Genomic DNA, 57,671 nt, shown 5'->3' with positions numbered 1-57,671 from the left:
AGCTGCTCCATGACAAGCTGCTCCTGACGTGGCAGCCGCAGCACATGAATATGCTGCTCAAACGGCGACAAGATCAGCTCGCGAAGCTCGGGAGCAAACGATTCAGGAAAATGGTGATCGAAGTGGATAATGACCCGTTCATGCGAGGCTTCGCCAGCGTACAGCGTTTTATGAACGACTTGGCGGGAGATGAAGATCAGATCGCCCTGCTCCACCGGATAAGAACGGTCATGGACGAAATAAATCCGCTTTCCGCTGAGCAAATAATAAATTTCATAATAGTCATGAAAATGATCATTTGGCATCGTGAACGGCTCGGAGCGCTTCACATATTCAATATATAAATTCGCTAAGCTTCCATAATGAAAGGAAGCTGGTGTTTTTTCAATCATAGCCTTCAAAGCTCCTTTCGTATAAATCACAAAATATGCGGCATATTTTGTGATTTAAGCACTATATGAGGAGAATTATAACACTTATATGCGATAAAATGAAAGCGTATTAAACGAACAAGGTGAAACGGCTGTCGCCGTCCTCTGGCGGCGCAGCGCGTTTCACTACGAGAAATATAAGTCCATTTATAAGCGCAAAACTTATAAATTCTTATATTTCAAAAAAATCAGACAAAGGGTGAGCCGCAATGACACAAAAGAAAAAGTACGTATTGGTAGGAACGGGAGGAAGAGCTGAGTTTTTCTACGCTGCAATTGCAACCGATTTCAGAGATACGTCGGAGCTGCTTGCATTTTGTGATACGAACCAAACGAGACTTGACCACGCCAATAAGCGTTTAACCGATAAATATGATTATCATGCTGTAAACACATATAAGGCGGAGCAGTTCGACGAAATGATTGCGAAGGAAAAGCCGGATTCCGTCATCGTAACGAGCGTTGACCGTACGCATCATACGTACATCATTCGCGCTATGGAGCTGGGCTGCGACGTCATTACTGAGAAGCCGATGACCGTGGACGAGAAGAAGTGCCAGGAAATTCTTGATGCCGTAGAACGTACAGGGAAAAATGTTCGTGTAACATTCAACTATCGCTATGCGCCGCATCATACGAAGGCGAGAGAGCTGATTGAGACAGGCACGATCGGCAAAGTCAATTCGGTGCATTTTGAATGGCTGCTCAATACGCAGCATGGCGCGGATTACTTCCGTCGTTGGCACCGCAATAAAAATAACAGCGGCGGCCTGCTCGTCCATAAATCGACGCATCACTTCGATTTGGTCAACTTCTGGATCGGCTCGCAGCCGGATACCGTCTTTGCCTTCGGCGACCTGCTGTTCTATGGTAAGGAAAATGCCGAAGAGCGCGGCGAAACGAAGTTTTACGATCGTGCGACGGGCCATCCGAATGCGACGGAAGATCCATTTGCGCTGCATATGGACAGCAATGAGAACCTTAAGGCGATGTATTTGGATGCCGAGCATGAAGACGGCTATCGCCGTGACCAAAGCGTATTCAGCGACGGCATTAATATCGAAGATACGATGGGCGTAATGGTTCGCTACAAAAACAATGCGATTCTGACTTATTCGCTTAATGCTTATCTGCCATGGGAAGGCTACCGCATTGCGTTCAACGGCACGAAGGGCCGGATCGAGATGGAAATTGTCGAGCAATCCTATGTTAATTCCGGCGGTGAAAAATCGCAAGAGGGCGCGCTGAAAGGCAAGCGCATCATCGTGTACCCAATGTTTGGCGCTCCTTACAATGTGGAAGTAGAAGAAGGAATTGGCGGCCACGGTGGCGGCGATCCGGTACTGCTTAACGATATTTTTGGCACACCTGTAGAGGATAAGTTCAACCGCGCGGCGAATCATGTAGACGGTGCCCGTTCGATTTTGACAGGAATCGCTGCCAATAAATCGATTCAGACGGGAATGGCTGTAAAGGTGGATGAATTAGTTAAATTCAGGAGGGACTAACTTGGCTAAGTTTCTGGACGACAATTTTTTGCTGGCAAATGAAACGGCACGGGATTTGTACCATAATTATGCAAAGGACATGCCGATTATCGATTATCATTGCCATTTGAGCCCGCAGCAAATTTACGACAACATCAGCTTCTCGAATTTGACGGAGGCCTGGCTGTATGGGGATCATTACAAATGGCGGGCGATGCGTGCGAACGGCATTGAAGAAAAATATGTAACGGGTGGCGAAGGCGTCAGTGATTATGACCGCTTCCTGGCTTTTGCAAGGACGGTTCCGCAGGCGATTGGCAATCCGCTTTACCATTGGTCGCATTTGGAACTGCAGCGCTTCTTCGGCGTTGATGAGATTATTAATGAACGCAACGCTCCGGTTATTTGGGAAAAAGTAAATGCGAAGCTGGCGGGCGAGGGCTTCAAAGCGCGCGATCTTATCGTGAATTCCAAGGTTGAGGTCGTCTGCACGACGGATGATCCTGCGGATTCGCTGGAGTATCATTTGAAAATTAAAGAGCTGCAAGACTTTCCGGTTGCGGTGCTGCCTTCATTCCGTCCAGATAAAGCGCTGGAAATTAATCGGGCTGGATTCCTTGAATGGATCGCGAAGCTTGCGCAGGCCGCAGGCCAAAAGCTGGATAGCTATGAGGCGCTGTTAGCTGCGCTGGAAGCAAGAGTTTCCTTTTTCCACGAGGTGGGCTGCCGCGTTTCGGATCATGCCCTTGATTATGTGCCTTACGGAGAGACGACGAAGGATGAGGCAGCGGAGATTTTCGCTAGCGCACTTGCTGGAAACCGCGTAAGCCTTGAGGATGAGAAAAAATACAAAACGTATACGCTCGTCTTCCTCGGAAAGCTGTATGCGAAGCATGACTGGGCGATGCAATTGCATATTAATGCAGCGCGCAGCAACAATACGGCGATGTTTAATCGCCTTGGACCGGACACGGGCTATGATTCCATCGGTGACAGCCCGCTTGCGTATCCGCTCGTTAAGCTGCTTGATGAGCTGGCGAAGGATGAGGCGCTGCCGCGCACGATTTTATATTCGCTTAATGCAATGGACAATGAAGTGCTTGGCTCGATTATAGGCAGCTTCCAAGGCGACGGCATCCCGGGCAAAATCCAGCTGGGCTCCGCTTGGTGGTTCAATGATACGCGGGACGGCATGGTCGTGCAAATGAAGGCGCTTGCGAACTTTGGTCTGCTGAGCCGTTTTGTAGGCATGCTGACGGATTCGCGCAGCTTCCTGTCATATACGCGGCATGAGTATTTCCGCCGGATTTTGTGCAATTTGCTCGGCGAGTGGGTGGAGAACGGCGAGGTGCCGGATGACCGCGAGCTGCTGGGCGATATTGTCCGCAACATCAGCTACTACAATGCGAAAAGCTATTTTAAATTTTAATCATTATATTTAGCCGCAACGGCGTGGTGGAATCTTCGAAAGATTCCACCACGCCGATTTTTTATTGCAGCTAGGCGTTAGCCGTTTCTTTCTGCGCCATTTTTAATCCAAGCTTGCTCATTCCGCGCTCCAGCAGCTTGAACATGTCGTCCGTTTCTGCTTCGGTTACCGTGAGTGCTGGTGTAATCCGAACCGTGGAAGCATTAAGCGCATTGATGATCAATCCATCCTCCATGCAGCATGCTGCAAGCTGTGGCGCTATGCCTTCTGCGACGGTGAAGGCGAGCAGCAGGCCTTTGCCGCGAATATCGGTGATTGCATACTCATGAGATAGCTCGACCAGCTTCTCCGACATCAAATCACCCATCAGCTTTGCATTGGTGGACAAATCCAGACGAATAATCTCCTCTACGACCGCCTGGCCTGCTGCCATCGCAAGAGGTCCACCCGTATACGTTCCTCCTTGATCACCAGGCTCGAAAATATCGTATTGCTTCATCGTTAGCGTCGCGGATAACGGAAATCCGCCGCCAATTCCTTTCGCCAGCGTCATGACGTCTGGTTTAATGCCATAGTGCTCGTGGGCAAAAAGTTTTCCTGTCCGGCCAATACCGGTCTGAACCTCATCGAAAATAAGCAAAATGCCATAAACATCGCATGCCTTGCGCAGCGCCTGCAAGTAAGGGGCATCTACCGAATGGACGCCGCCTTCCCCTTGGACGAGCTCCAGCATAATGGCACAGGTACGGTCGCTAATCGCAGCGAAGCACGCATCAAAATCATTGATGGGTACATGCTTGAAGCCTGGAACCTTAGGGGCATAAAGGCTTTCCCAATGCGCTTTGCCCGTTGCGGACATCATGGCGAGCGTTCTCCCGTGAAAGCTGTTCGTCAGTGTAATGATTTCATAAGCACCATTCAAATTTAGGGCGCCATGCTTGCGGGCGAGTTTAATCGCGGTTTCGTTCGCTTCGGCGCCGCTGCTGGTGAAATAGGCTTTATCAAAGCCGGACACGCTTGTCAGCAGCTCCGCGAACTCAACCATTGGTTTATTAAAGAAAGCAGGGCTTGCATGCACGAGCTGTCCCGCTTGCTTGGCAATCGCCTCCTGCAGAACTTTGGGCGAATGCCCCAAGCTGGTGACCGCCCAGCCGCTGCTGAAATCGAGGTATTTTTTACCCTCCGTATCCCATAAGTACATGCCATCCCCGCGCTCCATAACGACCTCGGGTCTGTTCGCCGTGAACAGTACTGATTTTTTGGCCGCTGCCAGCAAGGCAGCTGTATCCTTGTTTTTCGAATTAAGCATCGTCTAACCTCCGTATAAGTCTCGTTATGTATAAATATACACTTAAATAAATAAAAATACAATACGCGACTGCGTATTTGCTGAGCCCTCCGCCGTGGCAGAACCTGAGCCAGCATGTCAGCCAAGGGCTTTATACCGAGCTGGATAAATATTTTAATAACGACGACTACCCTGGTCTGAAAGCTGCTTTCTCAGAGGAGTTTCTCGCCAGCAACAAAATAGACGGCCATATTTATGCCATTTCATATTTATCAGACCTATGACAAGTATGTTGCATTCAATACCTATGTCCAGAAGGATTCACTTAGCGAGAAGGATGCAATCGCGCTGTTCAAGGCGGGAAAAGCAGCGTCGTTTGAAGGCACAATTAATGATATTCCAAGTGTCAGACAGGAGCTGCAGAAGGCGGTTCCTAGTTCAGACGTTGAGCCTTTCGTTTACTTATCCTGCGCAGCAGACAAAAAGGCGGGCTGCATTCCTACGGATTATAAAGCATGGAACGATCTGGTCATTCCCATTACGGCACAGGACCCAGACCGCACGATGAAATTTATCGACTGGATTTTTGCCAGCCAAGAAAATCATGATCTGTTCGAGCTTGGCATCGAGGGAACCCACTGGAAAGCGGACGGCGAGAAGCAATACAGCCTGACAGATGGATCAACGAATTACATCTTCCCTAAATATGAATTGACTTGGAATCCGATTTTGTCCCGCGTTGGCTCAGATAATGATGCGCTTACGCTCGACTACTTGAACTATCAAGGCAGCAATGACAGCTATTTCCGTATCCCGCTCTCGGGCTTTACCTTCAATTCCGATTCGGTCAAAACAGAAATTGCCAAGGTGCAGCCGAAGTTTGACCAAGCGGTGCAAATTTTCAGGCATGGGCTCGACCCTAACTGGAAGCAATCCGCCGAGAAATTGAACAAGGAGCTTTGCGCACTCGGACTGGACACTATCCGTGAAGAGCTCAAGAAGCATATGCAGGCATATCTCGACAATGGCGGCATCTAAGCTAGAGCGGGAAAAAACGGGCGAAGGCTGACAGTCCCGCATAAAAAAATGAAAGGGCTGCATCGCCGCGCTTAAGCGCAGATGCAGCCCATTTTTAATGCCAGCCATAGCTACTATTTAGCTGTTGTTTTATTATAGACAGCAATTTTTCCGGTAATTTGCGCGGCAGCATGATCGAGTGCGGCTATCATTTGCTATAATAGCAAGGTGAAACGGCTGTCGCCGTCCTTTGGTGGCGCAGCGCGTTTCAGTCCGAGAAATATAGAGAAAGGATGGAGAAATCATACTTTCCTATATTTCAAGGTGAAACGGCTGTCGCCGTCCTTTGGCGGGTGAAAGATAAGCCGATGATAAATGCGAAGCTTATAAATGCTTATATATGCACAAATACGTGGTAGAGAGGATAGTGGTAGGATGAATAAGCAGCAAGCAGGAGAAGCTGGAGAGAACAAAAAACAGGCGAAGCGCCCGCTTATTATCGGGCATCGGGGAGCAGCGGGCGAAGCTCCGGAAAATACGCTCGCTTCCTTCCAATTAGCTGCCGATCAAGGCTGTGATATGGTCGAGCTGGACATTCATCTTTCAGCCGATGATAAGCTGGTCGTTTGCCATGATGCGACGCTGGACCGGACGACGACGCAGACCGGCCTGATTCGGAGCATGAATTATGAGGCGATTAGCAAGGCGGATGCGGGCAGCAAATTTGCCGAAGCGTTTCGCGGACAACGAGCGCCGCTGCTGGAGGAGGTTTATGCGCTGCTTCCCAAGCCTATTGAAATTAATGTGGAAGCGAAGGACTCCTATAATGGCGCGTTGGATGAAGCGCTGGACGTTTTTTTGCAGCAGCCCGGACGTATGGAGCGCACGGTTGTTTCCTCCTTCGATCATAAGCTGCTGGCACGGCTGAAGGCACGGATGCCGGAGCTGCGGATCGGTCTGCTTTATGGGGCGGCATTAATTGCGCCAGCGGCTTATGCCGGGCTGATGGGCTGCGAAGTATTTTCGCTGCATCCGCATTACAGCGGCATTGACGCCGAGGATACGGCAGAAGCGGCTAAGGCGAAAATCGCGGTTTATCCTTATACCGTCAATGAAGAGCAAGATTTTCTATCCTTGATAGATAGGCAGGTTGACGGCATTATTACGGATTTTCCCGGTCGATTAAAGCAGCTGCTTGATAAGCAAGGTGGAAATTAGAGATTCCTATTGTGGTAGAATAAGGATACCTATGAGGGGAAGAGGTGGCGCATGATGGAGGAGAACAAGGAGAGAGAGCTGGATGAAATTAAGCTGCGGCTGGAGAAGCTGGAGCAAGAGCACGGAAAGCGGCAAGGCTTGCCTGGCGGACTGAAATTCGCCATCGGTTTTGTTGTTGTCTTGTTATTAATGCTGATGTCCATTGGCATCGTTCAATTTGTTTCGGCAGCATAATAATAGCAGGTTGAATACACAGCGGGAGGGCCGTGCAATTATGATTTTGGAGGTTGCTATTTTACAGGTTAAGGCGGGACTCGCAGATTCGTTCGAGGCCAGCTTCAAGGAAGCTTCACACATTATTTCCAGCATGAAAGGCTACGTGCATCATGAGCTGCAGCGCTGCCTGGAAGGGCAAAATAAATACCTGTTACTCGTGAAATGGGAGACGCTGGAGGATCATACCGAGGGCTTCCGCGGTTCCGCGGAATATGAGGAGTGGAAGCGGCTGCTGCATCATTATTATGATCCGTTTCCGGTCGTGGAGCATTACACGAGCATCGAGCTGTAGGATGAGCAAGCTATTATTTATTTGCAGCCGGAACAAATGGCGCAGCTTGACGGCTGAAACGGTGCTGAACGGTGTTGATGGACATGAGGTGCTTTCTGCCGGAACGGAGCCGCAGGCTAGAGTGCGAGTGACCGAAGGCCACATCGGCTGGGCTGATGTTATTTTTGTCATGGAGAAAAAGCATTTGCGCCGTATGCAGGAGAAGTTTCCACATGCGTTAAGCGAGAAGCGGGTCATTTGCCTCCACATTCCCGATGAATACGAATATATGAATGCAGACCTTATACAACTGCTGCAAGCTGCCGTTATAGAATATATGCCTATTTAATAATGGCATAAAAGGAAAAATAATTAATAAATAGCGGTAGTATTCCAGTATGTTGTTCAAACGCTTGCGTATGCTGCTGATGGTTGCGCTACTTGCGGCAATCGCAGTGAAGCCGCTGGAGACAGCATTAGGCTGACGCTAAAGCCAAGCGAGCTTGTGAAGCTGGAGGCGACGGCAATCGAGCAGGACAAAATTCCTGATGTCGGTACGGCTACCAAGTCTTTCAAGGCTTCAACGGTGGCGGCGAGCAAGAAGCATACGCTAGATGTGGAGGTCGTGGAAAACAGAGGCCGATACTCCGGCAACGTCGCTAAATGGAAGTTCGTTTTTAAGGTGGAGAAGTCGTAAGCAAGGAATGGTTGAGGAAGAGGAAGAGGAAGAGGTAGACGTAGAAGGCGGGGCTTTGGGGCTCCGCCGTTTTTCTTGGCTGTAAGAGTATACTAGAGTCGGCATGCTGCACCTTGCTTAACTCTTATTCGAGGCTAATGGCAACGAACAATTCAAGGCTCAGGAAGCCGCCGTATGCGATTGCTGCTGGGACGATACAGCTAGCTGCACCACTAGTGTTAACCCCTCCTTTTTTGGTGGACTGAGGCTCCGCTATTGCGGCTATTGGGCCGATTTAAGGCCGTACGCGGACAGGAAATCCGTTATGGTCCTCCTCATCCCGTCAAAATGGTGATCGGCAGCACATTAGCTGCACCTGAGTCCGCAGACTGCGTCAAAACCCGTGATTTTGTTGGAATAGCGTCTGCTGTGTCCATCAAGCCTGTAATCGTATATAGATAGAAAAAATATCGGAGATCATTATAAATATGAATCTATAGAGGTGGCACTAAATGATGGACAATAGACATCCTAAATAGGTTACACGAAGCGCTGTGGAGGGGCTTGTAGAGAAAATCAAGCTGCCGTCCCCAGGTGAATTCACACAAGACTGGGAATATGAGGTTGCTGATTCCACTAGAGTCGGTGAATTCCTGCATGCATATGAAAACATGAACTTAAACCTCGAAGAAAAATTTGCTTTAATGCTTGTTATTGTTGAATCATATAACGATGCCATTTCGGGAAACAAGGCTGAGGAAAATATGGCCGAGCTCATAAAATATCATCTAATAAGGGATATAAATATTCATATAAATACCATTTATTATTGGGCGAAACTTGATGAGGATGATATTGAAAATGTTTTTGCGATAACGCCATTTATAAGGGGAATTGTTGCTATAATTAAAGAAACGTAGCTAAAGCAGCTGCTTCGAAAAATGGACGTTGCATTCCGCTCTCATTTCGTAAGCGATTGCCGTGCTGGACCAATAATTTCTTGCGAATTTCGACATATTCGTTTAATATTTTCACCATACATAGTGCTTGAAGCATGTTAGATTTGGGTAGCGGACTAGTAAAAAAGGCTGGGTTTGATGCGGGAGGAAGAGGATCGAATGATCGGATTTTTCAGGAAACGTTTAGTGGCGCGCATTGTTGCGGTAGTTACGCTAGTCATTGTTATTATTTCTGCCGGCAGCGTATTGCTGCAGTTGGCAAACATGAAGTCAGCTGCACAGAAGGCCATTTCCAGCTATAACATCCAGATTGCCCAAAGCTACGTCAACCAGCTGGATACAGCTACTTATGCTGAGTTTGCCAAAGAGCCGAAGGAAAATGATTTGTTTTTGACCATACGTGATGAGCTCGATGATTTTCGGGTGCGCATTGGCGCCATGTATGTGTATTTCGTGAAAATTGATGACAAGGGCACGCCGCTTATTATGGTAGACGGCATGAAGGATATCGATAAGGCATCTCCGATTAATGAAGTGACGGATATGCCTAGTGAAGCAGTCCAGGCGCTGCTGCAAGGGAAAACGGCGAGCTCACAAATTATTGATAATGAGGAATACGGAAAATACATTTCCTCGTATGCTCCAATTGCCGACAGCAATGGTGCTTTAATTGGTGTCATCGGCATTGATACGGCTGTATCAGTTATAGGCGATATTGAATCGGATATTATTAAGTCGAGCATTCCCTTCTATGCGCTGCTGCTGTTTATTACGATTGCGGGCATAGCGATCGTATCGCGCTTCGTCGTGAAGGGACTCAGACCGCTCAAAGCATTGAAGGCCAGTGTCGATAAAATGGCGCATGGCGAGCTGGCGCAGGCCAATCAGATTTTGACGGCGTATCATCTCAGAAGCGAGGATGAAATCGGCAGCACGTTTAAAGCGATGATTCATATGTCTGGCAATTTGAATAAAATCATTAGCGATATGGTTGCAGGTGTGGCGGCAACGACGGATATATTAGTAGATTCGACGGAGCAATTCAGCCGCAATGCGGAGGAAATGCTCGTCATGAGCAAGACGGTTGATCATTCCGTACAGCATATTCGGCAGGGTGCGCATACGCAGAAGCAAGGCGCAGGCGACAGCGCGAATGCGATGGTGGAAATTGCTAAAGGAATTACCAGCGTATCCGAGTCTTCTACTGCAGTTTCAGATGCGGCAACAAGCGCTTTGGCTACAGCTCAATCCGGTAAGCAAAGCATGACAGAGATGAAAAACCAGATGAAGAACATTTCCGTAGTAGCCGGAGATGTCGCTGCGATGGTGGAAGTGCTGAGCGGCTACTCACAGGAAATTGGCGGGGCGCTGCAAGCGGTTCGGGATTTTGCCACCCAGACGAAGCTGCTGGCGCTGAATGCCTCGATTGAAGCGGCCCATGCAGGCGAGCATGGCAAAGGCTTCGCTGTTGTGGCCGATGAAGTGCGCAAGCTGGCGGAAGCTTCAAGCCTATCGGTGCAGATGATATCGGATCTGCTGCTCGGCATCCAGCAGGAGTCCCAGCAAATCGGTACGAAGATGGGCGTTACCGCGCAAGAAATTGGCCAAGGCGTAGTCATTACGGCGGAAGCGGAGCAGGCTTTTACCCATGTGGTGGATGCCTTCCGCATCGTGACGCAGCGCATTCAAGAAGTATCGGCATCGGCTGAGGAGATGACAGCAGGTTCTGAGGAAGCTGCGGCGTCCGTCCATGCGATTGCGCATATTGCATCAGGCGTTTCGGAACGCTCCGATGAGATTTACCGTTTGACCAGCGAGCAGTCGGTCATGTTCCAGAAGGTGGCTCAAACGTCGAATCTGCTTCGGCAGCAGACACATGAGATGAGCGAAGCCGTAAAGAAGGTTAACGTATAAGGCATTAGAACAAGAGTGGGGCGCATCCGGGCGTCCCGCTTATTTTTATTCGGAAATAGAAACAGGTATAATAGACAAGAGGAAAGAGCAGGAAATCATAGAGGAACAGCAAGAAGAGGAGGAGCTTATGCGCAAGCCGTTAAAAAGAGTAGGGATATTCCTAGCTGCAGCAGCTGCTATCGTCATTTTTCTTTATTTTCAAAATAATGCTTTGACGGTGTCGTCATTTCAGCTTTCATCGTCCAAGCTGCCGCAGGGGCTGAAAGATTTTACGATTGTGCAGCTGTCCGATGTGCATGGCAAAAGATTTGGCGATAATCAGACGCGGCTCGTTCGCAAGGTGGAAAAACAGCAGCCAAACCTTATCGTCGTTACAGGCGATTTAATTGATAGCAGGCGTGGAGGCGAGGCGGAAAGCCTTGAGCTAATGGCAGAAATCGTGAAGCTGGCCCCTGTTTATTATGTGACGGGCAATCATGAATATGCTTACGCGCGTTACCCGGAGCTGGAGAAAAAGCTGCTGGAGCTGGGCGTTCATGTCCTGCGGAATGAAGCGGCAAGCATACCCGTGCTAAATAGGAATGGAACTGGTGATGGGACAGTGGCTGGAGCTGGGGAAATCCGATTGCTAGGAATCGACGATCCCAAATTTTCAGCGTATGGCGGACATGATGCGGAGGCGGCGGAGCAAAATATTCAAACAGCTATTGAAGACTTTGACAACATAGCCGGGAAAGAGAATACGGGTGCCTCTACAAAAGCGGAGGCGGGAAAGCAATCCGATGATGGGCTTTACACGATACTGCTCTCCCATCGTCCCGAACTGTTTGACGTCTATGTTCGTGCTGGAATGGATCTGACCTTCTCGGGACATGCCCATGGCGGGCAAGTCAGACTGCCGTTTATTGGCGGGCTCATCGCTCCGGGACAGGGGGTTCTGCCCGTGTACGATGCAGGCCAATATGTAAACGGGGTCGCGTTTATGCTGGTCAGCAGAGGACTTGGCAACAGCGTCGTTCCCCAGCGCTTATTCAATCGCCCGAATATTGTAGTTGTGAAGCTGTCAGAACATATTCCATAAAGGCATCCGCTAATAAAGCTTCAAGCAAGCATTAATTGGCGTGTTCGAATGATACGCGGATCATATATAAATAGGTTAAGCAGCCTATCCTCAACCAAGGATAGGCTGCTTTTTTATGGAAAAGCAAGCGGAACACTGTCGGCTTTACAGCGTATGTCAACCGCTTGACATACGGAAATGCCAACCATATACTAGGGGTACATATGTATGCAATAAAATGTGAGAAATGATCAGTTCGATGTATATTTGCTAGAAAGCTTGGAAGTAAACGCTATAGATTCGGCTGGATTGCTGGATAACGTTTGGAGGAAGCCCAATGTCGACGATTAAAGATATCGCGGAGAAAGTAGGGGTGAGCGTCACTTCTGTTTCTAGAGTACTGAACAATAGAGGATATATCAGCGGAAAGCTTAAGAAAAGAGTGCAGGAAGCAATGGATGAGTTGAACTATCAACCCAATCAAGTTGCCCGATCCTTGATTCTGAAGAAATCCAATATTATCGGTCTTATTATTCCAGACGTCTCACACCCGTTCTTCGGGGAAGTGACCAATCATATCGAATATTATGCTGACAAGAACGGATACAAAATATTGCTCTGTAATTCGCAATTAAACATGGTCAAAGAAAAAGAGTACATTAATATGCTGAAGGCCAGCCAGGTAGATGGAATTATTATGGGCAGCCATACGATGGACATAAAAGAATACACTTCCATCAAGCTGCCAATGGTGACCTTGGATCGTCAAATCGCGGATACGATTCCCTATATTTCATCCGATAATTATAAGGGTGGAGAGCTGGCTACAAATTTGCTGATAAAAAAGGGCTGCAAAAAAATTGCACACATCAGCGGAAATCTTCATCTTAATTTACTGGCAAAATTGAGACATGATGCGTTTAAGAAAGTGATTACAAACAAGGGCATTGAGCATATCGTTTTACAAACCGATTTGAATGGCTTTGATTATGATGAATATGATCAGCTGGTCACCAAAATGTTTTTAGAAAATCCAGATATAGACGGGGTATTCGCTAGCAGTGACATCATCGCTGCTCAGGTATTGAAAGAATGCCATCGACTAGGCAAGTCCGTTCCTCAGGATGTGAAAATTATAGGGTACGATGGTATTCAATTAGGAAAACTTATAACTCCCGCTATTACAACGATTAAACAGCCAACCAAGGAAATTGGCAAAATGGCTGTGAGACTCATCATGGGTCAGATTCAAGGCGAAGCTGTATCACAGGAAAATATATTGCCAATTGAATTGATTGAGAGAGAAACAACCTAAAGGCTCATTTAATCAGGAGGATGAATATGAATTTCAAAAGCAGAGTATTACCAGAGCTACGAGCAACGTTAGAGCAGCTTCCACCATTAGACTTGCCAAATGATTTGCAGCTTTTTCGAAGCTTCCCATTACAAGAGGCAGAGAAGTCTCCTCATGTGGCAACGAGAAACCAAATGATTGCTGGCCCTTCCTCAAATTTGCTGCTAAAGATTTATGAACCTGTCAACAGACTCGAAACAGCCTTGCCTGCATTATTATGGATTCATGGCGGGGGGTATGTTCTTGGGCATCCTGACTCAGATGATGCTTTGTGCGAAAGATTTGTTGTGGACACCCATTGTGTCGTCGTTTCCGTTGATTATCGTCTTGCTCCTGAGCACCCTTATCCTGCGGCGATAGACGACTGCTATGCCGCACTAAAGTGGATGGCTGCTACAAGTGAATTAAACATAGATTTAACAAGAATAGCCGTCGCTGGGGCTAGTGCGGGCGGTGGTTTAACGGCGGCCCTTTCTTTAATGGCTCGTGATCAAGGTGGACCTGCTATCTCTTTTCAAATGCCCTTGTATCCGATGATTGATGATCGTAATGCAACGGCCTCCAGTCATGAAATTACCACAAACCGTTCGGTTTGGAATCGTGATAATAATAGGGCAGCTTGGGGCTTGTATTTAGGAGAACATGCTTCCGGCACCATTCCCCCCTATGCAGCTCCTTCCCGCGCAGAAAGCTATGAAGGACTGCCGCCTACGTATACATGTGTTGGACAATTAGATCCTTTCCGGGATGAAACTATTGAATATGTGGCACGGTTGGCTCAAGCTGGTGTAGAAGTAGAGTTTCAAATGTATCCCGGCTGCTTCCACGCTTTCGAATTAGCTGCACCGCAAGCGGAAGTCAGTAGGCGTGCGAGTAAAGGCTACGTAGAAGCTTTAAATAGAGCATTAAATCCGCAGAAAATGCGAGGTTGATTGCTGGTTAATTATGTTAAACTTCAAAAAAACGGTTGCTTTCGCAGCCGTTTTTTATATTTTCGAATGAGTATAATGCTGGAAAAAATGATTTCTTATAGGTATTCAAAAATGGATGCAGGAGGAGTATTCCTGTTATACTGAATAAACCATAAGGGAGGGAACCGGATGCCTAAAATAGATGATGTGGCTAAAAAAGCGGGTGTTTCAGTCACTACTGTGTCTCGCATTCTTAATAATCGAGGTTACATAAGCAGTACTACACGCGAAAGAGTCTACCAGGTTATGGAGGAGCTGAACTATCAACCGAATGAACTTGCGCGGTCATTGTTCAGGAAAAAGTCGAATTTGATTGGGCTTATTATTCCAGAGATTGCTCACCCATTTTTCAGTGAATTAACGCAATATATTGAATATTATGCATTTCAAAATGGTTACAAATTATTATTGTGCAACTCGCAAAATGATCGGACAAAAGAAAAACAATATATTGATATGTTGAAAAAAAATCAAGTGGATGGCATCATCATGGGGAGTATGCTGTTAGAGACGGATGATTATTTGCAATTGAAATTGCCTTTAGTATCATTTGACAGAAGTATTTCTGAGCATGTTCCTTTGGTGACCTCTGACAATAAGACTGGCGGGGGACTGGTGGCAAAATTATTGCTTGATAAGGGATGCCGAAAGCTGGCATTTATATATGGAGGCATAAAAGGCTACAATCGTGACTTATTAAATAATAAAAGCATATTTTCAGGACTTAGATATGAAGGATTTTCAGCTGAGTGCAAGGAAAGAAACATCGAGATTTTGAACTTTTACTTGGAAATCAATGATTATACGGATATCGATAATGGTGTAGAACAACTTATTCGTTTTTTGCAAGAAAATAAGGATGTTGATGGCATATTTGCAACAAGTGATGTCATTGCCGCCTATGTCATTCAAGCGTGTTTAAAGCTTAACAAGAAAATTCCTGACGATATCAAGATTATTGGTTATGATGACGTGGTTCTAGCCTCCTTAATTATGCCTAGAGTAACAAGTGTGAAGCAACCGATTGAGGAAATGGCCAAACAATCGGTAGAAATCATTATTCAGAAAATTAACGGTGAGACGGTGAAGAAAGATTATATGCTGGGGGTCTCTTTAGTAGAAAGAGGGACGACCTAGCAAGGTGGGGATGAGCGATGAGCAAGTCCCCTTTTTCATGCTCAAAAGCTTCATCCTCAAAGTCATTATTTTTCTTCCGTTGAGAATATTTTCTGCCGCATGGAGGCATAATAACCATACAATAATAATTTATATGTCAACCGCTTGACACACGATATGTCAAACGGTTAACATATAAATTGAAAGTGAGTTTGAGTACGCTTTCAAAACTAATTATGGGGGAGTAACAATGAAAAGATCCAAGGTAATAATTTTAGGTGTTTGTTTGGCGTTAGTGTTTTCGATATTAGCAGCATGTTCAAAAAATAACAGCACCAGTAATGATCCAGAAGCATCCAGTGGGTCAAACTCATCCCAGTCGTCTAAGGAAGTGAAGCTCACTTTTTTTAACACCTCGGCTGAAATAAATACGGTTTTTGAAAATCTTTTTAAAGTCTACAAGCAGGAGCATCCAAATGTAACCATAGAACTGATCCCCACAGCAATTGGTGGAGAGCAGCTTCAAAAATTTCAATCCCTTTTAGCATCCGGCAAGCCGGCAACGATCGCTAACCTTGATGCGGGAACGATTCATCAATATAAAGATAAATTCCTTGATCTGGAGTCGGAGAAAGCAAAGTATGAAAATCTTGCTCTGCCAGGTGCTATAGATGGCGCATTGCTTGACGGCAAATTCATCGGCGTACCTTACACAGCTCAAGGCTATGGCTTGCTGTACAACAAACGTATAATCGATGAAGTAATCGGCAGCTCTTTCGATCCGTCAACGATTAAAACAAGAAGTGATCTTGAGGCGTTATTCAAGAAAATTGAGGCTGCCGGTAAAGCTCCGGTCATCATCCACGGTGCAGATTGGTCCTTAGGTGCTCACTATCAAGGATTGGCATACTCCTTGCAATCCAATAATGTGGAGGAAAACCGTAAATTTGTAGAAGAGCTTAAACAAGGCACTGTCGATTTGTCGACGAATACAGCATTCAACGGTTTGATGGATACATTCGACCTGTTGAAAAAATACAATGCAAGGAAAAATGATCCGCTAGTTGCTGACTACAATAAAGATAGTGCTGATTTTGCGAAGGGCGAAGCAGCCTTTTATTTCATGGGAGATTGGTCATGGGCCGTTATTGGACCTCTTGAAGGACGTGATAAAGATTTCGGCATACTTCCCGTTCCTATCAGCGATAATGCTGCTGATTTTGGAAATTCGCAAGTGGCTTACACGGAGCCTAAATTGTTTGCCATTGATAATTCGGGTTCAACACCAGAGCAGCAGGAAGCGGCTAAAGCTTTTATTGAATGGATGATTACAAGCGAAGCGAGCCAAAAAGCAATTATCGGTGAAGCCGGTCTTGCTATGCCGTATAAAGATCGTAAGGTGGAAAGCTCAAACCCGATGTCTAGTGCGATTTCGAAATATGTGGCTGAAGGTAAAACGGTTAATATCGGGGTTATCAACTATTTCCCTTCGGATTGGTGGTCGAAAACCGGAGCTTCTATGCAAAAGTATTTAGTGGATAAAATCGATCGGGCAGGACTCACAAAAGAAGTGCAGGATTATTGGAAATCAACCGCTGGGAAATAATGAATACGTATCAATCCTGACAGGTCAAAGGGGTGAAGCGTTTATGCTGATCCCCTTCTCTGATCTGAAGTTGAATTTACCAATTAAATGATAAGAGGATGTAATGGCTATGACAAACAAGAAATTTCTTCATAACACAGGCACCTTTTTAATCTTTGGGGGTCCGTCTGTATTTGCCTTTTTTGCTGTTGTTCTGATCCCCTTTCTATTTGGGCTTTATCTCACGTTTACAAACTGGGATGTGCGGAGCGGGGATCATACATTTCTAGGTTTAGCAAATTACGTGGAGGTATTTCAAGATAAGACTTTCCTCACTCAATTATGGTTTACCTTGAAATATGTGCTTTTTACCGTTGTTATCGCCAATGTTGCTGCATTTTTTCTTGCATTTGCCTTAACTAGTGGATTTAAAGGACAGCAATTACTACGGACAGGTTTTTTTACACCTAATCTTATTGGTGGTCTAGTGCTGGGCTACTTGTGGCAGCTTCTATTTTCTCAGGTTTTACCTTATTTAGGCCAAAAATACGGCTGGGCACTATTTGAAACCTCTTGGCTGACTGATACGAACAAAGCATTTTGGGCATTGGTTATCGTTTCAGCATGGCAATTAATCGGATACCTCATGATTATTTATATTTCTGGACTTATGAGTGTCCCGGTTGATGTAATAGAAGCTGCTGGCATCGACGGAGCAAATGGCTTTAATAAAATTCGTAAAATCATTTTGCCGCTTTCTGCGCCAGCGATTGTGATTTGTATTTTCATCTCCATTTCACGTTCTTTTTTGACTTACGATCTTAATTTAGCTTTAACCAAAGGCGGGCCCTTTAATTCAACAGAATTGTCCTCTTATCATGTTGTCCAAAAAGCTTTTCTTTCAAATGAATATGGGGTGGGTCAGTCTGAAGCCGTTGTATTATTCGTAATTGTGGCTGTTATTGCTTTGACCCAAGCGTACTTTCTGAAAAAATTGGAGGTCGAAGCGTAATGCGGAGTCCTAAACCATTAGCATTTTTAAAAACAATCCTTCTTTATCTCGTATTATTGTTGTTTTTATTGCCTTTTTTACTGGTGATTCTGAATACTTTTAAAACCACTCAACAATTTGTAGAAAATCCGTTGTCGTGGCCCAAGCAATTTAATTTCGATAATTACATTAAAGCCATTGATGATATGGACTTTATGACCGGATTTTTAAATTCCAGTATCATTACGATTAGTAGTGTATTTATTATTATTTTCTTTTCGTCCATGACAGGCTATATGTTTGTCCGTTTTAAATGGAAGGCTAATTCTATATTATTCTTTGCCATGCTGGCCTCTATGACACTTCCCTTTCAGGCATTGATGATTCCTCTTGTTTTGATCTATGGGGAGCTTGGTCTTCTGAATTCACAAGGAAGTCTGCTTTTTATGTATTTGGGATTCGGTGTTCCGTTTGCGGTATTTACTTTCCATGGATTTATGAAAGGCGTGCCGCTTGAGCTGGAGGAGTCAGCTTTCATCGACGGAAGCTCAAGATTAAGAACTTTTTTTCAAATTGTTGTTCCGTTGTTGAAACCGGTAATGGTCACTCTTATTGTTCTAGACACACTTTGGATTTGGAATGACTATTTGTTGCCTAGTTTAATTTTGCAATCGCCATCCATGAGGACATTGCCTCTTTCGAACTATGGATTTTTCTCAACCTATTCCGTCGATTTTTCCCCATTAATGGCAGGGTTAATCATGACGATTATTCCAGTGCTGATTCTTTATCTTTTGCTCCAAAAACAAATCATTAGGGGAATTACTGAGGGAGCTCTGAAATAAAGCACAGACAAGAGGAGTAGATGATGTGTTTGGGTTTGAAGATAAAATAGCGTTTGGAAATAAAGGGAATGATTTATTAACGGTTGGGGAACTTCTTATCGATATGATAGCTGCACAATATGATGAAAATTTTGAAGGCAATACGTTTAATAAGTTTTTCGGTGGGTCGCCTTCGAATATCGCTATGAATGTTAAGAAGCTAGGCATCCATTCTCTTGTAGCCTCTGCTGTAGGGAAAGATGGTTTAGGGTCTTTTTTAATCGAGCAATTGCGAAAGATGGATATTGATACGAGTGGTATCCAGCGAGTCAATGATTCAACCAGTATGGTTGTTTTAACAAAGAGTACATCAACACCTGTCCCTATATTTTATAGAGGGGCTGATTATCATTTGGCCTTTGATACCGTCCTTCATGAATCCTTAATGAATTCAAAAATCGTTCACTTTTCTTGCTGGCCTCTTTCCATGGAGCCTGCGCGTCATACGCTCGAAAAAGTTATTGAGATAGCGAGTGAAAATCATATATGGATAGGATTCGATCCTAATTATCATCCCATGATTTGGAAAAGCGGCGAAGATGGCATCGAATATGTGAAGTCCATCATTGGCAAGGTTGATGTTATAAAGCCTTCTGAGGATGATGCAGAAAGATTGTTTGGAAAAGACACCCCTGAAAACCAGCTGAAAAAGTTTCTGGATCTGGGTGCAAAGCTAGTCATCATGACCTTGGGTAAGGATGGCGCAATCGTTTCAAATGGAATAGAGACGCTTAAATACAGCTCTTTGGCGACCGAGGTTGTGGATACGACAGGAGCAGGAGATGCGTTCTGGTCAGGATTTTATACGGCGGCCATTAAAGGATACACCATTAAAGACGCGATAAGCCTAGGCTTTGCAGTCAGCGCTTATCAGTTGAAATATACGGGTGCAGTCGTGGATTTGCCAAAGCTTGAGGTCATAAAAGAAAGATATGGAATATAGGAGGCTCTCAATATGGCCGTGAAAAATCAGGTGCAGCTTATTACTTATCCCGATTCAATGGGAGGAGACTTGAAGGCTCTAAACCATGTCCTTCTTGAGCATTTTTCAGATGTGTTTAAAGGTGGCATTCATATTCTACCGCCTTTCCCATCCTCAGGAGACAGAGGATTCGCTCCATTGACTTATCTAGAAATCGAGCCTAGCTTTGGTACTTGGGATGATATCAGGGCCATTGGAGATCATTTCGATGTATTGGTTGATTTAATGGTTAACCATATTTCAAGGCAATCGGAGTATTTTCAGGATTTTCTCCAAAAAGGGCGGAAATCCGAATTTGCTGATTTATTTCTAACCTTGGATAAGCTTTGGGAGGCAGGAGAGCCAGTTCAAGAGGATATTGCCAAGATGTTCTTGCGGCGGCCATTACCCTATTCCTCCTATTCCATTGCGGAAACAGGGGAAGAAGAGAAGGTTTGGACGACGTTCGGAAAAACAGATCCATCGGAGCAAATTGATTTAGATATAAACTCCCAGCTGTTCAAACAACTGATTACAGATTTCTTTATGAATTTTAAGCGGCAAAATGTAAAAATAGTCAGACTAGATGCGGTCGGATATGTGATTAAAAAACTTGGAACGAGCTGTTTCTTCGTTGAGCCGGAAATATACGAATTTCTTGATTGGATGATGGAACTCGCAAATTCGTTAGAAATAGATTTGCTTCCTGAGGTACACGCTCATTATACTACCCAATACAAGCTGGCAGAGCGCGGCTACTGGATCTATGATTTTATACTGCCATATAGAGTGCTCGATGCTTTGATTAATAAATCCAGCCAGGAGCTGTGTCATTATCTTAAAACCCGGCCTGAGAAGCAGTTCACTATGCTCGACTGTCATGATGGAATTCCGGTTAAACCTGATATGGATGACCTCATAGATACGAAAGAGGCAAGGAAGCTAGTGGATGTTTGCTTAGAAAGAGGCTCCAACCTCAGCCTTATTTTATCGGACGAGCACAAGGCTGACGATGGTTTTGATGTTCATCAAATAAGATGCAGTTTTTACTCTGTTTTGAATGGGGACGATGACGCCTATTTAGCAGCAAGAGCTATTCAATTTTTTGCACCAGGAGTGCCTCAGGTTTACTATGTTGGTTTACTTGCAGGGGAAAATGACCTTGAGGGTGTAAAGAAAAGCGGAGAAGGCCGTGAAATTAACCGCCATAATTTTAGCCTGGAGGAAATTGAGCAGTCGCTTGAAAAAGAAGTCGTGCAGAGACTTTTAAAGCTAATCAGGTTCAGAAATGAGTATGAAGCTTTTAATGGGAAATTTACAGTGTTGGATTCATCTAAGGATGAAGTTCGATTGGCATGGGAAAAAGATGATTGGGCCTGCAGTTTGTTTATAAATCTTCATACCAATCAGTCTGTCATTGAATATTCGGATATCGAGGGTAGAACCGTTCAATATATTGTATAACAAGAGAGTAACAAGAGAGCTCTGGCAAGCAGACTTCAGGTAAAATAATTTAAAGAAGCTTTCACTCCCCATAGTCCGTGGAGTGAAAGCTTCTTTTTCAATAACCATCGTTATTCGTGAATATTGCTTTTCTTACAGCACTTTACTCAGAAAAGCTTGCGTACGCTCATGCTGCGGCGCATCAAAAATCGCAGCGGGCGCACCTTGCTCGACAATATAACCACCATCCATGAAAATAACACGGTCAGCGACTTCGCGGGCGAAGCCCATTTCATGAGTTACGACGACCATCGTAATGCCTTCATGAGCCAAATCCTTCATCACTTGAAGCACCTCGCCGACCATTTCCGGATCGAGTGCAGACGTTGGCTCGTCGAACAGCATGACTCGCGGATTCATCGCCAGCGCGCGAGCGATCGCGACACGCTGCTGCTGTCCGCCGGACAAGCGAGCGGGATATTCATCCTTTTTAGCAGCCAGACCGACTTTATCCAGCAGCGCTAATGCCTGCTTCTCATTCGTCTCCTTGCTCGCCTTCTTAATATGCTTGGGCGCAAGCATAATGTTCTCCAACACCGTCAAATGCGGGAACAGATTGAACTGCTGAAACACCATGCCGACATTTTGCCGCAGCTTGTCAATATTCGTCTTAGGAGCCGTGACGGTTACGTCGCCGATTTTCACAACACCGGATGTCACTTCCTCCAGCAAATTAAGGCAGCGAAGGAAGGTGCTTTTGCCAGAGCCGGAAGGGCCGATGATGCAGACGACTTCCTTTTCGATAATGGTGGTGGAAATATCGCGCAGCACCTCGTTGTCGCCAAACCTTTTCTTCAAACCCTCTACAAAGATCATTTCAGGCTCAGCCTCCTTTCAAGCACACGGGACAGGCGTGAGATACCGTAAATAATGATGAAATACAGGACGCCGACCGTTCCCCAAATTTCGAAAGCGCGGTAGTTGGTGGAAATGATAATTTCACCGCTCTGGGTCAACTCCCTAATGCCGATAACGGACAACAGCGAAGTATCCTTGATGCTGATCGTACACTGATTGACGAAAGCGGGAATCATGCGGCGGAACGCCTGCGGCAAAATAACGAGGCGCATGGTCTGCACCTGGCTTAAACCCAGCGAGCGAGCGGCTTCCCGCTGTCCGTTATCAATGGACGAAATGCCGGCGCGGAAAATTTCCGCAATATAGGCGCCAGCATTGGCACTGATTGCAATGATCCCAGCTGTCTCAGCAGGTATGCGGATATCGAGAAAGGCTGGCAGGGCGAAATAGATGAAAAACATTTGAACGAGCAGCGGCGTACCGCGAATAATATCGATATAAAGCGTTGCAATAAACTTTAAAATTTTATTCGATGATGTATTCATCAATCCCGTAATTAATCCGATTACGAATGCAATCAGCAGCGAGATGACAACAATTTTGACCGTTATCCATAACCCTTGCAGCAGCAAGGGCATCGCATCTACAATAACTTGCCACGAGGACATCATGAAATTCACAGCTCCTTCATTTCACAGGATGTCTTCGGCTTTATTTTGCAGACGTTCCTATATATTTTTTAATGATTTCATCGTATTTGCCGCTTTCCTTCAGCTTCTTGATGCCGTCATTGATTTTTTGCAGCAGTTCCTCGTTGTCTTTGCTCACTGCGATGCCGTACTGGTCGCCTGTGAGCCTTTCGCCAACGATTTTTAAATTAGCGTTTGGATCAACGGCAAGCTTGTAAGAAATAACTGGAAAATCCTCGATAGTAGCATCGGCATTTTTGTTGACTACCTCTTGGAACATGGCTGGGCTGCTATCAAAATAATTAAGGGTTATGTCGTATTCCTTTGCTAATTCCTCGGCTTTTTTAGAGCCGGCCGTTCCTTTTTTAATCGCAATGACTTTGCCCTTCAAATCCTCTGGCTTCGTAATCGAATCATTATCCGAATGTACGACCAGCGACAAGCCTGCTTCAAAATACGTATCGGACAGGTTTACAACCTGCTTGCGCTCATCGGTAATGCTGATGCCAGCAATAGCAGCGTCAAGCTGTTTAGCTGTAATAGCGGGGATAATGCCCTTGAAGTTCATCGGCTTCAAATCCACTTTAAAGCCTTCCAGTTCACCAATGGCATGGATCAAATCGATGTCGATACCGACGTATTTGCCGTCCTGCTCGTATTCAAAGGGTGGAAACGTAGCATCGGTTCCAATGGTGTACGTCACAACCTCATTCGATGAGCCCGTGCCATCCGAGGCGGCTGGTGCATTTTCGCTGCTGCTGCCGCATGCGCTAAGTGTAAGAGCAAGCAGACCGGTAATTAAAAGTGATCCGATTTTCTTCATAAATGAAAACCCCATTTCCATTAATGTTAGACTTATTAACCTTCTGCCACCTATTTTAATGATCCGACTATATAAAATAATAAAATCCGACAGAAAATAATGTCGGAGAAATTTGTAAGCGTTTTATATTTACAATGCTGTCATAAATCCTGTTAGATAAGGTTACGCAACTGGGAGCAGCTATTCATCATAATAGAAAAAAGGCGCATATTTCGCTCGAAGCTTAGTATAGCCAAGCGTTATTGACATATACGAAGCATATAGTGTATATATACTATATATACATTAAACAGCTAAGCATGGTGATGGGAATGAACATTATTGTATCCAACGCTTCGAATGATCCGATCTATGTACAAATTACCCAGCAAATTCGCAGTCTGATTTTAAGCGGGATACTGGTCTCAGGACAATCGCTGCCTTCAATTAGGCAGCTAGCTAAGGATTTGCAGATCAGCGTCATTACGACGAAGCGGGCTTATGAGGAATTGGAGAAGGAAGGGCTTATTGATTCTGTTGTTGGCAAAGGCTCATTCGTAACCGGCATAAACGCCGATTTTGTGAGAGAGCAGCGCATGAAGCGGCTGGAGCAGCAAATGCTCGCGGTCATTAAAGAGGGGAAGGCGCTGCGCCTGAGCCTGAGTGAAATTCAGCAGCACATCGAGCTGCTATATGAGGAAGGAGATTTGGACATATGAGCGACATCATTAAGCTGAACGAAGTATCCAAGCAGTTTAAAATGTTCGGTATCCAGCCTCTGTCCTGTGCATTCAAGCAGGGGTACATAACCGGGCTGATTGGCCCGAATGGAGCAGGCAAAACGACATTAATTAAAATGATTATGGGCATTACCCGTCCGGATACGGGGGGAATAGCGATTTTTGGACAGTCCCTAAGCTTGCAGGAGGCTGAAATTAAGCAGCGAATCGGCTTTGTATCCGATGAGTGCCATTATTACGAGCATATATCGATCCATTCAATGAAAAATATTATAGCCCCATTTTATAAAAAATGGGACGACCACGCTTTTTACCGTTTGCTTGAGCGCTTTGAGCTGTCGCCCAAAATGAAAATACGCAGCCTTTCCAAGGGGATGAAAATGAAGCTGGCTCTTGCCTTTGCGCTATCCCATCAGGCCGATAAGCTTGCTTGAGGCTCCAAGCGTTAAAGCAGCGTTTATCGGCATTCGGGAATCGCTCGTCGGGTTTGAGGGTCTAACAGATCGAGGGCATGAAATAGCTGCTATGGTGGGTGATGGTGCGGAGCTTAGTCGTCCTACGCTGGAGGATATTATGTATTTTACCGCTAAGGGGGAGAAGGGCTATGCTGCTGCTATTATGCTCATGACCTTTTCTGCTACCTTGGATGCCAAAAATAAAAGCATGATCGTCATTGCCAGCCTGCCTGTCAGCAGTAAATCGATCGTGCAGGCGAAATATGCAGCCGTCCTTTTATTTACACTCATAGGGATTGTCGCTAGCGTATCCGTATACGCTATTAATAGAACAATAGTAGGAAGGGATATGGTGTATGCGCCTTCCTTTATCCCAATCATTTTTTTCATTATTGCTTTGTATGCTTCGCTTTATTATCCGATCTATTACTGGTTTGGTTTTAGAGCAAGTCAGATAGTAGGCATGGTAGCGGTTGCCCTTCCTGTCACTTTTCTCTTGGCTTTGGGAGGTGTGTCCAGCAGCGCGGATACGCTAAACTTTCCAGCGGCAGCAAGTGCAGCCTTTCTGGCGGTAGGCGGTTTGCTGCTCATCATTTCCTATCGGCTTTCCCTTTTCTTTTTGGAGAAAAAAGGAGCAGCCTAGCCGCCAGAGGAAGGCGACAGCCGTTTACGCTTGAAATATAGGAAAGGATATGATGTTTTGATCCAATCTCTCTATTTCTACGCGAAACGTTAGCTTTGCCGCCAGAAGACGGCGACAGCCGTTTACGCTTGTTTCATTTTTTCCATCGCTTCCATAAAAAACACTTGAAGAAATTTTTTAATATTAACCTTGCCTTTATCGGGCGTGGCGTCCTCATCCATCATTTTCATCTTAAGCCGGACATCCTTGAAATCAAAATATAGCGGAGCATAATGCTCGAACTTCGGATTGCTGTAATCCGTCAGCCCAATGGAGGCGATATTGGTTAGCGCCGTCATGACGGCGCGGCGCATCCGCTGCTCAATCGCTTTGCTTTCCTTGTCAATGTCGCTCTGGCTTTGCTTGCTTGTGCGAGCCACGGCTTCATATAATCCCTTTAATGGCGGGAAAGCAGCAGGCTGCGGCTGCGCGGCCAAATGCTCGACGGCGGCGATCATATCGCGGCTTCCGGCTTCACTAATAATGCCCATATCCATTAAAATGTGGCGGGCAGCTTCGCGGATGCTGCGCTCCTGCACGGCTGGCGGGCGCTCTATAATATCGAGCTTGGCGAGCGACTGCTTCATTTCCGTAACATAACGCTCATATTTCCAGCTTTCATTCATCTTATGTAGAACAGCTTGCACTTCTACGCGATTGATGGGCTTATGGATAAAAAATTCAATGCCGCTGCGATAGGCTTTTCCAACCATTTCTTTATTATCGATTTGCGAGATCATAATAAACTTGCCGCCGTAGCGGATGGCCCGGAGCTGGTCGATCGTCGTAATGCCGTCCTGATCGGGCATGAGCATGTCGATCAGCACAACATCGGGCTTCAGCTCATCGATCAGCATCACTGCCTCGACTCCTCCTCCAGCTGTACCCAATACTTCGCCTAAACCAGATTGTTCAATTATATTGTGCAGCATACGTCTGCTGACGGCATCATCATCTACGATTATGAAGCTAATGGACATGGAGCGCCTCCTTCAAGTTTGGCGTTGTACCTGGATGGTTTAGCGCAGCAATGGACAGCTCGACGATAAAAGCGGTACCCGGCCCATCATCCAGCTGCTCTGCGCGAATCGAGCCCTCAAATGAAGTAATAATATCACGCACATGGGATAATCCGATCCCGGTTGCTGCAATTCCCGTTTGATCAAATTTGGTGGTGAAGCCCGGTTCAAACACGAGCGCTAGTTCCTCAGGCGGTATGCCGCTGCCTGAATCGGCAACGATCATAATCAGCTTGTCGACATGCTGGCTGATTTCAATGTCAATGGAGCCGCTGCTTTCAATCGCTTCAACGGCATTTGCCGCCAAATTGTTCAATATGGAGAGCAGTGCAATATAATGTGGCGTAATCAAATCAAGCGTCACTCGCTGCTGAAAAGCAATCTTTTTCCCCAGCATTTCGCTATATTCCACATTGCCTTTCCTCACATAATGCACGACTTCCACGAGGCTCATCTGGGTAAGCGTTTCATTATCGAACAGCTTAAGCAGCCCGGCGAGAATGCGCTGTGTATCTTTTTTAACCTCATGAATTTGCTGGGTGACGACGAGCGCCTGCTTGGCGAGCAGAGGCTGCTCCTGCCGCAGCTTGTCGTACAGCTCGAAGCTGCTGGCCGTAATGCCTTCAATATTATCCATCGATTTCCGCAGGTAGAACGCTTCCCCATACAAGCTGGAACCGACATTCAGCATTTGCTCTATGCGCTTCTCCTGCTCTCCGTGAAGCATTTTGAACTGCTGGATGGCAATGCTGTTGTACAGCCCGATGACAAAGTAGCTGCGAATAACAGCCGTTATTAGCAGTAGGGCCAGTTCATTGAAGTGATAGGGCGCTGTGCCGAGAAAAATATTTCGAAACAGAAGCTCCAGTAAATTGGAGGAGAAGTCCACAAGTGTAACGAGTGCGCCCAGCGCCAGCGGCTGAATTTCCTTGGAGCCTCCCAGCAGCTTGCCGAGACACCAGGCGAAGAAGGTATAGTATAGGGCGGCGGGAGCATTATTTTGCAGGCCAGCTAATAGGGAAGTGGAATTCGTGTAGATCAGCCACTCCACGGATTGGAAGATGACAGCGGCAATACCGGCTAGAAACCCCGTTTTGACAAACGAAAGATGGCGAAATTGCAGCAGAAAAAATAAAAAGATGCTGACGCCGAGCCCAATGCGGTAAAAATCCCCGCTAAACGGAGTGATCCTGAATTCGGCCCCGATGGCTGTTGCGAGCGCGATGCCGACCATTTGTATTTTTTCATTGCGAAATAAAGAATACATTTAGCTCGCTCCGCTCCTAAATGGCGATCTTTGATGATATATACCCTAACATAAAAAAAGGCATTTTTGAATAGTGTCGTTGCGGCCCCATCAGTGGTTTTTTGTGAAGAATGCTGTAAGGGGGATTGTTCAAGTTTGAAAAAGTGTGTTATTATTAAAACGAACATTTTCAAACCTATTCAGGTGCGCCTGATCATTTCATTTTATTATCCTTGAGGAGGAACTATTAATATGGAAATTCGCCACACAACTAACCCAACGGATGTAAAGCAATATACGACGGAGCGTCTTCGTCAGGAATTTTTGATCGAAAGTCTGTTTGAGCAGGATCGCCTTACTTCTGTTTACACGCACTATGACCGCATGGTTGTTGGCGGCGCATTCCCTGTGAACGAGAAGCTGGCGCTGGAAGCGGGAGATACGCTGAAAACCGAATATTTTCTGGAGCGCCGGGAAATTGGCTTCCTGAACATTGGCGGCGATGCTGTTATTACCGTTGATGGCGAGTCATACGAGCTTAGCCGTCTTGATGTTTTATATGTAGGTAAAGGCAAGCGTGACGTTCAGCTGGCAAGCAAGGACAAAGCAAATCCAGCGAAGCTGTATTTCTGTTCGGCGCTGGCGCATGCGGAATATCCGACTCGCAAAATGACGATGGAAGAAGCGAACCCTACTCACCTTGGTTCCCTGGAAACGTCCAACGAGCGCGTATTGTACAAGTATATCCATGGCGATGGCATTCAAAGCTGTCAATTAATGCTGGGCGTAACGAGCCTCAAAACAGGCAGCGTTTGGAACACGATGCCTTCGCACGTACATGACCGTCGTATGGAAGCTTACCTGTACTTCGATGTGAACCAAGATGCACGCGTATTCCATATGATGGGCGAGCCTTCGGAGACGAGACATTTGGTCGTTTCCAATGAGCAAGCGATTATTTCGCCGCCATGGTCGATCCACTCGGGCGTTGGTACGAGCAACTACACGTTCTGCTGGTCGATGGCAGGCGAGAACTACACGTTCACGGATATGGACGCTGTGAAAATGGAAGAGCTTAAGTAACATGCTTGCCGCTGAACGTCATCGACAAATTATTATTCAGCTGGAGGAGAAGGGCAGCGTCAAAGTATCCGAGCTGAGCGAGCGTTTCAAGGTGACGGAAAAGACGGTACGCGAGGATTTGGAGAAGCTGGAGGAGAAGAGGCTGCTGAAGCGCATGCATGGCGGAGCGGTGCTTCCTCCAGATGAGGAGAGTTTGTTCCCCTTGCAATATCCGAACAGCAAGCATCAGCAAGAGAAGGCGGCAATCGCCGAGCAGGCGTTAACCCATATTGCTGAAAATGATATTATTGCGCTGGATGCGGGCAGCACGACGCTGGAAATCGCTCGGCGGCTCAAAAACATGCCGCTGACCGTGCTAACGAATGATCTGCTCATTATTCGCGAGCTGACGGCAAAGGAGCAGATTCGCCTCGTCATTCCCGGCGGCTATCGTTTTCAAAATCTGCTCATTGGTACGGACTGGCAGGAGTGGGTCAAGCGGCTGAATGTTCATAAGCTGTTTTTATCGACGACGGGCATTCACCTGGAGTACGGGCTGACGATTTTCACCGAGGAGCTTGCCAAGCTTAAGCAGGTTTATATGGAATGCTCGCGTGAAATTTATTGCGTAGCCGACCACAGCAAGTTCGACAAGGGCGCGCTTCTTACGTTCGCCGCGTTGAAGGATGTCCATACGATTATAACCGATTCGCACATTGATCCGGCTGTCGCTGCCAAATACGAGCAGCAGGGCGTGCGTATTGAAAAATCCTAATTTTTACAGGTAGAAAAGAAGGATGGTGCAGAGATGAGCTTTTTCGATTTGACAGGAAAAACAGCGATTGTGACAGGTGCCGGACGTGGTCTAGGCGCGGCAATTGCTGTAGGCTTGGCGAGAGCGGGAGCAGATATTGCGCTGGTTACGAACAGCACGCCTCCTGCAGACGTAGAGAAGGAAATTCAGGCGCTTGGCCGCAAAACGGTATCGATTCAAGCCGATGTATCTGATCGCAGCCTGCTGCCGGGTATTATCCAGCAGACGCTGACGGGACTTGGCCGCCTCGACATCTTGGTCAACAATGCGGGCATTATCCGTCGTACGCCTGCTGCTGATCACAGCTTTGAAGACTGGCAAGCGGTGCTTGATGTCAATCTGAATTCGGTCTATGTGCTCAGCCAGCTGGCTGGACGCCATATGATTGAGCAGGGCTCAGGCAAAATCATCAACATTGCGTCGATGCTTTCGTTCCAGGGCGGCATTAATGTGCCGGGCTACACCGCGAGCAAGCATGCGGTTGCTGGTCTGACGAAGGCGCTTGGCAACGAATGGGCTTCGAAAAATGTGCAGGTGAACGCCATTGCTCCAGGCTACATGAGCACAGACAACACCGAGGCGCTTCGCGAGGACCCGGTTCGCAGCAAGCAAATTCTCGACCGTATTCCAGCTTCCCGCTGGGGTGAATCCGAAGACATGATGGGGCCGGCGATTTTCCTAGCCTCCGCTGCATCGAACTATATGAATGGCCACGTCCTCTGCGTAGATGGCGGATGGATGAACCGCTAGTCTTTGTATATTGGATCAAGGTGAAACGGCTCGCGCCGTCCTCTGGCGGCTTGCGGCGTTTCAGTTCGAGAAATAATATAGAGAAAGTATGGCGAAACCATATACTTTCCTATATTTTAAAAAAGTAACCGCCATGGCGGCTCCTCTTAGGGGACCGTTATTGGCGGTTACTTATTTATGTATGGCTATTTTTTTCGAGAACTTATTCAACATCATAACAGAACGCAAAGAAACAGTCTATACTTTTGGTGAAATTTGTAATAAATTTGAGGTGCCGGCAAAAGAAGAAGAATGGAGTGTTGTTCCGTGGATTTATTTTGCCATCTCAAGCTTGATGATTTGCAGGAGTATATGGGAAAGGTTTTTGGCACCGATTATGTAGTTGCAAATGTATCCAAAATGCATGGAGGTGCACAAAAGGTCGTTTAAAAAATAGACTGCACCAATCGTTTTTCCTGCGTTTTATATGTATGGGATCTTAGCATGAATTTTTTTCAAGAGGAAATAGCAAGCTCTTCTATAGCTGACCAATCCTATGGCAGTCATTTATTTGAAATGAATAATCGTTATTTAAGAGCATATGGCATTCAGACCCCTGCTCTTTATAATCTAAATACGGAAAGAACCGACTACCATTTTGATTACGCCCTCGTGGAGTATGTAAATGGACATAAGGCGGAACACTATTTCCAACACTCCGATACAAAAGTTCAAGACCAATTATTTGAGCGTATCGGAGATATGCTTACTTGCATGCACGCCAACGAAAGACGGGGCTATGGATAGCCTAATCAAGTCGGAGAGCATCTGAGAAGCTGTCATTTATTGCAATTGGAAAATGCGAAAGAGCAGTTATCCTAATCTCATCGATATCGAAGGTGCTGGATTTTATGATATTGAACATGAGCATAGCTTTTTAGAATTACGTTTTAGGGATTTTTACCGTTATTTGAAAAATGATACTCTTGACCAAAACCGAATGTTATTTTATCAATGGCATCATCATATCGCTTTAACCTCAGGTGGCTTGAAGCTGCTTCATCGAGGGTTTCCGGATCAATCATTTGCCAAAGGCCTCGCTGATTATCATTGCCTACGGACATTGCAGTTTTTAGAAGGCTGAAATGGCAGGAGAGGGGCTGTAACGGTTGTATTTTGCAACGTTACAGCTATGTTCAAAATCAGTACTAACAGTGAGTGATTTTTGTGATATGATAATAGTAATGTTCAAACGTTTTGTAACATGTTACCTATTGTTGTGAATGCTATGTAAAGGCTTTATAATAGTAAATATCTTAATACTTTAATAATAGTGATCAACTGGAGAGCCTACATTTTTTCTTCAAATATTAGTGTGTAAGGACGGTAGAAATGAGCAACAGACAAACCAAAACAGACGTTATCTTAATTGGTGCCGGTATCATGAGTGCGACTTTGGGGTCACTGCTGAAAGAATTAGTACCGGACTGGGAAATTACAGTTATTGAACGACTTGCAAGCGCAGGAGAAGAAAGCTCTAACGAATGGAACAATGCAGGAACGGGGCATTCTTCCTTGTGCGAGCTTAACTACACCGTGGAGAAACCAGACGGCTCCGTAGACATTAGCAAAGCAATAAAAGTCAATGAAGAGTATCAGGTTTCCAAGCAGTTTTGGTCCTATCTTGTGGACAACCAACTTATTTGTAATCCGCGGGACTTCATTACGCCATTGCCTCATATGAGCTTAGTTCAAGGGGAAAAAGATGTAACGTTTTTGAAGAAACGTTTTGAAGCGTTGTCTAACAACCCCTTGTTTCAAGGAATGGAATATTCCGAAGACCCGGGAAAGCTGCTGGATTGGATTCCGCTTATAATGAAGGAACGGACTTTGAATGGGCCTATAGCGGCCACTAGAATCGAATCCGGTACGGATGTCAACTTTGGCGCTTTAACGCGCATGTTGTTTACACACTTGAAAAGTAAAAACGTCGATATCAAATTCAAGCATAATGTGGATGATATTAAACGTGCCGAGGGCGGCTCGTGGGAATTGAAAGTACGCAATGTAGATAATGGCTCGATCGAGCGCCGTACTGCGAAATTTGTCTTTATCGGTGGCGGAGGTGGAAGCCTGCATTTGCTGCAAAAATCCGGTATTCCTGAAGGAAAGGGCATTGGAGGATTCCCGGTAAGCGGCATATTTATGGTGTGTAAGAAGCCGGAGATTGTAGCGCAGCATCATGCAAAAGTATATGGTCAAGCTCCAGTTGGCGCTCCGCCGATGTCGGTTCCACATCTTGACACCAGATTTATCGACAAGAAGGAATCGTTATTTTTTGGACCGTTTGCCGGCTTCTCGCCAAAGTTTTTGAAAAACGGCTCCATGATGGATTTGCTGGCTTCTGTAAAAACGGATAATTTGGTTACCATGATGGCGGCAGGCGTGAAAAATATGTCCTTGACCCAATATTTGATCAAGGAAGTTATGCAATCAAAAGAACAGCGGATGGAAGCTTTACGCCAATTTGTCCCGAATGCCAAAAGCGAGGATTGGGAGCTAGTAGTAGCAGGCCAGCGTGTACAAGTCATTAAAGATACAACTGCCGGCAAAGGAACACTTCAATTTGGTACGGAAGTGATTAATGCCGCTGATGGATCAATCGCTGCTTTGCTTGGCGCATCTCCAGGCGCTTCTACTGCTGTTTCCGTCATGCTTGAGCTGATGGGGAAATGCTTCCCGCAGCATATGAAGGCGTGGGAACCGAAAATAAAAGAAATGATTCCTTCTTATGGTGTGCAGCTATTGAAAAACCCAGAGCTTATAAACGAAATTCATACGTCGACTGCACGGACACTTGATCTAAACAGTGAAAAGGGCCCAGTCAAGCAGGTGCAATAGAATACAGTGGTTTATAAATGAGAGGCGTCCGCAAATCCGGACGCTTTTTATTTTTGTGGCCGAAGCTCCTCCAAGCACATCGAAAGGTTTTTTCTCCAGATGCGCATATTTAGTGCTACACTAAAAATAGGAGGCGAATGAAAAATGAACATAACTATCGACCAACAAGGCAGCTCTAAAGTTGCAGTTATAGAAAGCCCGGATCTAATTATTTGCAATGTTCAAGATGCGCTGGATTTAATGGCTTCTGTTAATTACCATCACGAATGTCATAAAATTTTGCTGCAAAAAGAAAATATAACGGAAGATTTCTTTGAGCTCAAAACCAGACTTGCAGGCGAGATTTTACAGAAATATGTAAATTATAAGGTTAAGCTGGCCATCGTTGGAGATTTTGATACCTATGAAAGCAAGAGCTTGAAAGATTTTATTTATGAATGCAATAATGGTAAGCAGGTATTGTTTTTACGGGACACACAGGCTGCTGTTCTAGCTTTGCACAATATGACTTAACGAGAGAAGGCTTGAAGTCCAGCCATGCCTATCATTTGACAGATAAAAAACGCGTATGATAAAATAAACCCAATTTATAGGAATGGAGGGTTACGTGTGCTAAACTAATTTTTCGATTTTTAGCTCTGCACAAGGAATGGAATAGACGTGTTACGGCTATGTTCTGTGCGTAGTAATCGGAGAATGGTTTACCTCATGGTAACCTTATTTAGTTATATGCGAGTAGTGGTTGACGATGCGTCAGCCGCTGCTCCTATTCTCGATTACTGGAAGCACAGGCAGCTGGCCTGTGTTTTTTTATTTTTAGTAATGGAGGAATTATAAAATGAGTGAACAACTACTAAACATTAACGGTGTTAAAATATGTACGGAAAGCTTTGGGGACCCTGCTGATCCAGCTCTTTTGCTCGTTATGGGAGCCCAAGCGTCAATGGTGTGGTGGGAAGATGAATTTTGTCAGCGCCTTGCAGCTGCTGGACGTTTTGTTATTCGTTTTGATAACCGCGATGTTGGGCGTTCTACCGTATACGAGCTTGGGAAGCCGGGGTATAAGTTTGAAGATATGGCTGATGATGCGGTTGGTATACTTGATGCTTACAGTATTAAGCAAGCGCATATCGTCGGTATGTCTATGGGAGGCATGCTAACGCAAATACTCGCTCTGCGTCATCGCGAAAGAGTGCTTACCGTCTCGCTTATTGCAACATCCAATTTTGCAGAGGGTCTTCCTCCAATGGAAGAGAAGGTGGCGCAATTTTTCGCTAATTCTGAAGTGATCGACTGGTCTAATGATGAAGCTGTCATTTCTTTTTCAGTTAGTAAGTGGAGAGTTCTAGTGGGCTCAAAGCATCCACTCGATGCGGATCGCGTATATCAGTTGGCTAAACAAGAGGTAGAAAGAAGCAGCAATATGGGGAGTATTAACAATCATAGCGTGGTGACAGGCGATTTTTCCTATTTGGCTAGAACGGCTGAAATCGATGTCCCCGCGCTCATAATACACGGCACAGAGGACCCGATTATTCCTTATGAACATGGAATTTCACTTGCGAACACGATCCCAAGCAGCTTTCTGCTTACCCTTGAGGGCTCAGGACATGAAATTCATCACTGCGAATGGGATAAGATTATTGATGCTATCATTAACCACACGTTATGACGGAAATCATTATAAACGACGCTTAAGATGCGTTGGATTTAATGGCAGCGTTGGGGTACAATAACGGATGCAGTAAGAACATATGAGAGCAGTCGCGACGATTCGTCAGCCGCTGCTCTTATTTTCGGTTTGATGAAGTAGAAAGCATGTTTCAGCACGATACTTATTATTCAGCTTTTGAAAAGTATTTCGATTCAAGATGGGCTGTGCTACAATAGAATCACAAAGTAAACCGCTTAACCTTTGATATACACGACAAATGGTAACGCTTACAATAATTTCACTCTTTGTAGGGGGTTGAATATGCTTAAGCTTAACAACTGGTACTTCCGGTTGCTTGTATCTTATTTTCCAATTTTGGTGCTTACCGTGTCAATGATCATTTTTTTATCGTTCATTGCGGTGAATGAAATATCGCGGTCTGAGACAGAAAAAGCAGACAGTGTCACTACCGGCTATGTGGTGGATGGTGTCGAACGAGCTATCCGCGGGGTGGAGTATGATGTGATGAATGAGGCGGTCAAAAATTCGAACTATGCGGGATATTTAAATGGATCGATCGAAACAAACGTCAGATACGCCGTTGTTCATAGCTTGCGCTCGCTTAGGGAGGGAAGCGATCTAATCGAGTCCATCTACCTGTACAGGGAATCTGACAATATGGTGCTGACGGAAAGCGGGCAAACGGAGCTCAATGAGTTTGGCGACCGTGATTTTGTGCAGCAAGCGAAAGCCAAACGTGATTATCAAGGGTGGTCGACAAGCCGTGAATACCGTGAATACGAACACCTGAAGCCAATGAGGGTCATTACAATGTATAAGCGGGCTCCTTTTCCGTTTGGAAAAGAAGGCTTGCTTGTCATTAATGTGAATTTATACGCGATTGAGCAAATAATAGAAAACATGACGAGTCGTCAGGTATCCTTCATACGAATTACAGATACGGCTGATAAGCTTATCTATCCAGTGAACAATAGCGCAGATGCGTCCGACGGAGGCAGCGTACTGACCACCATTCAGTCGGTTACTTTAGGTTGGACGTTCAAGAGCGGTATCCAAGCGGGCCAATTGCTCGGTTGGGTATCAGTCGTCTCGTATGCATGGGTCATTATGGCGGTTCTGACCTTTGTAGTGGCTATCATTTATATTATTTGGGTGACGCGCCGCAATTATAAGCCGATTCGTCTAATGATGAATCGAATACAGGCGCTGCAACTGCGGAGCGGCGACGGAGGAGCGGTTCTGACAGATGATCTGACGATGATTGACCGCGCGCTTGAAAATCTAATCGTTCAGTCGTTGGATCACGAAAAGAAGCAGCGTGAAAGCATGATGCTTCAGCGCAGGCAGCTTTTTAACGAGCTGATTAGCGGGGAGCAAAATGGGCAAACGAACGAGCGGATGCAAAAGCTGGCTTTGCTGCCGGACGCTGGACGGTATGCTGTTATGGTTGTGAAGCTGAACCGTTACGATGAATTTCAGTCTGAAAACACGCTTAATGAGCAAAATGTTCTAAAATTTGCGCTCGGCAATGTCATGCAAGAGTTGGCGCATAACGAAGGCTTGCAAGGATGGGGAGAATGGCTGGCGCCGGATCTCATCACCTTTATGTTCGCGGTTTCGAATGACGATTCCCGCATGCTGGATCAGCTTCAGGCTTCTGCTGTCGTTGCGCGGCAATGGGTAGGGGAGCATTTACGGTTTAAATTATCGATTGGGATTGGTTCAATCGTAAACGAATGGAGCCGAATCGGACAATCCTACCGCGATGCCCTTACCGGTATGGAATATCAGCTCTGCATCGGAACCGATGCGATTACGTTCAGCGGTGATATTCCGCAGGGAAGGCAGCACGGTACGTTCAATTACATCCAAATGTGTACCGATTGTTTACAGGAATTCAGGCTGACGAATGAAAGCTGGCGCAATACTTTAGAGCAATTGTTCAAACGACTCAGTACGGAAGCGATCAAAGATGAAGATATTCATTCGCTTATGCAGCTCTTCATGCAAATGCTGAGTCGCGAGCTGAAGGATTTATCAGAATCACTGAATGAATGTTTGGAAGGTGAACGCACATCTGCGCTGCTTGCCAAACTAAAGACAGCCTCGACTTTGTTAGAAATGAAGGAACTGCTGCTAGAATATTTGGCTGATCTCTACGATGCTTATGTGGCCATGAGTGAGACGAAAAGCTACAAAACGATGATAACGGATATGAAGGCGTACATTCAGGAAAACTTCGCTGATCCCGATCTGTCCCTCAATCATTTGAGCGACCGCTTTCAAATATCGGGCAAATATGCAAGCTACCTGTTCAAGCTGGAGTACGATATGAAGTTTGTTGATTTTCTTGTTCAGCTTCGCATGCAGCAAGCAGAGCGCTTGCTGGTGAATACCGATGAGACAATTCAAGGGATTGCACTCCAGGTTGGCTATGCGAACTCCATTACCTTCGGCCGGGTATTCAAACGAATAACCGGTGTAACGCCAGGCGAATTCCGAAAGCTTAAAATGCGTCCTTCAGCTCTGAACTAATGTGTGCAGAGAAATAGTCGTTTAGCTCATCAATCACACGTAAATATGAATAGATGAGTTTTTTGTAGAAGCAGCAGTTCGAACAGGAAAGCATGTTCGAGCGGCTGCTTCTATTTGTTTAGCACGAATAGAGTTTATCCTCGGAAATGGCTTTATGACGGGCTTTTTCGGCGTTTATGGAAAACGGTTTATATCGGGAAAATGATCTATTCTACTCGTCAAAAGCCTTACTGGGCAAGGGTTCGGCGTAACGGTTTGCCGCTCCGAAACTGGTTTATTGCAAGCGTACTATATACCGTGTCATACTGAGGCCACTTCCTAATCACGGTTAGCAAGCGACGATTGAAAGCGCGTTCAAATGTGCTTCATTTTTTCGGTTAATAATCGAGTGAAGGTAGCAAAATAAAGGAAAAGAAAGAGGGGTTGAATCAAATGATGAAAGTTGTGAAGGGGAAAAAGAAAGCCAGCGTTTTGTTAGCACTTACGCTTGCAGGTACGATGATTCTTGGTGCATGCGGCAGCAACAATGAAAAGGGTAACGAAGCAGCAGGGGGCGAAGCGACTTCCGGTAAGAAAGTTACACTTAAGGTGGAAGTATTCGATCGGGGCAATACCCCATCCGGTTTGACTATTACAAATAACTATTTAACAAAATACGTACAGGACAATTTCGGCACGCCAAATAATATTGATGTTCAATTTGTTCCGATTCCACGCTCGGAGGAAATTCAGAAGCTTAACGTTTTAATGGCGAGTGGAAGTGATGTTCCGGATATCGTATTCACATATGATTCGGGTACTTTTTACCGTTACGCTGAGCAAGGCGGTTTGACTGACCTTGGCGAGCTGCTTGATCAGCATGGTCCAAACCTCAAAAAATTCCTAGGTGAAGAAACATTGGCTTACGGAAACTTTAAAGGCCAGCAATTTGCATTGCCAGCGAAGCGTTCGCATTTGGGGAAATATGCATCTTTCGTTCGTCAAGACTGGCTCGACAAGCTAGGCCTGCCTGTGCCGCAAACGACAGATGAGCTTTACACGACTTTGAAAGCGTTTAAAGAAAAAGATCCGGGTCAAACGGGCGGCAAAGTTATTCCGCTCGGTATGGCACTAGCATCTGCTCAATATGAGCCGCTCCTATGGTCCTTCATTCAACCTGTCACTGACGAACAGCGCTACACGCAGATCCAGCAGCTCGGATCAAATGACTTTCCGATCCTGCTTCCTGGATTCAAAGACGGCTTGAAATTCATGAATAAGCTTTATAACGAAGGACTAATGAGCAAAGACTTTAGCCTTGATGAAGACAAGAAGAAATTGAATGAGGATGCGTCTAAGGGCTTGGTCGGTTTCTTCAGCGAAGATGATATGAACCCATTCTACCCAGATGGCTTATACTCGACGCTGCAAACGAACATTCCAGACGCGAAGCTGTCTTCCGTTGATGTGTATACCAATTCTGAGGGTAAGCATCCGAAGCCGGAATATGCGCCAGTCGGCATGTATCTCATGGTTCCAAAGAGCAGCAAACATGCAGTAGAAGCAATCAAGTACTTGGATTGGATGGCTTCGGGAGATAATCTGCTCACCATTCAAAACGGCGTAGCAGGCGAAAATTACACACTAAAGGATGGTATCCCGGTATTGAATGAAGATGCTGCTACAGATGTGAAAAACCGTGTATACAACGGCGGTGACATGGCCATTATCTCCAACGGAAAGCAGCTGGGCGATTCAGAGCGCAACGTTGAAGCTTATGTTCAAGGGATGCCTGAGAAATTCCAAGAAGAAACTCGCAAAGCACTGACGATTTCTAGATCGGATACCATTAAGCCTGTCTTGTTCGACCATCCGATTGAAGCCCAAGCCAAATATGGTGCGGCGCTGCGTGACAAGTTCAATGAAATTGTCGTAAAAACAACGATGGTGAAGCCGGATCAATTCGAAAGCACATTTGAATCGATTATGAAGGATTATATGGCAGCCGGCGGTCAAGCGATTTTGGATGAACGCACGAAAGCTTATGAGGCTATGAAATAAATAGAACGCCTGCAATAAGCAGCTCGGGGACGATGGATATTTCTAAAGTCCCGTCCCCGAGCTTAATCGTTAGCAGATAGGAGTGGATAATATTGAACATGAGCGTGTATTTACGCAGATACTGGCAATTATATATGCTGCTTATTTTACCGGTTGCTTATTTCTTAATTTTCAAATACGGGCCGATGTATGGCATCATTATCGCATTTAAGGATTTCAACTTTTTCCAAGGTATTAATGGTTCTAAGTGGATAGGGCTTGATGCTTTCAAGGAAGTATTCGCAATGGCGGACTTTTACAAGACGCTGCGCAATACGCTCATGCTTAATTTCTTGGACCTTCTTGTATCTTTCCCAGCTCCGTTGTTTATCGCAATTATGCTGTATGAGCTCAAAACGGCTTGGTTCAAAAAGATTTCACAAACGATTTTGTACATTCCGCATTTTATTTCGTGGGTTATTATCGGCGGGATCGTCTACCAAGTGTTTGGTACTCAATCCGGTATGGTAAACAATTTCATAACTTCGCTAGGCTTTGAAGCGATTCCTTTTCTTACTGACAAAAACGATTGGTTAATTACGTATTTGATCGTCGGCGTATGGCAAAGTGCTGGCTGGGGTACGATCATTTATTTGGCAGCTCTTACAGGTATCAATAGGGAGTTGTTCGAGGCGGCTGACGTTGACGGAGCGGGCAGACTGAGAAAAATTTGGAGCATTACGCTGCCATCCTTGAAGCCGACCATTGTTACCCTCCTTATTATTAACGTGGGCAATATGATCGCCATCGGATTTGAACGTCCTTATATTATTGGTAATACCGCTGTACGGGATTATTCGGATGTGCTCAGCACCTTCGTATACCGTATCGGCATTGAATCTGGACAATATACGCTTGCTACGGTCGTCGGCTTGTTCCAGGCAGTTGTCGGGCTTGTGTTTGTATTAGGCGCCAACTACTTATCGAAAAAACTGGCAGACCAAAGCATCATTTAAAATATAAGAATTTATAAACTTTTATTTTGATTCAGATTAGAAAGGAGCGATATGACATGAAAGATCAACAAGCCAGCCGATCCTTTGATATTGTCAATACGATCGCTATTTTATTATTCGTGCTGCTATGTTTGACTCCGTTTCTTCATATAATTGCCATTTCGTTAAGCTCAACACGTTCCATCATGTCTGGCGAGGTCAGCCTTTTTCCTGTCGAAATGAACTGGGATGCCTACAGCAAGGTGTTTTCAGATCAATCGATGATTCGTTCACTCGGTTTTACCGTTATACTGACGGTATTATTTACAATCATGTGCATGGTCATGACGATTGCGGCGGCTTATCCGCTTGCCAAAACGAAATTAAAGGGACGCAAGCTTGTCATGTTCGTTATTATCATTACGATGTTTTTCAGCGGTGGACTTATTCCGGAGTATATGCTCGTTCGTAATTTAGGCTTGCTCGATTCGATGTGGGCGCTTATGCTGCCAGGTCTCATTAGTCCGTTTTATATGATTATTTTAATTACGTTTTTTCAAAATATTCCCGATTCGCTGGAGGAGTCAGCAGAGATTGACGGAAGCTCTTACCTGCGCACTTTGGTTAGCATTATCGTGCCTCTTTCGATGCCTGTTATTGCTACACTAAGCTTGTTTTATGCAGTAGGGCGCTGGAACGGTTTTACGGATACGCTTATGTATATTACGAGCCCGGAGATGTATCCGCTGCAATTAAAGCTTTATCAGCTGGTTCAAAACAACATGGTCAGCGAACTGCTCGTAATGGAGGGAGCAACTGGACAGGCGAAGCTGCAGCCGGAAAGCTTGAAGGCGGCCAGCGTTATTTTCGCAACTGTGCCAATTATGATTGTCTATCCGTGGCTGCAGCGGTATTTCGTTAGCGGTGTCATGCTTGGGGCGGTCAAAGGTTAAACGAATTTATATTTCAGGAGGAGCTTATGGGAAAGGATAAAGGTCAATATTCGTTCTCGACATGCTGGAATATTAAACGTCATGATGTCGGCAGCAGCATGATCGATGAAATTCGGGAACTCGGCTTTCGCTACGTGGAGCTGAACTATAACGTTACACAGGAGCTGCTGAAGACGATCGAGCCCATGATTGAACGGGGAGAAATCGGAGTATCGAGTGTCCACAATACGTTTCCGCATGTTGCTGATCCCGACTATGGTACCGATTCTGTGCTGCTTGGCTTTGAAGACGAGGAAAAGCGGCAGCGTGCAATCGAGCTGCTGATTCGTTCGGCGGAATATGCGAATCGCTATGGGGCGAAGGCGGTTGTCGTGCATCCGGGAGAGGTGCCGTTCGACTATAACATCGATAATGAGCTTAAAAAAATTTACCACGATCAAGGTCCGGAATCCTCCGCTTATTTAAAGCTGTGGAATGAGATGCTGGAGCGCAGGGAATCGTTGTCGGAACATTACCTGCAGCGCATTGGCGATAGTCTGGAGGATATTTGCGACCAGATCGCGGCTAAGGGCTGGGACGTATCGATTGGCATCGAGACGCGTTCGCGGTGTTATCAGATGCCAACGCTGCGCGAGGCGAAATCGGTGTTTGATCGGCTGAAGGGCGCCCCGGTCGGCTTGTGGTACGATTTCGGCCACGGCATGATGATGGAGCGTATGGGCTTGTACGATAATGCACGGGATATGGAAGCCATTAAGGACAATGTGGTCGGTATCCATATTCATGAGACGGTCGGGTTGTCTGATCACTGGTGTCCGTATGTACACAGCGGCGATATGAACTATTTCGATCGCTTCCTTCCTATCATCGAGGCAGCCCCTGTGAAGGTATATGAATTAAAAGCAGCATGTACACCGGAGGAAATCGAACAGAGCCACGAACAGCTGCTCGCCAAGCTGTCTGAGCGCAAGGTGTAGGATAATGGAAGGGAAAACAGTAAGCCTATATTCGCAGCCTGGAAAGCACGCCTACTCCCCGCTGCTAATTATTTCCGAGCTTCTGCCGAATGTCCGCACCGCGACAGACCGCGATGCCGGACTGGACGGTCTTACTCTGCCGGAGTGGTACAAAGCGCAAGGGCAGTATGATGAAGAGACGAATGTACTAGTTCGGGCCTATCAGCAGGCGTATCATCGGTTCACGCCATCGTTTGAGTTCGTTCCTTACGAGCTTGCGGAGCGTGAGCCGTTGTTCGTTCCGTGGGAAACGCTATACGAAGAAATACCTGGACGCATTGAGGTGGAGTTGGCTGTTATTAGGCATACGCGTAACGGATCAACGGAGAATGAGGAAGGAAGATGAACATGCATGAGAAGCTGGTTGCCGTCAATGATGGCTGGGTAAAGCAAGGAATTGACAATCAAATAATGGACAGCGGCAGCCGCTTCTACGGCGGTGTAGCCGATCCGGACAACGGGGTTGCTTGGCCGACCCACATGGGAACGCCAACGTTTATGGCGCTATGGGCATGCTCACTGGTTGATGAAAGCTCCAACTATTATCATGACGAACAGCTGCTGCGGCGTTTGGAGCTGGCGGCGGCCTTCATTGTCCGCGAGCAGCACGAGGACGGCACGATATCGCCGGGTTGGACCAATATGCATTCGCCGCCAGACACCGCCTTTGCCGTCGTTGGACTTGCTCAACTGCTTGAACTGTTGGTGAAGCATGAATGGGCTGCGCTGGAACGGGCTAGAGCGGACATTAGAAAGTTTCTCGAGCGTTCTGCGCCGGCATTGCTGACCGGCGGCTGCCATACGCCGAACCATCGATGGGTGCTGACAGCGGCGCTTGCCTTCTTGCACAGGCTGACTGGCAATGCCGAGCTTATAGCTCGCGCTGATCAATGGCTGGCTGAAGGTATGGATTGCACGGAGGATGGAGAGTGGACGGAGCGCAGCAACGGCATCTACAACGGAGTAAGCGACGTCATGCTGTTCCATGCTGCTGAGCTTCTTGGCAGGCCCGAGCTTCTCGAGCCGGTTCGCCGCAATTTGCGGATGATGGCTTATCTCATTCACCCGGATGGAGAAGTTGTTACGGATTATTCTGGACGCCAGGACTTTGGTCAATTGTTTGATATGTCCAGCTATGCACTTGTATCCAGCCTTATGGCGCATCGCGATCAGAATCCTTTGTTCGCTGCCTTGGCTGAGCTCGGAATCAAGGCGCTTAACCATCCGGGACCGATCCCGAACAATGTTTTGCTCGGCTTTTTGCTTCATCCGGAACTGAGAGAGCCGGGTGTGGAAAGCGGCAGTTTGCCGGATCATTACCGGGTTGTCATCAATGGGAAATTTAATCGGCAGCATTATTTAAATCAGATGGAGTCGGCCGGTCATGGCGGAAAAATCTATCACAGCCGTCTGCATCCCGAATTCGGTGCACCGGTTGCCCGGCAGTGGGATGGACGAACGAGTGTTACGGTCATGGCGGAGACGAATTCGTTTTTTGCACTTCGGCACGGAGCGGCGCGGCTGCTTGGTGTGCAGGTCAGCAGCTCGTTCGAGCCGGGGTTTATCAAAATGAACGATATGGAGCAGCTTGAATCCGGCTTCGTTTTGAAGGGTACGGAATCAAAGGGCTACTACGGACCGATTCCAACGGATCGTCTGCCTGAAATAGCGAGCAATGCTGTCAGTCCGTGGTATTTGCTGCCGCATCAGCTGCGTGAAGTAACACATCTTCAGCAGCACGACGTACGAATTGAGCTCATTGAAACGCCGGACGGCTGGCGACTCCGTGTTCAATGCGACAAGCCGGATGTGCTTTTGACTCAAATTTCCTTCGTATTCGGAAAGGAAGGGCAATTGGCTGGCGGCGAACGGGCCTCTGCCGAAACGGGCACGCAATTTTGGAAAGCAGGCACTGTAAAATTTACGGCTGGCGAAGATTGGATTGAAATGGACGGCGGTGCGCATGAACATTGGGCTAAATCTATTCGCGGCGCTGCATTCCCGGTTGATTGCCAGACGCTGGTTGTAAACGTGCTGACGCCTTATGACCGCACGTTTCATATCCGGTTGTCGCCTAGTGATGACAATAGGACGAGCGGGCAGTAATTTTATAGCTGGCTTGGATGACTTGCGCGCACGGCAGTTAACGGCTAGTATGGCATAGGTAATATATACTGCATAGCCTGCCAACAGGTTTAGCAATCAGCAAACCTTAATGATGAAAAAGGCAGCTGATAGTCATGAGCCATATGAATGACTATTGGCTGTCCTTTTTAATTTAAGCATTTATAAGTATCACCCTTATAATGGACTTATCTTTCACCGGGAAACGATAGCTTTGCCGCCAGAGGACGGCGAAAGCCGATTACTTTTAGTCTAGGCGGACCCAGCAGCAGCTATTTGCCCATTTTAGGCGATTTTGGAGGGTAAACGGACAGGAAAGCCGTTAAGACGGTTTTTCTGGCTATAAATGTTCATAAAGTGGGCGATTAGCGGCCTCTGAGTCCGCGAGCCTGCTTAGCCCCCTGTATCTGAACAAATAGCTGCTGCTGTGTCCGCCAAATTCCTATTTGAGATTCTTTTGTTGCTACAGCCATCATCAGTGCGCGTCCACGCTATATTCGATCCTTTTGAGCTCCACTATTGAAAGTCAAAAAATACTTCCTCATTTTTAATGATGATCCACGGGTTTTTATCCAAATCAGCGACATTTTGCAGCGTATATTTTAGATAGAAAATGTCGTCCTTCCAATATTCTTTGACATAGACGGCTCTTAAGGTCGCTTCGCCTTCAATCTGCTCCGGCAAAGAGATGTCCACACCAAAATAGTCTTCCTCACTCTTATCGCGATATGGGTTGTTTTGGAAATACATTAACCGAACGGAGTCCGAGGTTTTGCCAAAGTAGGCATTTGATTGCAGCTTCTTGAACACGTCAAATGACGCGCATGATTGTGTACAGGCTTTCGTTCGTTCCCCAGAGTGGATTCTAAAATCATAATAGCTTTGCAACGTTTTAATAATGGCATCCTCTTCATCGTTCAAAGCAGAAGGATCAGCGAGCTGTTTTTTTCCCGCATAAGAGGCTTGAAAATTTTCGATTTTATTAATATTATCTCTAGCTATAAAAATGGTTCGTTTAGTATCTAGATGGTATCCAATATAGTAATCAGCTGAAATATCCAATTTAATGAGTGTCATCGTCTCATTTTCCAAAGAGACTCGTGACATTTCAATTTTGCGTTCTTGAGCCTCATATTTAGCTAAATTAATAAATTGTGCATGAACGCCGCTCAGATATACGGAATAGCACAGGGTGAGGGCTGCAGCGAAAGCCATAGCTATTTTTAACGTTAATTCATTAATTTTAAATAAGGATGAGGTTCGATATAAAAAATAAAAGATAAGGAAACCAACACTGTAGAAAAAAATATTTTGCACAGCCAGCGGTATGTTTAAGTCATCAGTTAGGGTTAAAATTTGAAAAAAAATCATTGAACAAATAAAAATAATAAATAGGAGGCCATGCGTTAAAGCCGATAAAGGCCGCTTGCGATTTTTAAGTATGAAATAAAAAAAGCGCCTTAATTTCACATTGGAGCGGTTCGTTGGTCGGCGCGGTTTTCTGCGTGCTTTTTTTGTTGTAAATACAGCAATCGTTATAACAGGTAAAGCTAAAAAGAAGGTGAAATAAATACCATTAATTAAATATAGACCCTGGGATACAGGATAAAACGTTAAAATATCATTGAAAATAAATTGATCTCCCAAATAAGGATTAAAAGATCCTTGCACATATAGAAAACCGACAGTATAAACCACGAATGGCACATACCATAGCTCCTGCAGCAGCTTTAGCAGTTTCTTAATATTTTCTGGCATTCGATTAATCTCCCTCGCAGCATCTTAGTAAATTAGTCCTATCCTTTTTATCGGATTACGAATGCCAAAAATGTATAATACTAGTTTTTTAACGCAAAAAATACCCTGAGGGCTGAAAGCATTCAGCTAGCTCAGAGCATATATCATTCGATAGCCTGTATAATAAAACAGCTCACGGAAGAAAAAAGGAAGCTGGGTTCGCAGGCTGCTGTATGCGGAGGTCGTTGTGGGGGAGGAGTAGGCGGTCATTTCCAGCTCGCCTGCCATCATGAGCGCACGCTTCATATGCAGCGGATCACTGACGATTATAAAGGATTCTAGCGCATACGGCTCTGCAGCAGCTAACGCATATTTGAAATTTTCCTCTGTAATCTGCGATTGGTCTTCAATTAGAATATGCTCAGGCTGCACGCCTTTTTCAATTGCATAGCTCCGAGATACTTCTGACTCTGCAAGCTCATCCACAGACCCGCGTCCTCCGGTGAAAATAATAGACTCGGCATAGCCCAGCTCATACAGCTTTATAGCGTGGTTCAGACGCTCCCGCAGCACGGGCGATGGCTGATCGCCCCAGACCGCCGTGCCGAGCACAAGGATGGCATCAACGGGCCTAGCCTCATCCTTCATGCTGAAAATCAATATCTCGCTCGAGAACCAGCAGATTAACCCAACTGTAGCTGCTGCAAAGCATAGCACAAGCGTTCTGATTTTTTTCGAAACGATCCGTTTTCTCATCACTTGCCCTTTCCTCATAAAATAATTTTCCCTCGCTGGTTGTTAGCCGATCATAATTTTACCTTCCGGATAACGATACAGCTCCTTCTTCTCCTGCGTTGGAACGAGTGTAAACGCCAGCGTCAGCGGCCCGAGCCGCCCAGCGAACATCATAATAATAATCAGAACTTTCCCAATAACGGTCAAATGCGGCGTCAAGCCAAGCGACAGTCCGGTCGTACCGAAAGCCGATGTCACTTCAAATAGCAGAACGAGGAAATCGACATCCTCGGTCGTAGATAAAATCATTGTAAATAAAATAATCGCCGCCAGCGAAGCAATCGTAATCGTCAGCGCTTTGTACACGCGGTCCTTCGCCAGTCTTCTGCGGAAAAAAACGACATCCTCACGGCCGCGAATCATCGCAAACACCGCTCCTATAAGAATCGCAAACGTCGTCACCTTAATGCCGCCGCCCGCAGAGCCTGGTGACGCACCGATGAACATGAGCAAAATAATGAGAAACTGCGTTGCATGGCGCAGCGACGGAATATCAAGCGTATTGGCGCCGCCCGAACGCGGCGATATACTTTGGAACAATGAGCTGTACAGCTTGCCGCTTATGCTAAGCGGCTCTAGTGTTTTGGTATTCGTAAACTCAAAAATAAAAATAACGGCTGCACCTGCAACAAACAAAATGCCTGTCGCATAGAGCACAACCTTGGAATGAAAGGACAGCTTGCGCGTTTTGGGGTAATCCCACATTTCCGCCAGCACGATAAAGCCGATACCGCCGAGAAAAATGAGTGCAATGACGATCACATTAATGATTGGATCGTTGACATGATTGACAAAGCTGCTGAACGGACCGTTCATCGGCCCCATAATATCAAATCCAGCGTTGGTGAACATCGACACGCTATGAAAAATGCCGAAGTACAGCGCCTTGCCGAAGGGCATTTCCGTTGACCAGCGCAGTGCGAGAACGAGAGCACCTACCCCTTCGATCGCAAAAGCATAAATGAGCACGCGCCGAATGAAGCGGACGATCCCTTCCAGCGAGGATTGATTCATTGATTCCTGCAGCAGCAGCCGCTCGCGCAGCGATATTCGTTTGCGCAGGGCAAGGGCGAACAGCGTAGACATCGTCATAAAGCCAAGCCCGCCAATTTGCATAAGCACGAGAATAACGAGCTCGCCAAAGGTCGAATAGTGGATGCCGGTATCGACGACGACAAGCCCCGTTACGCAAACAGCGGAGGTGGCTGTGAACAATGCGTCAATGAGCGGCGTTGCGTGATGGTTTGCCGAAGCATGAGGCAGGGAAAGCAATAGAGTACCGACCGCAATAATCGCGAGAAAGCCGAGCGTAAGAATTTGCGGCGGAGTCATTTTCAGAAAAATGGTTCGTAGTTTGAGCACACAGTTAATCTCCTTTATATGTAACGAAACAATGGTGTAGTTGAAAAAAACGAGCAGTTGTCGCCAATACCCGACAACGCCGTTTGCACTTGAAATATAAGGATGCATAAGTATTGTTATTATTATAACGCTTATATTTCTACGCGAAACGAGCTTGTGCTGCCAAAGGTAGGCACAGCCGTTTGCGCTCGCAACCTCATTATCTGGTATAATAGGCCAATATGCAACAGGAGGCGCTGGGGTGCCGCGATTAGGGAGGACAACGATGAAATCAAGATATATAGCAGGGATTTCGCTTGCCGTTATGGGGGCAGGCTTTATTACGACGAGATGGTGGCTGCCAGACAATGCATGGACACATTTGCTGGAAAGCGGCTTTGAAGCAGGTCTGGTCGGCGGGATTGCCGACTGGTTTGCGGTGACAGCCCTGTTCCGCCATCCGATGGGCATTCCCATTCCGCATACGTCCTTGCTGCTCAAAAACCGGAGGAAAATCGAGGGCTCGCTCATCAGCGCCATGGAAAATGAACTGCTGAATAAAGACAGCATTACCCGCAAGCTGTCGGGCTTTCAGCTGTTCGCAGGAGCTGCGTCGGCAGCGACCAAGCTGATTGGCAAGCGCAGGTTCAGAATGTCGGCAGTCGATTTTGCCCAGTCGGCTGTAGAGCGATTTCCCTTGGAGCGCATTAGCAGCGTGCTGCATGGCTTTTTGGCGGATTATGTGAAAAAGCAGGATTTTACGCCAATCGTTCGCAAGCTGGCGGATCGTTTCGTCCATGAGCGCTGGGATGAACGGGCGCTGGATTATGGTCTTGAGCATGTGGGCCACTGGATTCGCAAGCGTGAAACCGAGGAAATGCTCGGCAAGCTCGCCTTTAAGAAGCTGGAGGAGCTTAAGGTCGGCGGCTTCATGGGTTTTGCGCTGCAAGCTTTCGTCGGCTTTATGAATGAGGAGAAGCTCGGTGGTTTGATTCAGAACATGCTGCTCTCTACGATGCAGGAGCTTTCTTATCCTGGAAGCCCGCATCGGCAAAAGCTGCTGCTTGAGGTAAGAGCCCAGGCAGAGAAGCTTGCCGATAACGAAGAGCTAATGCTCAAGCTGAAGCAGCTTATTGAACAGGGTGTGGACAGCGTTGAAACGGAGCGCTTCATCCATTTGCGTCTGGAGGAGCTGCGGCAGCTTGTGCTGGACAAGCTGGAGGAGCAGCATCGCAGCGGTGGGCGCGCGATTGTGCAGGGATACCGTTTTGCAACGGATTATTTGAACGGCAAACAAGAGATGCTAGACAATTGGGAAAACGGCATTCGCGGATATCTCGTTCGACTTATTGAGAACAATCACTATCGCATCGGTGCGCTTGTTCGGGATAATCTTGAGCGGATGGATGACAAGGCGCTCGTCTCGATGCTGGAGGAAAAGGTCGGCAACGATTTGCAGTGGATTCGCGTCAACGGCGCATTATGCGGTTTTGTCGTAGGCGTCATTTTGTCCTTTTTCTAACAGAAATTTCGGCCATTTACATTTATAGGGGACAGCCTGAATCTTTTGTGATAAGATCAAACTACAAAATGACCAATGAATGATAAAGAGGATTGACATGGAACGAGGTGCCTTTGCGCACGTCAAAGGGTAACAGGGAATCGGGTGCAAATCCCGAGCGGTCCCGCCACTGTAATCAGGGAGTTTTCCTTCACCAGCAGGAGTCACTTGGCCTATGCTTTAGGGCAGCCGGGGAAGACGAAGGAAAATGTTGATCTGCTAGCCAGGAGACCTACCTCGTTCCAGCACCACAGTGCCTTCGCGGAAAGGATAGGTGTACGAATGAAAGCGATTGCTACCAGTCTATTTGCTGGCGCAACCGTCTATTTCTGCGTACACATGACCGTTTTCCCGGCGAAGGGGAGGCGGTCTTTTTTATTTTTCAAAATAGAGAGAAAGGATAGGGGTTTTTCATCCTTTCTCTCTATTTCTCGGAATGAGATGCGCCGCGCCGCCAGAGGACGGCTTTCGGCCGTTTCTCCTTGCAGGCATTATAGAACAATCGGGAGGGTATTGAAACGAATGGTTAAGTTAAAAAGAAAGACAGCAGCAAGCACCGCTTTGCTGGTTATCGGCTTCACGCTTTTTTTACTGGTGAATGAGCCGCAAGCCGTCTATGCGATGCATATTATGGAAGGATTTTTGCCTGTCGGCTGGGCGATTTTTTGGTGGGTGGCCTTTATTCCTTTTTTCATCTTAGGTGTACGTGCTATTCGCAAAATTACCAAGGAAGCGCCAGAGCTTAAGCTGATGCTTGGCTTGGCAGCTGCCTTCACCTTCGTGCTGTCCGCGCTGAAAATTCCTTCCGTTACAGGAAGCAGCTCGCATCCGACGGGAACGGGGCTTGGAACGGTCATGTTCGGACCGCTGCCCATGAGCGTATTGGGTTCAATGGTACTGTTGTTTCAAGCGGTGCTGCTGGCGCATGGCGGGCTGACGACGCTTGGAGCGAATGCTTTTTCAATGGCGGTTGCCGGTCCCGCTGCGGGCTATGCGGTCTATCGGCTGCTGATGCGTTCAGGCAGCAAGCAAGGTCTGGCGATATTTTCCGCTGCTGCTGTTGCCGATCTGGCTACTTATATCGTCACTTCCATTCAGCTCGCAGTTGCTTTTCCGGCTGTCGAAGGCGGCATTATCGCGTCCTTTATGAAATTTGGCGGTATTTTTGCGATTACCCAAATTCCGCTCGCTGTTAGTGAAGGCTTGCTGACGGTATTGATCTGGAACTGGCTGCAATCTTTTAATACGGACGAGCTGTCTATTTTGAAGCGGAGAATGAAAGGGGAGCGCGTATAATGAGCCGCAGTGCCAAAAATATTTGGATTTTAGCCATTGTTGTTTTACTTGCCGTTGCGCCATTAATATTCATTAACGCCGAGTTCGGCGGCGCGGATGGGGCAGCGGAGGAAATGATCCAGACGATTGCGCCCCATTATGAGCCTTGGGCGTCTCCGCTGGCAGAGGTGCCGGGAGAAACAGAAAGCATGCTGTTCGCGCTGCAAGCTGCGATTGGCGCTGGCATTATCGGCTATGTGATTGGCCTATTTAAAGGGAAGTCGGAGAAAACAAAGCAGCAATGATGAAATGGATCGATACGATTTCTTATTCCAATCGGCTGCGGGATTTATCCGCCTTTTGGAAATGCGGGCTTGCAGCCCTGCTGCTGCTGCTTGCCTATCTCGCTCATCCGCTCGTGCAGCTGGCCATTTTTGGATGGCTTATGCTGTGGACGATTGGCTACGCGAAAGTACCTGCCAAGCTTTATATGGCGCTGCTTTTCTCCTCTTGCTTGCTGTTCGTTCTCAGCCTGCCTGCGCTGCTTATTGAATTCACTAGCAGCAGTAACAGCGGCAGCGCAGCAGAAAGCCTGGCAGCTGAGAAAGCAGGCTGGGTGCTCGCTTCATGGGAGCCGATCAGCTTGTATGTGCCGGAGGCATCCTTAGGTCTTGCCGGACCTATTTTCACGCGTATTCTTGCTTGCCTGGCCTGCATGTTTTTCATCACCTTGACTACCCCGTTTCCCGAGCTGCTGCAGGTGCTGAAGCGGTTGAAAATGCCGCAAATTGTACTGGAGCTCATGATCATTATGTATCGCTTCATCTTTCTGCTGCTGGATACGGCGGGGGCTATGCTGATCGCGCAGCGCGCACGGGGCGGTCAACATGGTTTTAGAGGAAAGCTTCAAGGTACGGCAGCTATTGCCGTGCGGCTCTTCGTCAAGACGATGCATCGCTATAAGGGGCTTTCGAATGGGCTGATGGCAAGAGGATTTACGAATGAGATCCGCCTTGCGCCTGCTGTAAAGCGGACGGTTCGCCTCCGATATTGGGCGGAAGCTGGGCTAGGCATAATCATTTTATTGGCAGCAGAGCTATGGCTTCGGTATGGAGGTGAATAAGCTGGCAGACAACGATCAGGCATCAACCATTATGGAAATGAACAGTGTAAGCTATGCATATCCCGGAACGGACAAGGTCGCTTTAAACGGGCTAGAGCTGCGGATTCCTGCAAGCAAGAAGGTAGCGCTGTGCGGGCATAATGGCTCGGGCAAGTCGACGCTTTTTTTGCAGCTTATTGGCATTAATCGTCCGCAATCCGGTTATGTCAGCTGGCGCGGCGAGCCGCTTTCTTACAAGCCCAGAGAGCTTGCCAGCTTGAGACGGCGCGTTGGTCTTGTTTTTCAGGACCCGGAGCATCAGCTCATCTTGAATACCGCTTATGAGGATATTTCTTATGGGCTGCGCAATGCGGGGCTTCATGAAGAGGAAATTAACAGGCGTACGGGGCGTATCATCCAGCAGCTGAACTTGCAGGAACTGGCTCATAAGCCGCTGCATCATCTTAGCCTGGGGCAAAAGAAGCGAGTCGCTCTTGCCGGCGTGCTGGCGCTGGAGCCGGAGCTGGTACTGCTTGATGAGCCGGCTGCTTATCTCGATCCGATATCGGAGCAGCGGCTGATGGCTGAGCTGGACCGCATTCATGCGAGCGGCATAACGCCGGTTATGGCAACGCATGACATGAATATGGCCTATGCTTGGGCGGACTGGATTTTTATTATGAATGAGGGCCGCTGTATATTGGAGGGTACGCCGGAGACGGTATTTCGCGAAGGCGAACGTCTCAGAAGCCTTGGACTCACGCTGCCAATGGTGCTGGAAGCTTGGGAGGCACTGCCGTCTGAGCTGCGAGGAGAACAGCCGCCGCCGCGCACGCTCGCACAATTTAAAGCGGCTGTAAAATCTTTTGTTGTATAAAAACACGAAAGTGTGTATAGTTATACATGTTGCTTGAAATAGTAGGAAAGGACATGATTTTTACATCCTCTCTCTATATTTCTCAGAATGAAAAGTATAAATAAAGATTGACCAACTAAATAGCGAGGAATAAGGTGCTCTTGCGTCACGTCTTGAGCTTAAAAGGGAAGTCCGGTGCAACACCGGCGCGGTCCCGCCACTGTAACAGCGGAGTTCTGCGCAATAAAGCCACTGGCATGATGCCGGGAAGGCGAGCGCAGCGATGATGATGCTGGAGCCAGGAGACCTGCCTTATTCTATACACTGCATTACCTACGGGAGATAGGGAGGTGTTAAAGATGGCAGCCATCGTTTGTTGAAACGAGGGGCGTCTTTACCCACATTTCTGTACAGGGTAGGACGTCCCTTTTTGTATTTAATCGTTTCTGGCTGGCAGCAAATCGGATGTATAGGGAAAGGCCGCCGCGAAGAAATTCGCTCGCAATGCCATAAGCATATATCTGAGTTTGTTGATGAAATAACAAAGAATTATAACTTCCATCCACTAGGGTGAATAATGAAAAACAGGAGGCAATAACAATGAGTCAAGTAAAAAGCAGCAGTTTGGGATATCCGCGTATCGGTGAAAACAGAGAATGGAAAAAAGCGCTGGAGGCGTTCTGGAGCGGCAAGCTTGAGGAAGCGGATTTCTTGAAACAGCTGGAGACGATTCGTCTAAACCATCTGCAATTGCAAAAACAGGCCGGAATTGATCTCATTCCGGTAAATGATTTTTCGTATTATGACCATATCCTTGATACAGCTGCTATGTTTGGCGTCGTGCCTGAGCGCTTTGGCTACACAGACGGCCCTGTATCGGTAACGACCTATTATGCCATGGCGAGAGGCAATAAAACGGCTTCGGCATCCGAGATGACGAAATGGTTCAATACGAACTATCACTACATTGTTCCTGAGCTGAAAGGCATTACGCCGGCTCTGACCGAGAACCGTCCATTGATCGCTTACCGCGAGGCAAAGGAAAAGCTGGGCATCGAGGGCAAACCAGTCATTGTTGGACCTTATACATTTCTCAAGCTTTCTAAAGGCTATGCCGCTTCTGAGCTTGCTACGGTTGCTGCCCAGTATGTGCCGCTGTATGCACAGGTGCTGCGCGAGCTGGAGCAAGAAGGCGTACAATGGGTACAAATTGACGAGCCTTCGCTCGTAACAGATGTGTCTGATGCAGATTTGGCGCTTGTGCAAAGCATTTATGCACAGCTTCATGAAGCGGCACCTAAGCTCAATTTGCTGCTGCAAACGTATTTCGAATCGGTTCAGCATTATGCTGCAATCGCGGCTTTGCCTGTACAGGGCTTAGGTTTGGATTTCACAGCTGGCGCTGAAAAGAATCTGCAGCAGCTGGAGTCAATCGGCTTCCCGCAAGGCAAGGTGCTGGGCGCAGGTATTATTGACGGCCGTAACATTTGGCGGGCAGATCTTCAGGAGCGCAAAGCGCTGCTTTCCCGTATTGCTAAAGTCGTGCCAAACGACCGCCTAATTGTAAGCTCCTCTTGCAGCCTGCTGCATGTACCTGTATCGGCCGCTCTCGAAACGGCACTGCCAGCAGAGCTTGCAGGCGCACTGGCGTATGCCAATGAGAAGCTGGAGGAAATTTCCGTTCTTGCAACTGCGCTGAATGAAGGAGATGCAGCGGTAAAAGAGGCATTTGATCGCAATGCAGCCGCTTTAGCTGCACTTGCCGCATCGCCATCCCGTGGCCGTGCAAGCGTTCATGCCGCTGTAGCGAGCATCGATGCACAGCCGTCGGAGCGCAAAGCGGTATTTGCAGAGCGCCAAGTGAGCCAGAAGGAACGCTGGCAGCTGCCATTCCTGCCGACAACGACAATCGGCAGCTTCCCGCAAACGGCGGAAGTACGCCAAGCAAGGCAGCAATGGCGTCGTGGTGATTTGGGTGAGGAGCAGTACCGCGTATTCATTAAGGAGCAGATTCAGCATTGGATCAAGCTGCAGGAAGAGATCGGCCTTGATGTGCTCGTTCATGGGGAGTTTGAGCGTACGGATATGGTTGAGTTTTTCGGAGAGAAGCTGGAAGGCTTTGCTTTCACGAAAAATGGCTGGGTGCAATCCTATGGCTCGCGCTGTGTAAAACCACCAGTCATTTACGGCGATGTGCAGTTCAGCAAGCCGATGACTGTCGAAGAAACCGTTTATGCACAGTCGCTGACTTCTAAGCCGGTAAAAGGCATGCTGACGGGTCCGATTACGATTTTGAACTGGTCGTTTGTCCGCAGCGATTTGACTCGCGAGCAGGTTGCTTACCAAATCGCGCTTGCCTTGGCAGAAGAAGTGAAGGCGCTGGAGGAAGCAGGCATTGAAATGATTCAGGTGGATGAGCCTGCCCTTCGCGAAGGCTTGCCGCTTAAACGTGAAGATTGGGAGCAGTATTTGAACTGGGCGGTGCTTTCCTTCCGCTTGTCCACTTCTGATGTTAAGGATACGACGCAAATTCACACGCATATGTGCTATTGCGAGTTCCATGACATTATTGATTCCATTCGCGCGCTCGATGCCGACGTTATCTCCATTGAAACATCCCGCAGCCACGGCGAGCTGATTCACAGCTTCGAGGAGCACACATATGAGCTGGGTATTGGCCTTGGCGTATACGATATTCATAGCCCTCGCGTGCCGGAAGTAGAGGAAATGACATCGATGATCAAACGCGCCCTGAACGTGCTTGAGCCAGAATTGTTCTGGATTAACCCGGACTGCGGACTTAAAACGCGTGGTGTAGATGAGACAGTTGCATCGCTGCGCAATATGATTCAAGCGACTGAGCAAGTACGGGAGCAGCTGGCTAAGTAATGAAGTAATTGTAATGATCAGGACGATTCGTATCGTTATTAAGAAGTTATGGATATTAAAAAAGCTCCGCTTGCGCTGATTGGCGCATGCGGAGCTTTTGCTTTATTTGAAGCGGGGATGGTCAAAGCCGAGGGAGTGGGGACACGGCAGGCAGGAAAACAGGCCAATATAGACAGGTAATGCAATTCAGCCTGCTACAGCCGCCCGCCTAAATGGTCTCTGCCGCGGGATTCATCAGGCAATAGCCAATGCCCCATACCGTCTGAATCAAGGAGGCAGATTCGGGGTGGACGCGGTTCAGCTTCTCTCTGATCCGCTTCACATGGGTATCAATCGTCCGGTAATCGCCTAGCGATTGATAGCCCCAAATTCGCCGCATTAAATCCTCACGGGAAATGGGCTGATTGATGTTGGCTGCCATAAACCTGAGCAGCTCATATTCGCGGAACGTCAGCTTTACCTTGCTGCTTCCGGCAATCACTTGCCTCGAATCATAATCGAACACGAGTCCTGGCAGCATAAGATCAGGTGTCTGCTTGCGCTGCAAGGCGCGATAAGCAAACTCCGAGGTGCGGCGAATGATCGCTTTAATGCGGTACATCAGCTCGCGCGGGCTGAATGGCTTAACGACATAATCGTCGGAGCCCGCTTGGAAGCCGTCGAGCCGGTCATCCTCTTCGCCACAGGCGGAAAGCATAATGACGGGTGTCGATTTTTTCTTCTTGAGCTCGCGGCAAAATTCAAGCCCGTCCATCCCCGGCAAATTACGGTCCAGCAAAATCATTGAATAATTGTATTGCATCGCCTTGAACAAGCCGTTGATGCCGTCCGAGGCTTCTTCGACGATCCAGCCTTCTTTTTTCAAAAATAACTTGAGCAGCTTGCGGATATGCTCCTCATCATCAACAATCAGAATGCTATATGGTTGCTGAAATGCCATCGCTCAACACCTCATCTTTATGATTAAATTCATTATTGATAACAATTATCATTATCATTACATGCGGTCCCCATTTTTGTCAACTAAAAAACCTCCGTTTCTTGCCACATTAGCCGAAGGGTAGTCGCGAAAAAGACACAATTGCCTATGAGTGCGGATAAGTACAGCTGCTGCTCCCAATCGTCGTCAGGCTGTTCTCTTTCGAGCAGACGGGGAGCAGAGTATAATGGTGAAATGCAGGCTTTGGATGAAGGAGAGAGCTAGGTTTAGAGGAGGGACGATGAAGTGGAAAGAAGGGGTATTTTTCAGGGGCAGTTAATGCAGGCCGAGCAGTATCCGCGAGTGGTAGCCTATTATTTTAAGGAATGGAATGGCTTCGAAATGGCTTACCATCAGCATAGCGCTGTTGAAATTATGTATGTCATATCAGGCGATTGCACGGTAGAGCTGCCGAATAAATCCATCCCAATGGAAAAAGGGCATTTCATCGTCATCGACTCAATGGTCGCTCACCGTCTTCATGTTGCGGA

General features: G+C 46.7%; 55 protein-coding genes, 1 pseudogene and 2 riboswitches (2 of these 58 cut by a window edge). Of the genes and pseudogenes, 45 read left to right on the top strand and 11 right to left on the bottom strand.

The window, feature by feature from the left end:
- Positions 1–392, bottom strand: the start of a protein-coding gene (locus MHB80_RS21510; RefSeq protein WP_341278895.1) for an AraC family transcriptional regulator. The gene continues 460 nt to the left of window position 1, outside the view; the window shows 392 of its 852 coding nt (coding positions 1–392); it begins with the start codon at positions 390–392; its stop codon lies off the left edge, out of view.
- A 248-nt stretch (positions 393–640) separates the two neighbouring features.
- Between MHB80_RS21510 and MHB80_RS21505 the strand changes: the two genes are divergently transcribed.
- On the top strand, positions 641–1,939 hold the full coding sequence (locus tag MHB80_RS21505) for a Gfo/Idh/MocA family oxidoreductase (RefSeq protein WP_341278894.1): 1,299 nt from the start codon (positions 641–643) through the stop codon (positions 1,937–1,939).
- Position 1,940: 1 nt separating this feature from the next.
- On the top strand, positions 1,941–3,347 hold the full coding sequence (uxaC, locus tag MHB80_RS21500) for a glucuronate isomerase (protein ID WP_341278893.1): 1,407 nt from the start codon (positions 1,941–1,943) through the stop codon (positions 3,345–3,347).
- A gap of 70 nt (positions 3,348–3,417) precedes the next feature.
- Here the strand turns inward: uxaC and MHB80_RS21495 are convergent, their stop codons facing one another.
- Entirely contained in the window at positions 3,418–4,656 is a 1,239-nt protein-coding gene (locus MHB80_RS21495; RefSeq protein ID WP_341278892.1) for an acetylornithine/succinylornithine family transaminase, read from the bottom strand.
- Positions 4,657–4,890: 234 nt separating this feature from the next.
- Between MHB80_RS21495 and MHB80_RS21490 the strand changes: the two genes are divergently transcribed.
- From MHB80_RS21490 to gtfA, 17 genes are all read left to right on the top strand, one after another.
- Positions 4,891–5,673 (top strand): ABC transporter substrate-binding protein, encoded by a 783-nt coding sequence (locus MHB80_RS21490; protein ID WP_341278891.1) that lies wholly within the window; start codon positions 4,891–4,893, stop codon positions 5,671–5,673.
- Between the two features lie 414 nt (positions 5,674–6,087).
- Positions 6,088–6,870, top strand: a complete 783-nt coding sequence (locus tag MHB80_RS21485) for a glycerophosphodiester phosphodiesterase family protein (RefSeq protein ID WP_341278890.1) — start codon at positions 6,088–6,090, stop codon at positions 6,868–6,870.
- Positions 6,871–6,921: 51 nt separating this feature from the next.
- The gene (locus MHB80_RS21480; protein WP_341278889.1) at positions 6,922–7,104 is read left to right on the top strand and encodes a hypothetical protein; all 183 of its coding nucleotides are present in this window, start codon (positions 6,922–6,924) and stop codon (positions 7,102–7,104) included.
- 40 nt (positions 7,105–7,144) lie between these two features.
- Positions 7,145–7,438 (top strand): antibiotic biosynthesis monooxygenase, encoded by a 294-nt coding sequence (locus tag MHB80_RS21475; RefSeq protein WP_341278888.1) that lies wholly within the window; start codon positions 7,145–7,147, stop codon positions 7,436–7,438.
- Position 7,439: 1 nt separating this feature from the next.
- On the top strand, positions 7,440–7,766 hold the full coding sequence (locus tag MHB80_RS21470; RefSeq protein WP_341278887.1) for a protein tyrosine phosphatase: 327 nt from the start codon (positions 7,440–7,442) through the stop codon (positions 7,764–7,766).
- Between the two features lie 156 nt (positions 7,767–7,922).
- A complete protein-coding gene (locus MHB80_RS21465) occupies positions 7,923–8,114 on the top strand; it encodes a hypothetical protein (RefSeq protein WP_341278886.1) in 192 nt (63 codons plus the stop codon).
- 533 nt (positions 8,115–8,647) lie between these two features.
- Complete coding sequence (locus MHB80_RS21460) at positions 8,648–9,013, top strand: hypothetical protein (protein ID WP_341278885.1); 366 nt, start codon at positions 8,648–8,650, stop codon at positions 9,011–9,013.
- A 198-nt stretch (positions 9,014–9,211) separates the two neighbouring features.
- Positions 9,212–10,966 (top strand): methyl-accepting chemotaxis protein, encoded by a 1,755-nt coding sequence (locus MHB80_RS21455; protein WP_341278884.1) that lies wholly within the window; start codon positions 9,212–9,214, stop codon positions 10,964–10,966.
- Positions 10,967–11,093: 127 nt separating this feature from the next.
- Entirely contained in the window at positions 11,094–12,047 is a 954-nt protein-coding gene (locus MHB80_RS21450; protein WP_341278883.1) for a metallophosphoesterase, read from the top strand.
- Positions 12,048–12,363: 316 nt separating this feature from the next.
- The gene (locus tag MHB80_RS21445) at positions 12,364–13,341 is read left to right on the top strand and encodes a LacI family DNA-binding transcriptional regulator (protein ID WP_341278882.1); all 978 of its coding nucleotides are present in this window, start codon (positions 12,364–12,366) and stop codon (positions 13,339–13,341) included.
- A gap of 26 nt (positions 13,342–13,367) precedes the next feature.
- Positions 13,368–14,312 (top strand): alpha/beta hydrolase, encoded by a 945-nt coding sequence (locus MHB80_RS21440; RefSeq protein WP_341278881.1) that lies wholly within the window; start codon positions 13,368–13,370, stop codon positions 14,310–14,312.
- Between the two features lie 168 nt (positions 14,313–14,480).
- On the top strand, positions 14,481–15,488 hold the full coding sequence (locus MHB80_RS21435; protein WP_341278880.1) for a LacI family DNA-binding transcriptional regulator: 1,008 nt from the start codon (positions 14,481–14,483) through the stop codon (positions 15,486–15,488).
- A gap of 229 nt (positions 15,489–15,717) precedes the next feature.
- Entirely contained in the window at positions 15,718–17,073 is a 1,356-nt protein-coding gene (locus tag MHB80_RS21430; RefSeq protein ID WP_341278879.1) for an ABC transporter substrate-binding protein, read from the top strand.
- A 109-nt stretch (positions 17,074–17,182) separates the two neighbouring features.
- Positions 17,183–18,064: a sugar ABC transporter permease gene (locus MHB80_RS21425; RefSeq protein ID WP_341278878.1), complete on the top strand. Its 882-nt coding sequence runs from the start codon at positions 17,183–17,185 to the stop codon at positions 18,062–18,064.
- On the top strand, positions 18,064–18,888 hold the full coding sequence (locus MHB80_RS21420; RefSeq protein ID WP_341278877.1) for a carbohydrate ABC transporter permease: 825 nt from the start codon (positions 18,064–18,066) through the stop codon (positions 18,886–18,888). The genes MHB80_RS21425 and MHB80_RS21420 overlap by 1 nt, the downstream gene beginning before the upstream one ends.
- 25 nt (positions 18,889–18,913) lie before the next feature.
- On the top strand, positions 18,914–19,870 hold the full coding sequence (locus MHB80_RS21415) for a carbohydrate kinase (RefSeq protein ID WP_341278876.1): 957 nt from the start codon (positions 18,914–18,916) through the stop codon (positions 19,868–19,870).
- A gap of 12 nt (positions 19,871–19,882) precedes the next feature.
- Positions 19,883–21,352 (top strand): sucrose phosphorylase, encoded by a 1,470-nt coding sequence (gene gtfA, locus MHB80_RS21410; protein WP_341278875.1) that lies wholly within the window; start codon positions 19,883–19,885, stop codon positions 21,350–21,352.
- Positions 21,353–21,484: 132 nt separating this feature from the next.
- Here gtfA and MHB80_RS21405 read toward each other — a convergent pair whose 3' ends face one another.
- The 3 genes from MHB80_RS21405 to MHB80_RS21395 are packed head-to-tail and all read right to left on the bottom strand — an operon-like array spanning position 21,485 to position 23,701.
- Positions 21,485–22,207, bottom strand: coding sequence for an amino acid ABC transporter ATP-binding protein (locus MHB80_RS21405; RefSeq protein ID WP_341278874.1), 723 nt, complete (start codon positions 22,205–22,207; stop codon positions 21,485–21,487).
- The gene (locus MHB80_RS21400) at positions 22,204–22,860 is read right to left on the bottom strand and encodes an amino acid ABC transporter permease (RefSeq protein WP_341278873.1); all 657 of its coding nucleotides are present in this window, start codon (positions 22,858–22,860) and stop codon (positions 22,204–22,206) included. Before MHB80_RS21400 ends, MHB80_RS21405 begins: the two co-directional genes overlap by 4 nt.
- 40 nt (positions 22,861–22,900) lie before the next feature.
- Positions 22,901–23,701 (bottom strand): transporter substrate-binding domain-containing protein, encoded by an 801-nt coding sequence (locus tag MHB80_RS21395; protein WP_341278872.1) that lies wholly within the window; start codon positions 23,699–23,701, stop codon positions 22,901–22,903.
- Between the two features lie 311 nt (positions 23,702–24,012).
- On the opposite strand from MHB80_RS21395, the gene MHB80_RS21390 reads away from it, so the two are divergent.
- The 3 genes from MHB80_RS21390 to MHB80_RS21380 are packed head-to-tail and all read left to right on the top strand — an operon-like array spanning position 24,013 to position 25,518.
- Entirely contained in the window at positions 24,013–24,399 is a 387-nt protein-coding gene (locus tag MHB80_RS21390; protein WP_341278871.1) for a GntR family transcriptional regulator, read from the top strand.
- The gene (locus MHB80_RS21385; RefSeq protein WP_341278870.1) at positions 24,396–24,854 is read left to right on the top strand and encodes an ABC transporter ATP-binding protein; all 459 of its coding nucleotides are present in this window, start codon (positions 24,396–24,398) and stop codon (positions 24,852–24,854) included. Before MHB80_RS21390 ends, MHB80_RS21385 begins: the two co-directional genes overlap by 4 nt.
- Positions 24,847–25,518 carry an ABC-2 transporter permease gene (locus MHB80_RS21380; protein WP_341278869.1) on the top strand — a complete coding sequence of 224 codons (672 nt, stop codon included), beginning with the start codon at positions 24,847–24,849 and terminating at the stop codon, positions 25,516–25,518. Before MHB80_RS21385 ends, MHB80_RS21380 begins: the two co-directional genes overlap by 8 nt.
- A gap of 122 nt (positions 25,519–25,640) precedes the next feature.
- Here MHB80_RS21380 and MHB80_RS21375 read toward each other — a convergent pair whose 3' ends face one another.
- Together MHB80_RS21375 and MHB80_RS21370 are read right to left on the bottom strand one after the other, a co-directional pair.
- Positions 25,641–26,537 carry a response regulator gene (locus MHB80_RS21375; protein WP_341278868.1) on the bottom strand — a complete coding sequence of 299 codons (897 nt, stop codon included), beginning with the start codon at positions 26,535–26,537 and terminating at the stop codon, positions 25,641–25,643.
- Positions 26,527–27,843, bottom strand: coding sequence for an ATP-binding protein (locus MHB80_RS21370; RefSeq protein ID WP_341278867.1), 1,317 nt, complete (start codon positions 27,841–27,843; stop codon positions 26,527–26,529). The genes MHB80_RS21375 and MHB80_RS21370 overlap by 11 nt, the downstream gene beginning before the upstream one ends.
- Positions 27,844–28,074: 231 nt before the next feature.
- On the opposite strand from MHB80_RS21370, the gene kduI reads away from it, so the two are divergent.
- From kduI to MHB80_RS21295, 15 genes and pseudogenes are all read left to right on the top strand, one after another.
- The gene (kduI, locus tag MHB80_RS21365) at positions 28,075–28,905 is read left to right on the top strand and encodes a 5-dehydro-4-deoxy-D-glucuronate isomerase (protein ID WP_341278866.1); all 831 of its coding nucleotides are present in this window, start codon (positions 28,075–28,077) and stop codon (positions 28,903–28,905) included.
- A 1-nt stretch (position 28,906) separates the two neighbouring features.
- Positions 28,907–29,659: a DeoR/GlpR family DNA-binding transcription regulator gene (locus MHB80_RS21360; RefSeq protein WP_341278865.1), complete on the top strand. Its 753-nt coding sequence runs from the start codon at positions 28,907–28,909 to the stop codon at positions 29,657–29,659.
- A 33-nt stretch (positions 29,660–29,692) separates the two neighbouring features.
- Positions 29,693–30,448, top strand: a complete 756-nt coding sequence (gene kduD, locus MHB80_RS21355) for a 2-dehydro-3-deoxy-D-gluconate 5-dehydrogenase KduD (RefSeq protein ID WP_341278864.1) — start codon at positions 29,693–29,695, stop codon at positions 30,446–30,448.
- A gap of 88 nt (positions 30,449–30,536) precedes the next feature.
- Positions 30,537–30,830, top strand: coding sequence for a hypothetical protein (locus tag MHB80_RS21350; RefSeq protein WP_341278863.1), 294 nt, complete (start codon positions 30,537–30,539; stop codon positions 30,828–30,830).
- Between the two features lie 50 nt (positions 30,831–30,880).
- Positions 30,881–31,571, top strand: a pseudogene (locus tag MHB80_RS21345) (phosphotransferase).
- A 248-nt stretch (positions 31,572–31,819) separates the two neighbouring features.
- A complete protein-coding gene (locus MHB80_RS21340) occupies positions 31,820–33,328 on the top strand; it encodes a malate:quinone oxidoreductase (protein WP_341278862.1) in 1,509 nt (502 codons plus the stop codon).
- A 144-nt stretch (positions 33,329–33,472) separates the two neighbouring features.
- The gene (locus tag MHB80_RS21335) at positions 33,473–33,841 is read left to right on the top strand and encodes a DUF4180 domain-containing protein (protein WP_341278861.1); all 369 of its coding nucleotides are present in this window, start codon (positions 33,473–33,475) and stop codon (positions 33,839–33,841) included.
- A gap of 325 nt (positions 33,842–34,166) precedes the next feature.
- Entirely contained in the window at positions 34,167–35,000 is an 834-nt protein-coding gene (locus tag MHB80_RS21330; RefSeq protein WP_341278860.1) for an alpha/beta hydrolase, read from the top strand.
- Between the two features lie 303 nt (positions 35,001–35,303).
- Entirely contained in the window at positions 35,304–37,538 is a 2,235-nt protein-coding gene (locus MHB80_RS21325; RefSeq protein ID WP_341278859.1) for an AraC family transcriptional regulator, read from the top strand.
- Positions 37,539–37,970: 432 nt separating this feature from the next.
- A complete protein-coding gene (locus MHB80_RS21320) occupies positions 37,971–39,578 on the top strand; it encodes an extracellular solute-binding protein (protein WP_341278858.1) in 1,608 nt (535 codons plus the stop codon).
- A gap of 92 nt (positions 39,579–39,670) precedes the next feature.
- A complete protein-coding gene (locus tag MHB80_RS21315; RefSeq protein ID WP_341278857.1) occupies positions 39,671–40,573 on the top strand; it encodes an ABC transporter permease subunit in 903 nt (300 codons plus the stop codon).
- 56 nt (positions 40,574–40,629) lie between these two features.
- Positions 40,630–41,505, top strand: coding sequence for a carbohydrate ABC transporter permease (locus MHB80_RS21310; RefSeq protein ID WP_341278856.1), 876 nt, complete (start codon positions 40,630–40,632; stop codon positions 41,503–41,505).
- A 26-nt stretch (positions 41,506–41,531) separates the two neighbouring features.
- On the top strand, positions 41,532–42,482 hold the full coding sequence (locus MHB80_RS21305; RefSeq protein ID WP_341278855.1) for a TIM barrel protein: 951 nt from the start codon (positions 41,532–41,534) through the stop codon (positions 42,480–42,482).
- A 4-nt stretch (positions 42,483–42,486) separates the two neighbouring features.
- Positions 42,487–42,867, top strand: coding sequence for a hypothetical protein (locus tag MHB80_RS21300; RefSeq protein ID WP_341278854.1), 381 nt, complete (start codon positions 42,487–42,489; stop codon positions 42,865–42,867).
- Positions 42,864–44,627, top strand: coding sequence for a hypothetical protein (locus MHB80_RS21295; RefSeq protein WP_341278853.1), 1,764 nt, complete (start codon positions 42,864–42,866; stop codon positions 44,625–44,627). The genes MHB80_RS21300 and MHB80_RS21295 overlap by 4 nt, the downstream gene beginning before the upstream one ends.
- A 534-nt stretch (positions 44,628–45,161) precedes the next feature.
- On the opposite strand, the gene MHB80_RS21290 is transcribed toward MHB80_RS21295, so the two are convergent.
- From MHB80_RS21290 to MHB80_RS21280, 3 genes are all read right to left on the bottom strand, one after another.
- Positions 45,162–46,403, bottom strand: a complete 1,242-nt coding sequence (locus MHB80_RS21290; protein ID WP_341278852.1) for a hypothetical protein — start codon at positions 46,401–46,403, stop codon at positions 45,162–45,164.
- A 126-nt stretch (positions 46,404–46,529) separates the two neighbouring features.
- Positions 46,530–47,138 (bottom strand): YdcF family protein, encoded by a 609-nt coding sequence (locus MHB80_RS21285; RefSeq protein WP_341283045.1) that lies wholly within the window; start codon positions 47,136–47,138, stop codon positions 46,530–46,532.
- A gap of 42 nt (positions 47,139–47,180) precedes the next feature.
- Positions 47,181–48,509, bottom strand: a complete 1,329-nt coding sequence (locus MHB80_RS21280) for a TrkH family potassium uptake protein (RefSeq protein WP_341283044.1) — start codon at positions 48,507–48,509, stop codon at positions 47,181–47,183.
- A gap of 295 nt (positions 48,510–48,804) precedes the next feature.
- On the opposite strand from MHB80_RS21280, the gene MHB80_RS21275 reads away from it, so the two are divergent.
- From MHB80_RS21275 to MHB80_RS21245, 7 genes are all read left to right on the top strand, one after another.
- Complete coding sequence (locus tag MHB80_RS21275) at positions 48,805–50,040, top strand: DUF445 domain-containing protein (RefSeq protein ID WP_341278851.1); 1,236 nt, start codon at positions 48,805–48,807, stop codon at positions 50,038–50,040.
- A gap of 88 nt (positions 50,041–50,128) precedes the next feature.
- Positions 50,129–50,334, top strand: a riboswitch (cobalamin riboswitch).
- A gap of 267 nt (positions 50,335–50,601) precedes the next feature.
- Entirely contained in the window at positions 50,602–51,375 is a 774-nt protein-coding gene (locus MHB80_RS21270) for an energy-coupling factor ABC transporter permease (protein ID WP_341278850.1), read from the top strand.
- Positions 51,375–51,659, top strand: coding sequence for an energy-coupling factor ABC transporter substrate-binding protein (locus MHB80_RS21265; protein WP_341278849.1), 285 nt, complete (start codon positions 51,375–51,377; stop codon positions 51,657–51,659). Before MHB80_RS21270 ends, MHB80_RS21265 begins: the two co-directional genes overlap by 1 nt.
- Positions 51,656–52,477, top strand: a complete 822-nt coding sequence (cbiQ, locus tag MHB80_RS21260) for a cobalt ECF transporter T component CbiQ (RefSeq protein ID WP_341278848.1) — start codon at positions 51,656–51,658, stop codon at positions 52,475–52,477. The genes MHB80_RS21265 and cbiQ overlap by 4 nt, the downstream gene beginning before the upstream one ends.
- On the top strand, positions 52,464–53,333 hold the full coding sequence (locus MHB80_RS21255; RefSeq protein WP_341278847.1) for an ABC transporter ATP-binding protein: 870 nt from the start codon (positions 52,464–52,466) through the stop codon (positions 53,331–53,333). Before cbiQ ends, MHB80_RS21255 begins: the two co-directional genes overlap by 14 nt.
- Before the next feature lie 115 nt (positions 53,334–53,448).
- Positions 53,449–53,642: riboswitch (cobalamin riboswitch) on the top strand.
- A 270-nt stretch (positions 53,643–53,912) separates the two neighbouring features.
- The gene (gene metE / locus MHB80_RS21250; protein ID WP_341278846.1) at positions 53,913–56,201 is read left to right on the top strand and encodes a 5-methyltetrahydropteroyltriglutamate--homocysteine S-methyltransferase; all 2,289 of its coding nucleotides are present in this window, start codon (positions 53,913–53,915) and stop codon (positions 56,199–56,201) included.
- Positions 56,202–56,249: 48 nt separating this feature from the next.
- The gene (locus tag MHB80_RS21245) at positions 56,250–56,381 is read left to right on the top strand and encodes a hypothetical protein (protein ID WP_341278845.1); all 132 of its coding nucleotides are present in this window, start codon (positions 56,250–56,252) and stop codon (positions 56,379–56,381) included.
- Positions 56,382–56,409: 28 nt separating this feature from the next.
- On the opposite strand, the gene MHB80_RS21240 is transcribed toward MHB80_RS21245, so the two are convergent.
- A complete protein-coding gene (locus tag MHB80_RS21240) occupies positions 56,410–57,141 on the bottom strand; it encodes a response regulator transcription factor (protein WP_341278844.1) in 732 nt (243 codons plus the stop codon).
- A gap of 285 nt (positions 57,142–57,426) precedes the next feature.
- On the opposite strand from MHB80_RS21240, the gene MHB80_RS21235 reads away from it, so the two are divergent.
- Positions 57,427–57,671, top strand: partial view of an AraC family transcriptional regulator gene (locus tag MHB80_RS21235; RefSeq protein ID WP_341278843.1) — the 5' portion only. It continues 634 nt past the right edge of the window; only the first 245 of its 879 coding nucleotides appear in the window; the start codon lies at positions 57,427–57,429; the stop codon falls past the right edge of the window.

This window comes from Paenibacillus sp. FSL H8-0537, from assembly GCF_038051995.1.
Taxonomy (GTDB): domain Bacteria; phylum Bacillota; class Bacilli; order Paenibacillales; family Paenibacillaceae; genus Pristimantibacillus.
Note: the sequence above shows the minus strand (reverse complement) of the source record. Positions and strands in the feature narration are given on the sequence as shown.

Bases quoted from the DNA above. Each gene is read 5' to 3' on its own strand.
- MHB80_RS21505 (WP_341278894.1), top strand. From the start codon at position 641: ATGACACAAAAGAAAAAGTACGTATTGGTAGGAACGGGAGGAAGAGCT.
- MHB80_RS21495 (WP_341278892.1), bottom strand. From the start codon at position 4,656: ATGCTTAATTCGAAAAACAAGGATACAGCTGCCTTGCTGGCAGCGGCC.
- MHB80_RS21490 (WP_341278891.1), top strand. From the start codon at position 4,891: ATGCCATTTCATATTTATCAGACCTATGACAAGTATGTTGCATTCAAT.
- MHB80_RS21485 (WP_341278890.1), top strand. From the start codon at position 6,088: ATGAATAAGCAGCAAGCAGGAGAAGCTGGAGAGAACAAAAAACAGGCG.
- MHB80_RS21480 (WP_341278889.1), top strand. From the start codon at position 6,922: ATGATGGAGGAGAACAAGGAGAGAGAGCTGGATGAAATTAAGCTGCGG.
- MHB80_RS21475 (WP_341278888.1), top strand. From the start codon at position 7,145: ATGATTTTGGAGGTTGCTATTTTACAGGTTAAGGCGGGACTCGCAGAT.
- MHB80_RS21470 (WP_341278887.1), top strand. From the start codon at position 7,440: ATGAGCAAGCTATTATTTATTTGCAGCCGGAACAAATGGCGCAGCTTG.
- MHB80_RS21455 (WP_341278884.1), top strand. From the start codon at position 9,212: ATGATCGGATTTTTCAGGAAACGTTTAGTGGCGCGCATTGTTGCGGTA.
- MHB80_RS21450 (WP_341278883.1), top strand. From the start codon at position 11,094: ATGCGCAAGCCGTTAAAAAGAGTAGGGATATTCCTAGCTGCAGCAGCT.
- MHB80_RS21445 (WP_341278882.1), top strand. From the start codon at position 12,364: ATGTCGACGATTAAAGATATCGCGGAGAAAGTAGGGGTGAGCGTCACT.
- MHB80_RS21440 (WP_341278881.1), top strand. From the start codon at position 13,368: ATGAATTTCAAAAGCAGAGTATTACCAGAGCTACGAGCAACGTTAGAG.
- MHB80_RS21435 (WP_341278880.1), top strand. From the start codon at position 14,481: ATGCCTAAAATAGATGATGTGGCTAAAAAAGCGGGTGTTTCAGTCACT.
- MHB80_RS21430 (WP_341278879.1), top strand. From the start codon at position 15,718: ATGAAAAGATCCAAGGTAATAATTTTAGGTGTTTGTTTGGCGTTAGTG.
- MHB80_RS21425 (WP_341278878.1), top strand. From the start codon at position 17,183: ATGACAAACAAGAAATTTCTTCATAACACAGGCACCTTTTTAATCTTT.
- MHB80_RS21420 (WP_341278877.1), top strand. From the start codon at position 18,064: ATGCGGAGTCCTAAACCATTAGCATTTTTAAAAACAATCCTTCTTTAT.
- gtfA (WP_341278875.1), top strand. From the start codon at position 19,883: ATGGCCGTGAAAAATCAGGTGCAGCTTATTACTTATCCCGATTCAATG.
- MHB80_RS21405 (WP_341278874.1), bottom strand. From the start codon at position 22,207: ATGATCTTTGTAGAGGGTTTGAAGAAAAGGTTTGGCGACAACGAGGTG.
- MHB80_RS21400 (WP_341278873.1), bottom strand. From the start codon at position 22,860: ATGATGTCCTCGTGGCAAGTTATTGTAGATGCGATGCCCTTGCTGCTG.
- MHB80_RS21395 (WP_341278872.1), bottom strand. From the start codon at position 23,701: ATGAAGAAAATCGGATCACTTTTAATTACCGGTCTGCTTGCTCTTACA.
- MHB80_RS21390 (WP_341278871.1), top strand. From the start codon at position 24,013: ATGAACATTATTGTATCCAACGCTTCGAATGATCCGATCTATGTACAA.
- MHB80_RS21385 (WP_341278870.1), top strand. From the start codon at position 24,396: ATGAGCGACATCATTAAGCTGAACGAAGTATCCAAGCAGTTTAAAATG.
- MHB80_RS21375 (WP_341278868.1), bottom strand. From the start codon at position 26,537: ATGTCCATTAGCTTCATAATCGTAGATGATGATGCCGTCAGCAGACGT.
- MHB80_RS21370 (WP_341278867.1), bottom strand. From the start codon at position 27,843: ATGTATTCTTTATTTCGCAATGAAAAAATACAAATGGTCGGCATCGCG.
- kduI (WP_341278866.1), top strand. From the start codon at position 28,075: ATGGAAATTCGCCACACAACTAACCCAACGGATGTAAAGCAATATACG.
- MHB80_RS21360 (WP_341278865.1), top strand. From the start codon at position 28,907: ATGCTTGCCGCTGAACGTCATCGACAAATTATTATTCAGCTGGAGGAG.
- kduD (WP_341278864.1), top strand. From the start codon at position 29,693: ATGAGCTTTTTCGATTTGACAGGAAAAACAGCGATTGTGACAGGTGCC.
- MHB80_RS21350 (WP_341278863.1), top strand. From the start codon at position 30,537: ATGGCGAAACCATATACTTTCCTATATTTTAAAAAAGTAACCGCCATG.
- MHB80_RS21340 (WP_341278862.1), top strand. From the start codon at position 31,820: ATGAGCAACAGACAAACCAAAACAGACGTTATCTTAATTGGTGCCGGT.
- MHB80_RS21335 (WP_341278861.1), top strand. From the start codon at position 33,473: ATGAACATAACTATCGACCAACAAGGCAGCTCTAAAGTTGCAGTTATA.
- MHB80_RS21330 (WP_341278860.1), top strand. From the start codon at position 34,167: ATGAGTGAACAACTACTAAACATTAACGGTGTTAAAATATGTACGGAA.
- MHB80_RS21325 (WP_341278859.1), top strand. From the start codon at position 35,304: ATGCTTAAGCTTAACAACTGGTACTTCCGGTTGCTTGTATCTTATTTT.
- MHB80_RS21320 (WP_341278858.1), top strand. From the start codon at position 37,971: ATGATGAAAGTTGTGAAGGGGAAAAAGAAAGCCAGCGTTTTGTTAGCA.
- MHB80_RS21310 (WP_341278856.1), top strand. From the start codon at position 40,630: ATGAAAGATCAACAAGCCAGCCGATCCTTTGATATTGTCAATACGATC.
- MHB80_RS21305 (WP_341278855.1), top strand. From the start codon at position 41,532: ATGGGAAAGGATAAAGGTCAATATTCGTTCTCGACATGCTGGAATATT.
- MHB80_RS21300 (WP_341278854.1), top strand. From the start codon at position 42,487: ATGGAAGGGAAAACAGTAAGCCTATATTCGCAGCCTGGAAAGCACGCC.
- MHB80_RS21295 (WP_341278853.1), top strand. From the start codon at position 42,864: ATGAACATGCATGAGAAGCTGGTTGCCGTCAATGATGGCTGGGTAAAG.
- MHB80_RS21290 (WP_341278852.1), bottom strand. From the start codon at position 46,403: ATGCCAGAAAATATTAAGAAACTGCTAAAGCTGCTGCAGGAGCTATGG.
- MHB80_RS21285 (WP_341283045.1), bottom strand. From the start codon at position 47,138: ATGAGAAAACGGATCGTTTCGAAAAAAATCAGAACGCTTGTGCTATGC.
- MHB80_RS21280 (WP_341283044.1), bottom strand. From the start codon at position 48,509: ATGACTCCGCCGCAAATTCTTACGCTCGGCTTTCTCGCGATTATTGCG.
- MHB80_RS21275 (WP_341278851.1), top strand. From the start codon at position 48,805: ATGAAATCAAGATATATAGCAGGGATTTCGCTTGCCGTTATGGGGGCA.
- MHB80_RS21270 (WP_341278850.1), top strand. From the start codon at position 50,602: ATGGTTAAGTTAAAAAGAAAGACAGCAGCAAGCACCGCTTTGCTGGTT.
- MHB80_RS21265 (WP_341278849.1), top strand. From the start codon at position 51,375: ATGAGCCGCAGTGCCAAAAATATTTGGATTTTAGCCATTGTTGTTTTA.
- cbiQ (WP_341278848.1), top strand. From the start codon at position 51,656: ATGATGAAATGGATCGATACGATTTCTTATTCCAATCGGCTGCGGGAT.
- MHB80_RS21255 (WP_341278847.1), top strand. From the start codon at position 52,464: ATGGAGGTGAATAAGCTGGCAGACAACGATCAGGCATCAACCATTATG.
- metE (WP_341278846.1), top strand. From the start codon at position 53,913: ATGAGTCAAGTAAAAAGCAGCAGTTTGGGATATCCGCGTATCGGTGAA.
- MHB80_RS21245 (WP_341278845.1), top strand. From the start codon at position 56,250: ATGGATATTAAAAAAGCTCCGCTTGCGCTGATTGGCGCATGCGGAGCT.
- MHB80_RS21240 (WP_341278844.1), bottom strand. From the start codon at position 57,141: ATGGCATTTCAGCAACCATATAGCATTCTGATTGTTGATGATGAGGAG.